General features: G+C 58.2%; 54 protein-coding genes (2 of these 54 only partly in view). 25 read left to right on the plus strand and 29 right to left on the minus strand.

Annotated features, from left to right (window positions below):
- Positions 1 to 1,397 carry the 3' portion of a bifunctional 2',3'-cyclic-nucleotide 2'-phosphodiesterase/3'-nucleotidase gene (locus ACR0AW_RS10740; RefSeq protein ID WP_170732837.1) on the plus strand. The gene continues 583 nt to the left of window position 1, outside the view, so only the last 1,397 of its 1,980 coding nucleotides appear in the window; its start codon lies off the left edge, out of view; it ends in the stop codon at positions 1,395 to 1,397.
- A gap of 89 nt (positions 1,398 to 1,486) precedes the next feature.
- On the opposite strand, the gene ACR0AW_RS10745 is transcribed toward ACR0AW_RS10740, so the two are convergent.
- From ACR0AW_RS10745 to ACR0AW_RS10775, 7 genes are all read right to left on the minus strand, one after another.
- On the minus strand, positions 1,487 to 2,635 hold the full coding sequence (locus tag ACR0AW_RS10745) for an amidohydrolase (RefSeq protein ID WP_170732838.1): 1,149 nt from the start codon (positions 2,633 to 2,635) through the stop codon (positions 1,487 to 1,489).
- A gap of 108 nt (positions 2,636 to 2,743) precedes the next feature.
- Entirely contained in the window at positions 2,744 to 3,760 is a 1,017-nt protein-coding gene (locus tag ACR0AW_RS10750; protein ID WP_170732839.1) for a GlxA family transcriptional regulator, read from the minus strand.
- Between the two features lie 317 nt (positions 3,761 to 4,077).
- Positions 4,078 to 5,073: a helix-turn-helix domain-containing protein gene (locus tag ACR0AW_RS10755; protein WP_170732840.1), complete on the minus strand. Its 996-nt coding sequence runs from the start codon at positions 5,071 to 5,073 to the stop codon at positions 4,078 to 4,080.
- Between the two features lie 96 nt (positions 5,074 to 5,169).
- Complete coding sequence (gene gcvP / locus ACR0AW_RS10760) at positions 5,170 to 8,025, minus strand: aminomethyl-transferring glycine dehydrogenase (protein WP_170776273.1); 2,856 nt, start codon at positions 8,023 to 8,025, stop codon at positions 5,170 to 5,172.
- Positions 8,026 to 8,136: 111 nt separating this feature from the next.
- Positions 8,137 to 8,502 (minus strand): glycine cleavage system protein GcvH, encoded by a 366-nt coding sequence (gene gcvH, locus ACR0AW_RS10765; RefSeq protein WP_170393732.1) that lies wholly within the window; start codon positions 8,500 to 8,502, stop codon positions 8,137 to 8,139.
- 17 nt (positions 8,503 to 8,519) lie between these two features.
- Complete coding sequence (gene gcvT / locus ACR0AW_RS10770; protein WP_480439042.1) at positions 8,520 to 9,617, minus strand: glycine cleavage system aminomethyltransferase GcvT; 1,098 nt, start codon at positions 9,615 to 9,617, stop codon at positions 8,520 to 8,522.
- A gap of 291 nt (positions 9,618 to 9,908) precedes the next feature.
- The gene (locus ACR0AW_RS10775; RefSeq protein WP_170733886.1) at positions 9,909 to 11,096 is read right to left on the minus strand and encodes a Zn-dependent hydrolase; all 1,188 of its coding nucleotides are present in this window, start codon (positions 11,094 to 11,096) and stop codon (positions 9,909 to 9,911) included.
- Between the two features lie 129 nt (positions 11,097 to 11,225).
- Between ACR0AW_RS10775 and ACR0AW_RS10780 the strand changes: the two genes are divergently transcribed.
- Genes ACR0AW_RS10780 through ACR0AW_RS10795 form a run of 4 tightly spaced genes read left to right on the plus strand, consistent with a single transcriptional unit; the run spans position 11,226 to position 14,717 of the window.
- Positions 11,226 to 11,876: a histidine phosphatase family protein gene (locus ACR0AW_RS10780; RefSeq protein ID WP_170514965.1), complete on the plus strand. Its 651-nt coding sequence runs from the start codon at positions 11,226 to 11,228 to the stop codon at positions 11,874 to 11,876.
- A 10-nt stretch (positions 11,877 to 11,886) separates the two neighbouring features.
- Positions 11,887 to 12,501: a glutathione S-transferase family protein gene (locus tag ACR0AW_RS10785; protein WP_170566999.1), complete on the plus strand. Its 615-nt coding sequence runs from the start codon at positions 11,887 to 11,889 to the stop codon at positions 12,499 to 12,501.
- Positions 12,502 to 12,515: 14 nt separating this feature from the next.
- Complete coding sequence (locus ACR0AW_RS10790; protein ID WP_170566997.1) at positions 12,516 to 13,571, plus strand: saccharopine dehydrogenase; 1,056 nt, start codon at positions 12,516 to 12,518, stop codon at positions 13,569 to 13,571.
- A gap of 3 nt (positions 13,572 to 13,574) precedes the next feature.
- A complete protein-coding gene (locus ACR0AW_RS10795; protein ID WP_170733887.1) occupies positions 13,575 to 14,717 on the plus strand; it encodes a saccharopine dehydrogenase C-terminal domain-containing protein in 1,143 nt (380 codons plus the stop codon).
- Positions 14,718 to 14,781: 64 nt separating this feature from the next.
- Here ACR0AW_RS10795 and ACR0AW_RS10800 read toward each other — a convergent pair whose 3' ends face one another.
- The 4 genes from ACR0AW_RS10800 to ACR0AW_RS10815 all read right to left on the minus strand — a co-directional run bounded on the left by ACR0AW_RS10800 (position 14,782) and on the right by ACR0AW_RS10815 (position 16,581).
- The gene (locus tag ACR0AW_RS10800) at positions 14,782 to 14,982 is read right to left on the minus strand and encodes a DUF1127 domain-containing protein (RefSeq protein WP_223117180.1); all 201 of its coding nucleotides are present in this window, start codon (positions 14,980 to 14,982) and stop codon (positions 14,782 to 14,784) included.
- A 57-nt stretch (positions 14,983 to 15,039) separates the two neighbouring features.
- Positions 15,040 to 15,276, minus strand: coding sequence for a DUF1127 domain-containing protein (locus ACR0AW_RS10805; RefSeq protein WP_170394595.1), 237 nt, complete (start codon positions 15,274 to 15,276; stop codon positions 15,040 to 15,042).
- 129 nt (positions 15,277 to 15,405) lie between these two features.
- Positions 15,406 to 15,723 carry a DUF3775 domain-containing protein gene (locus ACR0AW_RS10810; RefSeq protein ID WP_170408475.1) on the minus strand — a complete coding sequence of 106 codons (318 nt, stop codon included), beginning with the start codon at positions 15,721 to 15,723 and terminating at the stop codon, positions 15,406 to 15,408.
- Positions 15,724 to 15,810: 87 nt separating this feature from the next.
- The gene (locus ACR0AW_RS10815; RefSeq protein ID WP_170408476.1) at positions 15,811 to 16,581 is read right to left on the minus strand and encodes a DUF1365 domain-containing protein; all 771 of its coding nucleotides are present in this window, start codon (positions 16,579 to 16,581) and stop codon (positions 15,811 to 15,813) included.
- Positions 16,582 to 16,869: 288 nt separating this feature from the next.
- On the opposite strand from ACR0AW_RS10815, the gene ACR0AW_RS10820 reads away from it, so the two are divergent.
- The 3 genes from ACR0AW_RS10820 (at position 16,870) to ACR0AW_RS10830 (ending at position 18,500) form a co-directional block, all read left to right on the plus strand.
- Positions 16,870 to 17,385 carry a sigma-70 family RNA polymerase sigma factor gene (locus ACR0AW_RS10820; RefSeq protein ID WP_370644455.1) on the plus strand — a complete coding sequence of 172 codons (516 nt, stop codon included), beginning with the start codon at positions 16,870 to 16,872 and terminating at the stop codon, positions 17,383 to 17,385.
- Positions 17,386 to 17,395: 10 nt separating this feature from the next.
- Positions 17,396 to 18,046 carry a ChrR family anti-sigma-E factor gene (locus tag ACR0AW_RS10825; protein ID WP_170408477.1) on the plus strand — a complete coding sequence of 217 codons (651 nt, stop codon included), beginning with the start codon at positions 17,396 to 17,398 and terminating at the stop codon, positions 18,044 to 18,046.
- Positions 18,047 to 18,158: 112 nt separating this feature from the next.
- A complete protein-coding gene (locus ACR0AW_RS10830) occupies positions 18,159 to 18,500 on the plus strand; it encodes a hypothetical protein (RefSeq protein WP_480439045.1) in 342 nt (113 codons plus the stop codon).
- A gap of 3 nt (positions 18,501 to 18,503) precedes the next feature.
- Here ACR0AW_RS10830 and ACR0AW_RS10835 read toward each other — a convergent pair whose 3' ends face one another.
- The 6 genes from ACR0AW_RS10835 to ACR0AW_RS10860 form a co-directional block, all read right to left on the minus strand.
- Positions 18,504 to 19,733, minus strand: coding sequence for a DNA recombination protein RmuC (locus ACR0AW_RS10835; protein WP_170426200.1), 1,230 nt, complete (start codon positions 19,731 to 19,733; stop codon positions 18,504 to 18,506).
- A 52-nt stretch (positions 19,734 to 19,785) separates the two neighbouring features.
- Positions 19,786 to 21,636 (minus strand): DNA mismatch repair endonuclease MutL, encoded by a 1,851-nt coding sequence (gene mutL / locus ACR0AW_RS10840; protein WP_170733888.1) that lies wholly within the window; start codon positions 21,634 to 21,636, stop codon positions 19,786 to 19,788.
- Between the two features lie 283 nt (positions 21,637 to 21,919).
- A complete protein-coding gene (locus ACR0AW_RS10845; RefSeq protein ID WP_170733889.1) occupies positions 21,920 to 22,849 on the minus strand; it encodes a metal ABC transporter permease in 930 nt (309 codons plus the stop codon).
- Positions 22,846 to 24,051, minus strand: coding sequence for a metal ABC transporter permease (locus tag ACR0AW_RS10850; RefSeq protein ID WP_170626787.1), 1,206 nt, complete (start codon positions 24,049 to 24,051; stop codon positions 22,846 to 22,848). The genes ACR0AW_RS10845 and ACR0AW_RS10850 overlap by 4 nt, the downstream gene beginning before the upstream one ends.
- Before the next feature lie 2 nt (positions 24,052 to 24,053).
- Entirely contained in the window at positions 24,054 to 24,857 is an 804-nt protein-coding gene (locus tag ACR0AW_RS10855; RefSeq protein ID WP_170733890.1) for a metal ABC transporter ATP-binding protein, read from the minus strand.
- 3 nt (positions 24,858 to 24,860) lie between these two features.
- Entirely contained in the window at positions 24,861 to 25,814 is a 954-nt protein-coding gene (locus ACR0AW_RS10860) for a metal ABC transporter solute-binding protein, Zn/Mn family (protein WP_170426190.1), read from the minus strand.
- 199 nt (positions 25,815 to 26,013) lie between these two features.
- On the opposite strand from ACR0AW_RS10860, the gene deoC reads away from it, so the two are divergent.
- From deoC to ACR0AW_RS10875, 3 genes are read left to right on the plus strand one after another with little or no spacing between them, the layout of a single operon-like run.
- Positions 26,014 to 27,012, plus strand: a complete 999-nt coding sequence (deoC, locus tag ACR0AW_RS10865; RefSeq protein ID WP_170733891.1) for a deoxyribose-phosphate aldolase — start codon at positions 26,014 to 26,016, stop codon at positions 27,010 to 27,012.
- A 10-nt stretch (positions 27,013 to 27,022) separates the two neighbouring features.
- Entirely contained in the window at positions 27,023 to 29,356 is a 2,334-nt protein-coding gene (locus tag ACR0AW_RS10870; RefSeq protein ID WP_170733892.1) for an aldehyde dehydrogenase family protein, read from the plus strand.
- Positions 29,357 to 29,381: 25 nt separating this feature from the next.
- Positions 29,382 to 30,191: an SDR family oxidoreductase gene (locus ACR0AW_RS10875; RefSeq protein WP_170733893.1), complete on the plus strand. Its 810-nt coding sequence runs from the start codon at positions 29,382 to 29,384 to the stop codon at positions 30,189 to 30,191.
- Between the two features lie 532 nt (positions 30,192 to 30,723).
- On the opposite strand, the gene ACR0AW_RS10880 is transcribed toward ACR0AW_RS10875, so the two are convergent.
- The 7 genes from ACR0AW_RS10880 to ACR0AW_RS10910 all read right to left on the minus strand — a co-directional run bounded on the left by ACR0AW_RS10880 (position 30,724) and on the right by ACR0AW_RS10910 (position 39,186).
- Positions 30,724 to 32,028: a M16 family metallopeptidase gene (locus ACR0AW_RS10880; RefSeq protein WP_170733894.1), complete on the minus strand. Its 1,305-nt coding sequence runs from the start codon at positions 32,026 to 32,028 to the stop codon at positions 30,724 to 30,726.
- Complete coding sequence (locus tag ACR0AW_RS10885; protein ID WP_170733895.1) at positions 32,025 to 33,365, minus strand: M16 family metallopeptidase; 1,341 nt, start codon at positions 33,363 to 33,365, stop codon at positions 32,025 to 32,027. The genes ACR0AW_RS10880 and ACR0AW_RS10885 overlap by 4 nt, the downstream gene beginning before the upstream one ends.
- A gap of 85 nt (positions 33,366 to 33,450) precedes the next feature.
- Entirely contained in the window at positions 33,451 to 33,966 is a 516-nt protein-coding gene (locus ACR0AW_RS10890) for a DUF3035 domain-containing protein (RefSeq protein WP_170566971.1), read from the minus strand.
- A 50-nt stretch (positions 33,967 to 34,016) separates the two neighbouring features.
- Positions 34,017 to 34,487, minus strand: a complete 471-nt coding sequence (gene lspA / locus ACR0AW_RS10895; protein WP_170394647.1) for a signal peptidase II — start codon at positions 34,485 to 34,487, stop codon at positions 34,017 to 34,019.
- The gene (purH, locus tag ACR0AW_RS10900) at positions 34,487 to 36,076 is read right to left on the minus strand and encodes a bifunctional phosphoribosylaminoimidazolecarboxamide formyltransferase/IMP cyclohydrolase (RefSeq protein WP_170733896.1); all 1,590 of its coding nucleotides are present in this window, start codon (positions 36,074 to 36,076) and stop codon (positions 34,487 to 34,489) included. The genes lspA and purH overlap by 1 nt, the downstream gene beginning before the upstream one ends.
- A 22-nt stretch (positions 36,077 to 36,098) precedes the next feature.
- On the minus strand, positions 36,099 to 37,838 hold the full coding sequence (locus ACR0AW_RS10905) for a heparinase II/III domain-containing protein (RefSeq protein WP_170733897.1): 1,740 nt from the start codon (positions 37,836 to 37,838) through the stop codon (positions 36,099 to 36,101).
- Between the two features lie 88 nt (positions 37,839 to 37,926).
- Positions 37,927 to 39,186 (minus strand): transcription antitermination factor NusB, encoded by a 1,260-nt coding sequence (locus tag ACR0AW_RS10910; protein WP_170733898.1) that lies wholly within the window; start codon positions 39,184 to 39,186, stop codon positions 37,927 to 37,929.
- Between the two features lie 91 nt (positions 39,187 to 39,277).
- On the opposite strand from ACR0AW_RS10910, the gene ACR0AW_RS10915 reads away from it, so the two are divergent.
- On the plus strand, positions 39,278 to 39,460 hold the full coding sequence (locus ACR0AW_RS10915; RefSeq protein WP_170515029.1) for a DUF1674 domain-containing protein: 183 nt from the start codon (positions 39,278 to 39,280) through the stop codon (positions 39,458 to 39,460).
- Here ACR0AW_RS10915 and ACR0AW_RS10920 read toward each other — a convergent pair whose 3' ends face one another.
- On the minus strand, positions 39,461 to 40,321 hold the full coding sequence (locus ACR0AW_RS10920; RefSeq protein WP_170733899.1) for a LysR family transcriptional regulator: 861 nt from the start codon (positions 40,319 to 40,321) through the stop codon (positions 39,461 to 39,463).
- Between the two features lie 99 nt (positions 40,322 to 40,420).
- Between ACR0AW_RS10920 and tmpA the strand changes: the two genes are divergently transcribed.
- Positions 40,421 to 41,557: a 2-trimethylaminoethylphosphonate dioxygenase gene (tmpA, locus tag ACR0AW_RS10925; RefSeq protein WP_170733900.1), complete on the plus strand. Its 1,137-nt coding sequence runs from the start codon at positions 40,421 to 40,423 to the stop codon at positions 41,555 to 41,557.
- A complete protein-coding gene (gene tmpB, locus ACR0AW_RS10930) occupies positions 41,554 to 42,144 on the plus strand; it encodes a (R)-1-hydroxy-2-trimethylaminoethylphosphonate oxygenase (protein WP_170733901.1) in 591 nt (196 codons plus the stop codon). Before tmpA ends, tmpB begins: the two co-directional genes overlap by 4 nt.
- A 72-nt stretch (positions 42,145 to 42,216) precedes the next feature.
- Here the strand turns inward: tmpB and dapB are convergent, their stop codons facing one another.
- Positions 42,217 to 43,026, minus strand: coding sequence for a 4-hydroxy-tetrahydrodipicolinate reductase (dapB, locus tag ACR0AW_RS10935; protein ID WP_170733902.1), 810 nt, complete (start codon positions 43,024 to 43,026; stop codon positions 42,217 to 42,219).
- Between the two features lie 89 nt (positions 43,027 to 43,115).
- Here dapB and rbfA point away from each other — a divergent pair, with 89 nt between their 5' ends.
- The 3 genes from rbfA to truB are packed head-to-tail and all read left to right on the plus strand — an operon-like array spanning position 43,116 to position 45,211.
- Positions 43,116 to 43,511 carry a 30S ribosome-binding factor RbfA gene (rbfA, locus tag ACR0AW_RS10940; RefSeq protein ID WP_170408494.1) on the plus strand — a complete coding sequence of 132 codons (396 nt, stop codon included), beginning with the start codon at positions 43,116 to 43,118 and terminating at the stop codon, positions 43,509 to 43,511.
- Complete coding sequence (locus ACR0AW_RS10945; RefSeq protein ID WP_170664267.1) at positions 43,508 to 44,248, plus strand: phosphodiester glycosidase family protein; 741 nt, start codon at positions 43,508 to 43,510, stop codon at positions 44,246 to 44,248. The genes rbfA and ACR0AW_RS10945 overlap by 4 nt, the downstream gene beginning before the upstream one ends.
- Positions 44,249 to 44,302: 54 nt before the next feature.
- Complete coding sequence (gene truB / locus ACR0AW_RS10950; protein ID WP_170426161.1) at positions 44,303 to 45,211, plus strand: tRNA pseudouridine(55) synthase TruB; 909 nt, start codon at positions 44,303 to 44,305, stop codon at positions 45,209 to 45,211.
- Positions 45,212 to 45,218: 7 nt separating this feature from the next.
- On the opposite strand, the gene ACR0AW_RS10955 is transcribed toward truB, so the two are convergent.
- A complete protein-coding gene (locus ACR0AW_RS10955) occupies positions 45,219 to 46,667 on the minus strand; it encodes a pyridoxal-dependent decarboxylase (RefSeq protein ID WP_170515046.1) in 1,449 nt (482 codons plus the stop codon).
- Between the two features lie 106 nt (positions 46,668 to 46,773).
- Here ACR0AW_RS10955 and ACR0AW_RS10960 point away from each other — a divergent pair, with 106 nt between their 5' ends.
- The 3 genes from ACR0AW_RS10960 (at position 46,774) to rpsO (ending at position 48,821) form a co-directional block, all read left to right on the plus strand.
- Positions 46,774 to 47,277 (plus strand): DUF1643 domain-containing protein, encoded by a 504-nt coding sequence (locus ACR0AW_RS10960; protein ID WP_170733903.1) that lies wholly within the window; start codon positions 46,774 to 46,776, stop codon positions 47,275 to 47,277.
- Between the two features lie 96 nt (positions 47,278 to 47,373).
- Positions 47,374 to 48,408 (plus strand): calcium-binding protein, encoded by a 1,035-nt coding sequence (locus tag ACR0AW_RS10965; RefSeq protein WP_170408499.1) that lies wholly within the window; start codon positions 47,374 to 47,376, stop codon positions 48,406 to 48,408.
- A gap of 143 nt (positions 48,409 to 48,551) precedes the next feature.
- On the plus strand, positions 48,552 to 48,821 hold the full coding sequence (rpsO, locus tag ACR0AW_RS10970; RefSeq protein WP_170733904.1) for a 30S ribosomal protein S15: 270 nt from the start codon (positions 48,552 to 48,554) through the stop codon (positions 48,819 to 48,821).
- Between the two features lie 387 nt (positions 48,822 to 49,208).
- On the opposite strand, the gene ACR0AW_RS10975 is transcribed toward rpsO, so the two are convergent.
- Complete coding sequence (locus ACR0AW_RS10975) at positions 49,209 to 50,456, minus strand: MFS transporter (RefSeq protein ID WP_170733905.1); 1,248 nt, start codon at positions 50,454 to 50,456, stop codon at positions 49,209 to 49,211.
- A 449-nt stretch (positions 50,457 to 50,905) separates the two neighbouring features.
- On the opposite strand from ACR0AW_RS10975, the gene ACR0AW_RS10980 reads away from it, so the two are divergent.
- The gene (locus tag ACR0AW_RS10980; RefSeq protein ID WP_170408501.1) at positions 50,906 to 51,115 is read left to right on the plus strand and encodes a hypothetical protein; all 210 of its coding nucleotides are present in this window, start codon (positions 50,906 to 50,908) and stop codon (positions 51,113 to 51,115) included.
- 116 nt (positions 51,116 to 51,231) lie between these two features.
- Here the strand turns inward: ACR0AW_RS10980 and ACR0AW_RS10985 are convergent, their stop codons facing one another.
- A complete protein-coding gene (locus ACR0AW_RS10985) occupies positions 51,232 to 52,833 on the minus strand; it encodes a BCCT family transporter (RefSeq protein ID WP_170394697.1) in 1,602 nt (533 codons plus the stop codon).
- 268 nt (positions 52,834 to 53,101) lie between these two features.
- Here ACR0AW_RS10985 and ACR0AW_RS10990 point away from each other — a divergent pair, with 268 nt between their 5' ends.
- The 4 genes from ACR0AW_RS10990 to pnp all read left to right on the plus strand — a co-directional run.
- Entirely contained in the window at positions 53,102 to 53,455 is a 354-nt protein-coding gene (locus ACR0AW_RS10990; RefSeq protein ID WP_170394700.1) for a metalloregulator ArsR/SmtB family transcription factor, read from the plus strand.
- Positions 53,436 to 53,858 (plus strand): SRPBCC family protein, encoded by a 423-nt coding sequence (locus ACR0AW_RS10995; RefSeq protein WP_170426148.1) that lies wholly within the window; start codon positions 53,436 to 53,438, stop codon positions 53,856 to 53,858. Before ACR0AW_RS10990 ends, ACR0AW_RS10995 begins: the two co-directional genes overlap by 20 nt.
- Positions 53,855 to 54,223 carry a DUF1761 family protein gene (locus tag ACR0AW_RS11000; protein WP_170733906.1) on the plus strand — a complete coding sequence of 123 codons (369 nt, stop codon included), beginning with the start codon at positions 53,855 to 53,857 and terminating at the stop codon, positions 54,221 to 54,223. The genes ACR0AW_RS10995 and ACR0AW_RS11000 overlap by 4 nt, the downstream gene beginning before the upstream one ends.
- Before the next feature lie 224 nt (positions 54,224 to 54,447).
- A protein-coding gene (gene pnp / locus ACR0AW_RS11005; protein WP_170515055.1) for a polyribonucleotide nucleotidyltransferase crosses the window boundary here: on the plus strand, positions 54,448 to 55,984 show its 5' portion. Its footprint extends 614 nt past the window's final position; only the first 1,537 of its 2,151 coding nucleotides appear in the window; its start codon is at positions 54,448 to 54,450; the stop codon falls past the right edge of the window.

A 55,984-nucleotide genomic window follows, 5' to 3' on the forward strand; every position in this document is an offset into this window, starting at 1 on the left:
TCAAGGTTGGTGTCATCGGATTTACTCCGCCTCAGATCATGAACTGGGATCGCAAGCATCTGGAAGGCAACGTGCAGGCGCGTGACATAGTCGAAACGGCGCAGGCTTACGTACCCGAGATGCAAGAACAAGGGTGTGACCTGATCATTGCCCTGTCGCATTCAGGCATTGGGGATGCTGATCATGCTGATGGAATGGAAAATGCTTCGGTCGTTTTGGCGGGGGTTGATGGCATCGATGCGCTGGTGACCGGGCATAATCACCTGGTGTTCCCGTCCGCTACCTTTGCGGATCGCCCTGGAATTGATGTCGAAACGGGGACCTTGATGGGTAAACCTGCGGTCATGGGCGGCTTCTGGGGGTCGCATCTTGGCCTGCTGGACCTGCTGCTTGAGCGCGACGGAAACGAATGGCGCGTGGTGACGACCACGTCTGAAGCGCGCCCGATTTCAAAACGCAACGAAGATCGTTCGATCACGGCACTTGTTGGCGACGATCAGAAGGTGCTGGACTCGGTCGCGAAAGACCATGACGAAACACTGGCCTATGTACGCCGCGCGGTCGGCAAGACTTCGGCCCCGCTGCACAGCTACTTCGCGTTAGTTGCGGATGACCCATCGGTGCAAATCGTCTCGATCGCGCAGAAATGGTACGTCGAAGAGATGATGAAGGGCACCGAACATGAAGGTCTGCCCATTCTATCGGCTGCAGCGCCGTTCAAGGCCGGGGGTCGCGGCGGCCCGGACTATTACACAGATGTTCCGGTGGGCGATGTTGCGATCAAAAACGTGGCTGATCTTTACCTGTATCCCAATACTGTGCGCGCGGTACGCGTGAACGGTGCTCAGGTTCGGGGTTGGTTGGAACGCTCGGCGGGTATGTTCAACCAGATCGAGGCGGGATCCGAGGATGCGATTTTGCTAAACGCGGACTTCCCTTCCTACAATTTTGACGTGATGGACGGTGTGACCTACCAGATCGACTTATCGCAACCGTCGCGCTTTGGACCCAAGGGGGAAGAGATCAACCCGGATGCAGCCCGTATCGTAGATTTGGCCTTCAACGGTGAGGCGGTCACGGATGACATGGAGTTCATCATTGCCACCAACAACTATCGTGCTTCGGGCGGCGGTTCTTTCCCGGGCGCAATGGGTGATACCGTCGTGTTCGAAGCCCCTGACACCAACCGCGACGTGATCGTGCGATATATCGTCGAGCAAGGAACAATCGATCCCAAGGCCGATGCAAACTGGTCGTTCGCGCCGCTTTCTGACACTACCGTGTTGTTTGAAACTGGTCCAAAGGCGCGCGACTACATGGGCGAAGTCAAAGGCGTCACAATCGAGGATGCCGGTGAAGGCGCTGATGGGTTTGCGGCATTCCGCATCAGGCTCTAGCAAGGGTAAGGTCCAAATTATAGTGTGAGCGGCCGTCCTAGATCATTCATCTGACGGCCGTTCGAAGGTGCTATGTTGCTGGGCCCCGTTCAGTCTTCGTCTTGAAGCGGAAGCCTATCGCGCACGAGATTTGCCCAGAATTCCGCGCCGATCGGCAGTAACGCATCGTTGAAATCGTAGTCGTTCGAATGCAGCGGTTGTCCGTTGGGGCCGGATTCACCGTTGCCCAGTAGGATAAAGCAGCCGGGTACGGCTTTGCAAAAATGCGCGAAATCCTCTGAAAAGCTCATCGGTTGACGATTGGGAAGTGTGTCCAGCCCGGATAGCTGCGCGACGCGGATGGCAGCCTCGGTCGGGATCGGTGCGTTGACTGTTTCGATGAATTCGGTTTTGAAATCCACTTGGACTTCGACGCCATGGGCGGATGCGATGCCATGTGCAATCTTGCGCATGTGTTCTTCGATCTTGTTTCGATCTTCAGGGCTGCGAGCCCGCGCATCACCCTTTAGCGTTGCCGTTCCAGGTAGAACGTTGCGCTGCCCGTCGGTCAGAAATTCGGTCACTGACACAACCGCCCCGGCGCCCGGGGCCAGCTTGCGTGCGACAATTGTCTGAAGCGCCAGAACGATCTCGGACCCGATCGTCAGCGCGTCACGCCCCGCCTGCGGCATGGACGCATGACCCCCTTGCCCCTTGATCGTAATTTCGAACAGGCTTTCCGAGGAACAGATCTGCCCAGTTCGGGTCGACATCTGCCCGACGGGTGCCCTAGGCAAGTTATGTATGGCGTAGACTTCTTCGATTGGAAATCGCGTCAAGACATTCTCGTCCAGCATCGCTTTGGCCCCCAGTCCAAGCTCTTCATTCGGTTGAAACAGGAACACCACCGTGCCGCTGAAACCGGGATCCGAGGACAAAGTCTTTGCTGCGCCCAACAGCATCGTCATGTGACCATCATGGCCACAGGCGTGCATAATGCCGGGATTTTGTGACACGTAATCATGATCGCTGGCTTCCTGAATGGGTAGCGCGTCCATATCTGCGCGTAATCCGATCGCGCGGTTGCCTTGACCGGCCCTGAGGATACCCACCACGCCCACGCCTTCATGAACTTCAAGCCCGTATTGACGCAGCAGCGCCGCAACTTTGGCTTTGGTTTTCGTTTCATTGAAGCCCAATTCGGGGTGTCTGTGGAATGACCGCCTAAGTTGGCGCAGTTCGGTTTGGTTCAATTCCATGGCGGTTAATGTTCCCAGATTACAGGTGCTATCCGAGCGGGGCGAACTCAGACTCTAGCCCTGATGGGTAGAGTACGATGGCAGACGGGTCCACCGGCACGGCATCTCTCAATCGTTCTGTCCCGACCAGCCTCGCCTGAATGAAGTCGGCGCTGCGCCGTATCGTTTCTTGAACCGAACTGTCAGTTGGGTCGCGCTGCCAAAACCCGTGGCGGCCGCAATTTCAGCAACGGTCATTTCTGTTTCGCTTAGCAACGCGTAAGCGCGCGCCACACGCAACTCGATGTAGAATTGTACCGGGGAAACCTCGACATATTTTTGAAACAGCCGCTCCAACTGTCGGCGAGAAATCTGAACGATCTTGGCAATCTCGGAGATATCCAGAGGCTCTTCCAGATTCTCATGCATGATCTGGATGGCGTTGATCAGGTATTGGTTCCGACTGCCCAACGCGACAGAAAACGCGGATTTCTGGAGCGTTTTTTGATTGTTGGATCGTGAGTGGATGCACATGTCCGAGACGATGATGGCCAGATCCTTTCCGAAGTCGGTTTCAATCATGTCCAGTACCATATCGGTTGCCGCGTTACCTCCACCGCAGGTCATCAGATCTTTGTCAATCTCATACAGGTTAGCCGATGGTGTCAGGTGTTCGAAGTGTTCAACAAAGGCGGGTTGGTTTTCCCAATGCAGTGTGAACCTCTTGCCGGTCAGCATACCTGCCTTGGCCAGCGTAAATGCGCCGGTACAAATTCCACCAAGCTTGCAGCCAAACGCTTTCTGACGGCTGATCCACGAAAGGATCGTTGAATTAATGCTTTCCGATGGTTCGATCCCTGAACACACAAACAATCTGGATGATCGCGGTAAATTATGCAGAGCCAAGTCAGCTGCTATTTCGACTCCATTGGAGCATCGAACAGGGTTCCCATCCTCGGAGATCAGAAACCACTTGTAGAGCTCTTTGTTGGTGACCTGATTGGCGATCCTCAGCGGTTCAACCGCTGCGCTAAAAGCAAGCATGGTGAGTTTCGGCAGCAACAGAAAATAGATCTCGTTTGATGGTCCGTCATAATCGATGTCGAACGTCGCGGCCCCTTTCGGAACGAAATTCCTAGGTTTCATGCTCTCTTTTCCTAGTGCGGACCTGGATGGATAACCGACCCGTACAAAATCGCATCGATCGAAACACCAGCGTATCAACTTCGCAGATCACAAGCGAGAGGCCCCACGACAACAATTAGCCAGCGCGTAGCTGCGAGCCTGTCTGAAAGACGGCAACTGAGGATTTAGCCGGGCCAATATTTGGGCCGGTGGCAAAGCATTGTTAACTGGACTAACAATCGTATCTGTCGTCAACCTCATGAATGGTGAATGCCAAAAGGTCAGGCCCAGTGTGGTATCAACCGCATTCGACTGCGCTGTCGATTCACACGATCAATCTAAACAGCCTGAGTTTTGCCTGCAAATCGCCGATTTCGTACACTTTCAGGCGATGCATCATAGTGATCCCGGAACGCACGCACCAATGCACTTGTGGAAGAAAAGCCCGTAGCGGTCGCCACTTCAAGATAGGTCATCTCGGTAAATTGAAGCAGGCCATAGGCCCGTTCTAGGCGAAGTTCCCGATACGTTGTCAGCAGTTTTACACCCGTTCTGTCCAGAAACCGCCGCTGTAACTGGCGCGTTGATGTACCAAGCGCCATCGCAAGTTCCGGTATCCTAAGCGGATCCTCCAGATTGTTCTGCATCTTTTCAACAACCTGTCGCACCATTGGGTCGGCTTTTGAACGTCTGATCAATCGAGCTGCCAGTTGGCTTGCGCATGTAGTTTGCCTGTCGGCCAACCCGATATAGCTGCGTACTGACTCGGCCAGATGCTCACCGTGATCAAAGGCAACAAAATCGGACAACAAACGCAACGTGCCCAATCTGGTTGATGCGCTATGGGTGCGGCTATCTGAGGACCAGTATGTACCCGAACCGACGTCGATCAGTCCAACCTCTTGCGCTGCGGCAGAAAAGTTGGGGTGAACCGATGCAATTCGCTTGGTTGCGCGAGCGGTCTGGGCGAGAAGAAACACTGCACCGCCAACGAGAATTGATCGGGAGGACAGGTTCAATACTTGGGCGATCCAGGTTTTGTCCGGCGGTGTCAGAGGCCAGCTTTTGTAGATATCCCCCCAGAAAATCGCGGTTCGCCCGGCCCAGTGCAAGGGTCCGCCCGCCGCGCCGTCGGCAATGGTGCGGATATTTGTAATGTATGTATGGCCTTCGTTCAGTTCATTTAGGGCACGATAGAAATCAACCAGCATATCTGCCGATGCTTCCGCTTCGGCCTCGCAAAGAATGATCTCGATATGATGATCTCGTTTGGGTCTTGCCAACGTGGTTTCGGTCAAATGCGCATGGTCATTTACAGGGACATAATGCTTCATTTCTCCTCCACCTTCTTTAGCGCTTCGGCCGCGAGCAGTCGTTCCCGAATTCGGATTGAAACCCCCGCCAGTTGGCGGGGGTTTATTGATTGAGGTTTATTCAGCTGCGTCCATGTATTCGGTCATTGGAGGGCATGTGCAGATGAGGTTTCTGTCGCCATATGCGTTGTCGACGCGGTTGACGGGGGACCAGTATTTGTCGACGCCCATGGAGCCTGGGGGGAAGCAGGCCTGTTCACGAGTGTAGGGGCGGTCCCAGTCGCCGACCAGATCGCGCACCGTGTGGGGGGCGTTTTTCAGCGGGTTGTTTTCCGCGTCGATCTTGCCGTCGATGATGTCCTGTGCCTCGGAGCGGATGGACAGCATGGCGTCGCAGAAGCGGTCCAGCTCGTCCATGGGTTCCGATTCCGTGGGCTCGACCATCAGGGTGCCGGCCACCGGCCAGGACATGGTGGGCGCGTGGAAGCCGCTGTCCACCAGACGTTTGGCAATATCATCGACGCTGACATGGGCCGCCTCGTCCAGCGGGCGGGTGTCGAGGATGCATTCATGCGCTACGCGACCCGTTTCCGAGGTGTAGAGGATCGGGTAGGCATCCTTGAGCCGCGCCGCGATGTAGTTAGCGTTCAGGATCGCCACTTTCGTGGCCTGGGTCAGACCCGCGCCGCCCATCAGCAGCACATAGGCCCAGCTAACCGGCAAGATCGAGGGCGACCCAAAGGGCGCCGCCGAGACCGGACCCACGGCAGTGCCGTATTCCGGGTGGCCGGGCAGATGTTCCTCCAGATGCGCCTTGACGCCGATCGGACCCATGCCGGGGCCGCCGCCGCCATGGGGGATGCAGAAGGTCTTGTGCAGGTTCAGGTGGCTGACGTCACCGCCGATGTCTCCGGGACGCGACAGGCCGACCATGGCGTTCATGTTGGCGCCGTCGATATAGACCTGACCGCCGTGATCATGAGTGATCTGGCAGACCTCCTGCACGGTGGTCTCAAACACGCCATGGGTCGAGGGGTAGGTGATCATGCAGGCGGCCAGATGATCGGAGTGCTTTTCAGCCTTGGCGCGGAAGTCATTCAGATCAATGTTGCCATTCTCATCCGCCTGCACAGGCACAACCTGCCAGCCCACCATCTGGGCCGAGGCCGGGTTGGTCCCATGCGCCGAGGTCGGGATCAGGCAGACATTGCGCTGCCCTTCGCCCCGGGCGAAGTGATAGTTGCGGATGGTCAAGAGGCCTGCGTATTCACCCTGCGCGCCCGAGTTGGGCTGCTGGCTGATCGCGTCATAGCCGGTGATCTGGCACAGCTTGTCGTTCAGATCATCGATCATCTCATGATAGCCCTGCGCCTGATCTTCGGGGCAGAACGGGTGCAGGTTGCCGAACTCGGGCCAGGTGACCGGGATCATCTCGATCGTGGCGTTCAGCTTCATGGTGCACGAGCCCAGCGGGATCATCGCCCGGTCCAGCGCCAGGTCGCGGTCGGCCAGACGGCGCATGTAGCGCGTGATCTCGGCCTCGGCCCGGTTCTTGTGGAAGATCGGGTGGGTCAGGTACTCGCTTTCGCGCAGCGCGTAATCCGGCAGGCGATAGGCCACGTTCGAGCTGTCATCCTTGCGGTCGATGCCGAAGGCCCCCCAGACCGCCTCGATGGTCTCGGGGCGGGTCTGTTCGTCCAGGCTGATGCCCACTTTCGTGTCGCCGACCTTACGCAGGTTGACGCCCCGGGCCACAGCGGCCTCCATGACCGTTTTCTGCAGATGGCCAACCTCAACCGTGATCGTGTCGAAGAACACTTCCGGCTCCACAGCAAAGCCTGCCTCTTCCAGACCGGCAGCCATACGCGAGGTCTTGCGGTGCACCGATTGCGCGATGGCCTTGATGCCGTCGGGGCCGTGATACACGGCATACATCGAGGCAATCACCGCCAGCAGCGCCTGCGCGGTGCAAACGTTCGAGTTGGCTTTCTCACGCCGGATGTGCTGTTCGCGGGTCTGCAGCGCCAGGCGGTAAGCCTTGTTGCCCCGGCTGTCGATGCTGACACCGATGATCCGGCCCGGCATCGAGCGCTTCAGCTTGTCGGTGGTCGCCATATACGCGGCGTGCGGGCCACCATAGCCCATCGGCACACCAAAGCGCTGGGTCGAGCCGATGGCGATATCCGCGCCCATCTCACCGGGCGACTTCAGCAGCGCCAGCGACAGGATATCGGCGGCGACGATGGCAATCGCCTTGTGTTCATGCAGCGCCGCAATCTCGGCGGTGAAGTCGCGCACATGGCCATGGGTGCCGGGGTACTGGAAGATGGCGCCAAAGACCGCGCCCGCATCCAGCGTGTCCGGATCAGCCACCTGCACCTCGATGCCCAGAGGCTCGGCGCGCGTTTTAATCACCGCGATGGTCTGCGGGTGGCAGTTCTTGTCGACAAAGAAGGCCGCGTTGTTGGCCTTGGACCGACCGCCGCGCTTGGCCATGGCCATCGCTTCGGCGGCAGCTGTGGCTTCGTCCAGCAAGGACGCGTTGGCCACGTCCAGCCCGGTCAGGTCGCTGACCATGGTCTGGAAGTTCAACAGTGCCTCAAGTCGGCCCTGGCTGATCTCGGGCTGATAAGGCGTGTAGGCCGTGTACCAGGCCGGGTTCTCCAGAATGTTGCGCAGGATCGGCGCCGGCGTGGTGGTGCCATAATAGCCCTGACCGATCAGCGAAGTCAGAACCTTGTTCTTGCTCGCCACTTCTTTCATGTGAAAGAGCGCATCGCGCTCGGTCATCGCCGGACCCCAGTCCAGCGGCTCTTTCTGCCGGATCGCGGGCGGGACGGTGGCGTCGATCAGCTCGTCTAGCGTCTTGAAGCCGATCACCTTGAGCATGTCGCGCATCTCGGTCGGGCTGGGCCCGATATGGCGGCGGTTGGCGAAGTCATAGGCTTCGTAATCGGTCAGTTTGAAGGCCATGTGTGCGCTCCTCAAGGATAGGTCAGGCCCGGCGGAGACGGCAGGAGCCTCCGGCGGAAGTATTTGGAAACAGATGAAGGGGCGGGGCCGCGCACGGACCCGCCGCCTGAGTTAACCGATGAAGGCCTTGTAGCCGGCCTCGTCCATCAGGTCTTCGAGCTGCGAGGCGTCCGCGATCTTGATCTTGTAGATCCAGGCCTCGCCTTCGGGGTCTTCGTTCAGCGCGCCGGGATTGTCGGCCAGCGCCTCGTTCACCTCGGTGATCTCGCCGTCGACCGGTGCGTAAAGCTCGGACGCCGCCTTGACGGATTCAATCACGCCGATCTCGCCGCCTTTTTCGAACTCGTCGCCTGCTTCCTGCTGTTCCACGAACACCACGTCACCCAACTGCTCGGCGGCGTGTTTGGTGATGCCCAGCGTGGCGGTGTCGCCGTCAACGCTCAGCCATTCATGCTCTTCGGAATAATAGGTTGCCATGTCTCTCTCTCCTGACTTCAACGCTTGTAATTCTGTTTGACGAAGGGCAGCGCCACGATCTCAGCCGGTTGCGGCTTGCCCCGGATGATCAGGTTCACCTTCTCGCCCGGCTCGCCATGGCCTTTGCTCACATAGCCCATCGCCACCGGTCCACCCACCGTGGGGCCAAACACGCCCGAGGTGATCTGACCGATGCTGTTGCCCTCAAGGCACCGCACTTCCACACCCTGACGCGCAGGCGCACGGCCTTCGGGCTTGATGCCCACCAGCTTGCGCGCGGGACCTTCGGCCAGTTCCTTTTGCACGCGGGCCGCGCCCGGGAAACCGCCCTCTTCCTTGCGGCGCTTTTGCATCGCCCAGCCCAGCGAGGCCTCGACCGGCGAGGTGCTCTGGTCGATGTCATTGCCATAAAGGCACAGACCTGCCTCAAGCCGCAGGCTGTCGCGCGCGCCCAGACCGGCCGGCTCGCAATCCTCATGCGCCAGAAAGGCTTTGGTGATCTCGATCGCCTTGTCCTCGGGGATCGAGATCTCGTAGCCATCCTCGCCGGTATAGCCCAGCCGCGAGATACGGCACTCAACACCGTTGATATCGGCAACCGTGGTTTCCATGAACTTTAGATCACGCGCGGCGGGGCACAGTTCGCCCACAACGTTTTCCGCCGCAGGGCCCTGAACCGCCACCAGCGCGCGGTCGAAAATCTCGATCACTTCAACGCCTTCAAGGTGCTCACGCATATGCGGAATGTCCTGATGCCGCAGCGCCGCGTTCACCACCACAAAGTAATGATCGCCCGCATTCGACACGATCAGGTCATCCATGATCCCGCCTTCTGCGTTCGTAAAGAACCCGTACCGCGCCTTGCCTTCCTTCAGCGTCGCATAGGCCTGCGGGCAAAGCGCTTCCAGCTTCTCACCCACATTCTCGCCCCGCAAAATCACCTGACCCATATGAGACACATCAAACACCGCCGCCTTCTCACGACACTGCTTATGCTCCCCCATAATCCCCAAAGGATATTGAACAGGCATCTCCCATCCCGCAAAATCAACCAACTTACCCCCCAACTCAACATGCAAAGCGTGAAGAGGCGTGCGTTTTAAGGATGAAGTCATGGTGGCCACCTGCTCTGTATCAGTTACCAAGAAACGTTCCTGTCAGTCTGACCCAAGCTGCACAGATTGCAACGATTCAGCCCAGGATTTCAGCGGATCGCCTCGATCACGGCAGAACAGTATACGGGTGCATGCATCAATAATGTTCCTATAGGAAACTTTTTTCCGTTAGGCAACACTCCTTGTTCGGAGTCAGTAAAACTGTGCCGAGCACCCGCCCATAGCTGGTGGACATCCCCGATAGTAACTTGGTTTCGCGTGGAAAATCATGAAATGGTCTTCAACTTACCTTCATTCCTCAAGGGAATGAACTGCGCGATCAAGCACCCTGAGACCCGCAACCAAATCCTCTTCGGCTGTGTCTTCGGCAAAATCGTGGCTGATTCCGTCAATCGACGGGACAAAGAGCATCGCTACCGGCATCAGGCGCGAGACATTGGTGGCATCGTGGAGCGCTCCGGATGGCATGTTGCGCCAACGCCCCGGCGCAATGGCCTGCGCGCCGCTTTCCAGCGCACCGCGCAAAACCGGGTCCATGCTGACGGGCTCTAACCCCAGCATCGGGCCGTAGGTTAGTGTTACGCCCTGCTCTTCGGCAATCTGCTGTGCGGTCACGCGAATGATGTCTTCCATACGCACCAGACGCTCAGGATCGCCGTCGCGCCATTGCATCGAAAACCGCACCCGTCCCGGCACGATAGAGGACGCATTGGGGTGAACATCAACACGCCCGATGGTCCAGACGGTTTGCGGCGTGACCACATTACGGAACCGGTCATTGAGGCGCGTGTTGAACAGCGACAGGGCCTGAAACGCGTCACGTCGCAAATGCATTGGCGTGGTTCCAGCATGGTTTTGCTGGCCTTGGAAGGTGATGACCATATCGCGGATGCCGACGATATCGGTGACAACGCCGATCTGTTCACCGGCTGCATCCAGTGCCGGGCCCTGTTCGATGTGCATTTCGATGAAGCCGCTGAACCGGACAGGATCAACAAAGCCTTGCGACTTCTTTGCCATTTCAGCCCGCGCGCTGCCAAAGGTGACGCCTGAGCCATCAGTCAGCACGTCCGCCTGTTCCAAAGATAATCCACCTGACCAGACCGCCGATCCGGTGGTGACGCCGAACCGCCCCTCTTCGTCCTGAAAACTGACGACCGAGATGGGTCGATCACTAGAACGCGCGATTTCCAGTGCCGCAATGACGCCCAGGGCTCCGTCCAGCCAACCGCCCTCGGGCTGGCTGTCGGAATGCGAGCCCATCAGCAGCGAGGGTCCATCAGCCAACCCGAACAGGTTTCCAACCGGGTCGACATGCGGAGTCAGGCCAGCCTCGGTCATGCGCGCGGCGAGCCACTGGCGCGCGGCGATATCAGCTTTGGAATAGGCGGGGCGGACGACGCCCTTGCCGACGCCCGAAGCCCCGAATGAACGCAGCGTGTGTAGATCGGTCAGAAACCGTGTGTGATCGACAGCCATGGGTCCTCCTTGTCGGGGTGACCATAGCGGTAAACTTCGCCTGATATAGGAGTTTTTTCGGGCCCGCGTGAAAGCCCTCTGGTCCCGGCCCCGAACCTGCCCTAAGACGTCAACGCAAGAGGGATCATCATGTCACATATCACATTAGTGCGCCACGGGCAGGCCAACACAACCGCACGGGATGAGCTGAGCTATGACCGGCTGAGCGAACTGGGTCACCAACAGGCCCGTTGGCTGGGCGCGCATCTGCGCGATACCCGCCTGCATTACCCTCGGGTTTATTGCGGCACACTCAACCGGCACGTGGAAACTGCGGCCAGCATGGGGCTGCCGCAGCCAACTCGGGATGCGCGGCTGAATGAGATAGAGTATTTCACCCTTGCCCAGTTGTTCCAACAGCAGCACGGGGTTGAAATACCAACCGACCGCGAAGGCTTTGTCGAGCACTTGCCCCGCACCTTTGCCGCCTGGTCCCGGGGCGAGATCGAAGATACGCCGGAAACCTTTGAAGAGTTCGAGACTCGCGTTCGCGACGCTCTGCGAGAGATAGGTACCGAAGGCGGTCCGGCAATTGTCGTAACCTCGGGCGGGCTGATCTCGATGGTGGTGCGGCAGGCGATGGGCTTGGATATCCCATCGATGGCGCGGGTGGCGCTTGCCATCATGAACACGTCGATGCATCGTCTGCACCCGATTGGCGCGCAGCTAAGTCCGGTTCTGTTCAACGCAGTGCCCCATCTGGAAGCGCCAGACCGTCAGTTCGCGCAGACCCATCTGTAAGGAGGCTACAATGCAACTTTATTATGCCCCCCGCACAATCTCGGTCGCCGTGGCAATTGCGCTGGAAGAGGCCGGGCTTGAGTATGAGGCCATCCAACTGGACTTTGCCGGAGGTGAGCAAACCAAACCCGCCTATAAGCAGATCAATCCAAAAGGTCGGGTCCCGGCACTGGTTGTGGATGGCGGCATTCTGACCGAAACCGGAGCGTTGTTGGAATACATTGCCGCTAAAGCGCCCGAGGCGGGATTGGTGCCATCAGATCCGGTTATGGCGGCGCGGATGCGAGAGGTGATGTTTTATCTCGCCTCGACCATGCATGTGAACCATGCCCACAAGATGCGCGGGCCCCGTTGGGCAGACAAGAAATCCAGCTGGAAAGACATGAAGGACAAAGTCGCGCAAAACATGACTGAGTCCTGCGCATATATCTCGTCGAACGGGTTGCGTGGGCCGTTTGTTTTGGGCGAGGCGTTCTCGCTGGCCGACGCGTACCTGTACGTGGTTTGCAGCTGGCTGGAGGGCGACGGTGTTGACGTCTCGGCCTTTCCAAAGATCATCGCCTTCCGCGAAGCGATGGAGGCGCGTCCCTCGGTACAGGCGGTACGCACTGCCGGTATGCTCTGACAAAAGGAATTGGAATGACACATCTCTGGGTCCGGGCAGAACAGCGCCCGAACGAGGAACGGGTCGGGCTGACCCCCGAAGGCACTGCCGCGTTGATCGCGGCAGGCATCCGCGTGACGGTCGAGGAAAGTTCCGTCCGCGCCATCGCAATTGATGGCTACAAGGACGCGGGCTGTGAAATCGCGGCTGAGAATTCCTGGCCCAATGCCCCGCTGGACGCGATCATCTTTGGCCTCAAGGAGCTGCCCGAGGACGGCACGCCCCTGCCCCACCGCCATATCATGTTCGGCCATGCCTATAAGGGGCAACATTCAGGACGCGCGCTTTTGCAGCGGTTCAAGGCTGGCGGCGGCACACTTTATGATCTGGAGTATCTGGTCGAGGAAAACGGCCGCCGGGTTGCCGCTTTCGGCTATTGGGCTGGGTACGCGGGGGCTGCCGTGACGCTCATGACATGGGCGGCCCAGCAACGAAATGAAGAATGCCCGCCGGTTGGTGTTTATAAGAACAAAGACACGTTGAACGCCGAATTGCTGGCCGAGCTGGACTCCACCGGCGCCGACCGTCCCCGCGCCATCGTCATCGGTGCGTTGGGCCGTGTTGGCACAGGCGCGGCTGATCTCTGCGAGGCAATGGGCGTCAGCGTTACCAAGTGGGACATGGCCGAAACCGCCCGCGGCGGACCATTCCCAGAAATCCTCGATCACGACCTGTTCCTGAACTGTATCTTCGCTCGTCCCGGCACACCGGTCTTTGTCCCACGGTCAGCGCTGACCACCTCGCGGAACCTTACAGCTATCGGCGATGTGGCCTGCGACCCGGATAGCGATTACAACCCGGTGCCGGTCTATGACCGCGCGACCACATGGGATGCCCCCGCCTTGCGCGTGGCCACCGATCCGGTGATGGATGTTATGGCGATCGACAACCTGCCGTCGATGCTGCCTGTCGAAAGTTCCGAGGACTACGCGGCGCAACTACTTCCGTCGTTGTTGACCCTCACCGATCTGGATAGCGGCGTCTGGGGCCGGGCAGAAGCAACTTACAAAACTCATATTGAAGGGATCTGAGCGATGACGATTCACTGGTGCGGCACCGGCCTGTCGGCCATCCCCGGCCTGCGCCGTCTTATTGAAGGCGGGCACAAAGTCACTGTCTGGAACCGGACCATTGAGAAGGCCAAGACAGAGGTTGGTGACCTCACCGACGACATCCGCGCCTTCGACATCGATGCGTTGGGTGAGGTGCTGGGAAAAGGTGACGTCATCGTATCGATGCTGCCTGGTGACTGGCATGTACCTTTGGCAGAGTTGGCAATCACGAAAGAAGCCAACTTTGTCTCTTCCTCATATATCGCACCTGAGATGCGCGCGCTGGACAGCAAGGCCCGCGAGGCCGGAGTAGCGCTGGTTAACGAAGTTGGGTTGGACCCGGGCATCGACCATCTGATGGCGCATGCGCTGGTTGCCGATTACCGCGCCTCGGACGCGTTTGATCCGCAAAACCACCTGAGCTTTATCTCTTATTGCGGAGGCGTTCCCAAGAATCCCAACCCGTTCCGCTACAAATTCAGCTGGTCACCTCTGGGTGTGCTCAAAGCGCTGCGCTCTCCTTCCAAGTCAATCCGGGACTACGCGCCGCTGGATGTCGCCCGACCTTGGGACGCGATCACCAGCTACATCGCACCGCTGCCCACTCCGGAAAGCTTCGAAGTCTACCCGAACCGCGACTCGATCCCCTTCAAGGCCGAGTACCAGTTCGAGGATCACTGGCCGGTCAAGGAATTTGTCCGTGGCACCTTGCGCCTGAACGGCTGGGCTGAGGCTTGGTCGGATGTGTTCACCGAAATCGAAACGCTGTCCGGCCCCGAAGGCGATGCGCGCTTGAAAGAGATGTCGGATCAGTTCTGGGCCGAGAACGCCTATGACGAGGGCGAGCCTGACCGCGTGGTTTTATGTGTGGGCCTAAAGGCGGAAAAGGACGGCGTTGAAGTTTGGCACAAAACCTATGTCATGGATGCCTGGGGCGACGCGCGCGGGACGGCGATGGCGCGGTTGGTTTCGATCCCGGTTTCACTGGCCGTCGAGGCCGTGCTGAACCGCGCTATTCCCGCAGGAGTTCACGCTGCACCCAGCGACCCGAAGCTGGCGCAGGACTGGATGCGCGAGATCGACACGCTGGCGCAGCACCTGCAGATCGTGGACCACACGGCCTGAAACACAAACAGCCGCTCCGGTATCTTCGGAGCGGCTGTTTTAGATACGACTTAAGTAGCCGTCATCAAATGTATTGCGCAATCACCGCTTCCACATCGCAGCGGTTGATGCCCAGTTCTGACAGATCGGAATCAGAAAGCCGATTCAGTTCCTGGGCGGCACAAACGATATCCGCCCTGATCGCGTGTATTCTCATCGCCCGGTCAAACAGCATCAATGCGCTTTTTGAAGGGGTTTGTTTCGGGATTGGGTTGGCATCCAGCATACTCGTTACCTCAGCAAAATTTAAAATGGACCGATATCCGTTCAGCGCCGGAAAGGCTTAAACGCCGTTCAGATAGGGTATGTTCTGATAGACGTTCCGATATACGCGCCGCCTGATCTCACCACGCGGAATGCCAATATCAAAAAGCTGACGATCGCTGAGTTCTTCTAGCGCCCGGATCGTGTTCTTGTAGACCTTGCGGCGCTGCCATCCTGACTTTGGCACTGTTTGGTTCACAAGTTGGCCAAAAAGCAGATCCCGATGATCTGCTCCGGTTGCATTGACATGTGCCATGACGGTTCCTCCTAGATTCATCGCTGTGTTTGATGAACCTGATCAAAGAACTCGACATTAACCCCGATGGAAGGCCGCATTAATTTTGCTTCACACTCAAGAAAAAAGGCGGACCCGCCGGATCATTAACTACATCAGATCGTTTTCAACATCCTCGGCTGAAATTCCCAGCGCATCCAAACCGTTTTCCAGATGGTCCGACAGATGCGGTGTACCGATCAGATAATCCGCACAAGGCGTCGAGGCTTCGGACTTAGCCGTCGCAATCGCTTCGGCCAAATCCTCGGCAAAAAAGCTTTCTCGACCGATCCACATGACGGCCACCAGCTCTGCTTGCTCATCCTCACCCATACGGTCGATGAATGCGCGCAATTCGCCCTCGGCCCGGTCCAGTTCACGCCCCATCATGGCGACCTGGGCGATCTTTCTTGCCGAGATTTCCAACATCTGTCTCAACTCCTCGTGTTCGCGGTCCAGGCATTTCTGCACGATCCCACAGGTGACCGTCTTTGATCTTGCGCAAAGCGGAGGGCTTTAGTGCCGCGACCGGGATACAGGCTGATCGGGAACCGGCGCGGTACGAAACGGGCTGAACCGCGCCCGTTTGAACCACAGCTTCACCGCCTGCCAGTGGATCAGAAACACCGCCCGACGCGCGCCGAACGGACGCCGCCAGAGAGACTGAAAAATGATCCGGTTGCTGTACGGCTGGCGCGGACCGGTCAGCGTGGCAATCAAACCGCCTCGGGCACGCCCATAATCGATCCAGACACCAACACGTTCGTCCTGATAGTCAAAGCGGAAGGTATAGGTGCCCTCGATCTTCTGAAACGGAGAGACATGCATCAGCTTGTCCGCAAGTATCCGATCGGTAGGTGCAATCGGTGAAAGATCGGGTTTGTGGCACAAGTAGCTATGGCGTGTGCCATAAGTGTTGGTCACCTCGGCCACCACAGCATAAAGCTGGTTATCTTTATCAAAACAGAACCAGAAACTGACCGGATTGAACACATGTCCTAACACACGGGGTTGTGTCAGCAAGGTCATCCTGTCCGGTTGTGGAATATCTTGCGCCTCAAAGCATTCACGCAGCCAGATCGCCCCGCGACCCTGACCAGGTTCACCCCCATGATCGCATTCTCGCCAGCTTGTCACGTTCGCGCCATTGATCGAAAACAGGGATGGGGTCTTGGGGTGGGCCTCGGGGTCTAGCAAGATGTAATCGACGGAATAGCGAAACGCATTCTCGACCGCACCTTTGCGCCCGTGAAAGGTATGGCCCGCGATATAATCAATTCTGTTCATGAAACAGATTTTCCGTCCTGCCCGCAAATCATTCAATTGACATGCATTTCCGCATATCTGGTATCTCACAATACGATATTCAGCCGGTTTTGGATGAAATTTATCCAACCGACTGATCCACCTTGGGTGTCCCCACGTATTGTGGTTATGTTTACCGAGACTGACACCGCGACATTGGACGAACCGGCGGCAGAAGCTGCTGGAAGAATTGTTTGGCGCGGACCTAAGCGTTTTAAGGGCAACTCGGTGAACGGACAGAATAATACTTGTGGCGCCAGAAAGGATTGGGTGGAACACGTCCGTCGAATCCGAGACGCTCAGGATCAGGCGGCCTTCGCCGAACTGTTTCAGCATTTCGCGCCTCGTATCAAGGCGTTCCTGATCAAGTCCGGTTCGGATGCCGCCCTGGCTGAAGAATGCGCGCAGGAGGTCATGGCGACCTTGTGGCACAAGGCGCATCTGTTTGACCCGACAAGGGCAACGGTTGCGACCTGGGTGTTCACGATCGCAAGGAACAAGCGCATTGACGTATTGCGCAAGCAACGCCGCCCCGAACCCGAAGACCTCGGGTGGGGGCCGGAGGCGGAGCCGGAACAGGAAGACGTTCTAGCGCTGCAACAGGAAACCGCGCAGCTGCGTGATGCCATGGCGGCATTACCTGAGGCGCAAAGACAGCTGATCGAGAAGGCCTACTTCGGAGATCTGAGCCATCGAGAAATCGCATCTCAGACCGGGTTGCCCTTGGGAACGATCAAATCACGGATACGGCTGGCGCTGGACCGCTTGCGCCACGCGATGAACTGAGATGACGAGCATGAAAAACGAGATTAAACATCACCTGACAGACGACCTGCTGATGGCCTATGCCGCAGGCAATCTGCCCGAAGCGTTTGACCTGATGGTCGCAACGCATCTGTCTCTGTGCGACCACTGCCGCGCCCGCGCTGAAAGCTTTGACGCAGTTGGCGGATGCGTTTTGCAGGAACAAGATGCGTCAGCAAGCATGAGTGACGGTTCACTGGCGGCAACAATGGCATTGATTGCTCAGGGCGCACCAAAGGTGAAACCCGCGCACCCGTCTTGTGCAGTTCTTCCGACACCGCTGCAGGACTATGTCGGCGGCGACGTGAACGCGATCAAATGGAAGCCCGTCGGCATGGGTGTCAAACAGGCAATCCTGCCCACGACCAGCGAAGCCACCGCCCGGTTGTTGTTTATCCCCGCCGGGGCAGCAGTGCCGGATCACAGCCATAAAGGCATCGAACTGACGATGGTCCTGCAGGGTGCATTCTCTGACGAGATCGACCGCTTCGACCGCGGCGATGTCGAAATCGCTGACCAGTCTATCCATCATACCCCTACGGCAGATATCTCTGAAGATTGCATTTGCCTGGCCGTCACTGATGCTCCACTGAAGTTCAGCAAGTTGATGCCACGCCTGTTCCAGCCATTCCTTCGAATCTGACCCGTCGTGGTAGGGTTGTTTATCGACGCTAACTAAATCGGGGTTTTCAATGTTCTTAAGGATGGCAGCCACAGCGCTTTTGCTGACTTTTGGAGCCAGCGTTTCCGCACAGATGTCCGCAGACGTTAAATTCCAACCGGGCAATTTCGGCACGATGGTGAACGGTACTGTCACCGGCGACGAATATTTCGACTATAAACTCGGAGCCAAGGCTGGGCAGGAGATGTTCGCCGACCTTAAGGTCAGTGACACCAATGGCAACGGCGTGATCTACTTTAACATCTTGCCGCCGGATAGCGACGGCGTCGCAATTTACAACGGCTCAATCGATGGAAATACCACCCGGATCGAGCTTCCCGATGATGGCGACTACACCATACGTGTTTATCTGATGGGTAACGATCGCGACACAGGCAAGACGGTTGGTTACAATTTGGACCTGTCGATCCAATAACGCTTACCCTTCGGTTTTGCCCAGCGGCACGACGTTTGTTTGGTCATCCGGCGCAAGCTCTTCGAAATCGAAATTGTCCAACCGTTGCGCCCGGCGACCCGCCTTTTCCGCGCTGATCTTGATTTCCGAGATATCCTTTGCAGCCTGCCCGAAATGACGGTCGAGATTCGACACCCGGTCGCCTAAACGTTCCACATCCTTATGCAGCAGCCCCAATTCCTTGCGGATCGCACCGGCCTGTTCGCGCATACGCGCATCTTTAAGGATCGCCCGCATGGTGTTCAGCGTCGCCATGCACGTGGTGGGTGAAACGATCCAAACGCGTTTCGAGAAACTCTCTTGCACCAATTCAGGGAACTTGGCGTGCAGCTCGGCATAGACTGCCTCGGAGGGCAAGAACATCAAAGCGCCGTCGGCAGTTTCACCGTCCAGAATGTACTTCTCAGCAATATCGTTGATGTGCTTGCGCACTGTACTGCGGAACATCTGCACGGCTGCTTTCAGCTCCATATCATTGGTCGATCCGATCAGCGCCTCATAGGCTTCCAGCGGGAACTTACTGTCGATCACGATTGGTCCGGGAGGGTTCGGCAGGTTGATCAGGCAATCAGCGCGCCGTCCGTTCGATAACGTGGCCTGCAGCTGAAAACTATCTGATGGCAGCGCCTTTGAAACGATATCGTTCAGCTGGATTTCCCCGAATGCCCCGCGCGTCTGCTTGTTCGACAGAATATCCTGCAATGACAGCACGTCGCCTGAAAGCTTGGTGATATTGTCCTGCGCCTTGTCGATGGCCGCCAGACGTTCCTGCAATTGCGTCAGCGAGGTCGCCGTCTGTTTCGACGAACCATGCAGCGATTCCTTCATCCGCTCCTGCATCTCAGCCAGGGCGCGTGCCGATTTCATCGCGTTATCCGCCAGCCGGTCATTCATCTGCTGTTGCACTGATGACAAGCGGGATTCAACGGTCTGGATCACCTGCACCTGCGCGTTGGCCTGCGTATCCGAGACATGCTGTAGGCCACCCCGCAGTTGTTCCTGCCCCTGGCCCAGTTGCTGCACATGCTGCCCAAGGTGCGCCATCTGCCGGGCCAGCGGCTCCGCCATCCGAGCTGAACGCTGTGACGCTCGAAGTGACAGAAACAGAAGCAGCAGAATCAACACCACCACCCCGCCTGCAATCAGGATGATTGGGTCATTCAACGCATATTGGGTGCCAGCAATCTCGATCATATCGCCTCAGATGTTCTTGTTTTATTCTTCATAGCCCGAGCGGGCCAGCGGATCAACTGCGGCCGAACAGGCGTTCGATATCGCTCAGCTTCAGTTCCACATAAGTTGGCCGCCCGTGGTTGCACTGCCCGGAATGGGGCGTCGCCTCCATCTCACGCAGCAGGGCATTCATCTCTTCGGCCCGCATCCGACGGCCAGACCGAACCGAGCCATGGCAGGCCACGCGGCTCAGGATCGCCTCGATCCGCGCTTGCACCATCTGGCTTTCGCCCTGATCGGCAAGCTCATCAAGGATATCGAGGACCATCGCGCGGGCATCGACCTCGCCAAGAATGGCCGGAGTTTCGCGCACGGCGATTGCCCCGCCACCAAAGGGTTCGATGGTCAATCCAAAGCGCGACAGGTCCTCTGCAACGGCCATCAGCCGCGCGCAGTCGCCGTCTGTTAGTTCGACAATTTCAGGGATCAACAACGCTTGTGCAGCAACGCCATTTTCGGCCATCTGGGACTTGAGCTTTTCGTAAACCAGCCGTTCATGTGCGGCGTGTTGATCCACGATCACCATGCCGTCTGCCGTTTGGGCGATGATGTAATTCTCGTGCACCTGCCCGCGCGCCGCCCCCAAGGGCAGGTCTTGCGGCTCATCCACCGGTGCAGTTTCGGGCACAGGTTCCATGATGCGTCCGCTATAGTCCTGCGACAGTTCCGCAAAGCCCGGAGACTGCGCCCGATAGGCCGCCTGACGCGCCGCGGGTGACGGGCGATCCATTTGATACACCCGCGCCGGGGTTGCAGGTGCGGGCTCGGGCCGCATCGCACCCAAGGTTGCGTTGGCCACGGTCGAAGATGCCCGGTGCCCGGCCTCGGCTAATGCGTGACGCAGGCTGGACACGATCAAACCACGCGCGAGGCCCGGATCGCGGAACCGAACCTCGGATTTTGCCGGATGCACATTCACATCCACCAGCGTCGGATCACAGTCGATGAACAGCGCCACCGCCGGATGCCGGTCGCGGCTGAGGAAATCGAAATAGGCCGCACGCAGGGCACCGGTCAACATCTTGTCGCGTACGGGTCGCCCATTGACGAACAGATACTGCGCCACTGCAGCCCCGCGCGAATAGGTCGGCAGCGCGGCATAGCCATAAAGCCTGAGCCCTTCGCGTGTGGCATCGATCTGCAACGCATTCTCGGCGAACTCACGGCCAAGAACGCGCGCCAATCGGGCATGCAGCGCATCAAACAGATCGCCATTCTCGCGGTCGGCGCGGAAGGTCACGCGCCCCTCACCCCCGCCCGAGACATCGCGCAGGGTGAACGCGACCGAAGGCTCGGCCATCGCCAAACGTTTCACAATGTCTGAAATCGCCTGCGCCTCGGCCCGGTCCGTGCGCATGAACTTCAGCCGTGCCGGGGTGGCGTAAAACAGGTCTCGCAACTCAACCACAGTCCCAGCGCGCAAGGCTGCTGGCTTCACTGCATCCATTTTGCCACCGGACACCTGGATCGAGGCCGCATCAGCACCCGAGACACGGCTGGTGATGGTCAAACGCCCGACAGCCCCCAGCGAGGGCAGTGCTTCACCGCGAAATCCAAAGGTGTGGATATTCAACAGGTCGGAGCCGTCGATCTTCGATGTCGCATGGCGCGACAGCGCCAGTGGCAAATCCCCGGCTGCGATCCCACACCCATCATCTGTGACACGAATCAGGGTCTTGCCGCCATCCGCGACCTCAATGGCGATGCGTGTGGCCCCGGCATCGATGGCGTTTTCGACCAGTTCCTTGACGGCAGAAGCAGGCCGTTCCACGACTTCACCCGCCGCGATCCGGTTGATCGCTGCGTCATCCAGCTGGCGGATTACCGGACGATCGTCGCTGATATTGGGGTTAGCATACACCATACCGCTAGACCTAGCATAGGCGCACGCGATTCGACCACCGGTTTGAATTGTGAAGAGCGGGCTTTAAACGAGGTATCCGGCCAGTTTGACCGCGCCGTTAAGGGGGTAGCGACTAAGGTCAAAACTGGCCGGATATACCAGAGTGAGTGGTGGTCTTGTGGTTTCCAATTGAAAGTTTGGTATCACCGAAAATGGAATAAATCTTGTTAAGAATTCGTGATTGTTTCCACTTGGCGAAGTTCAGCCGAAACTGCGTGATAGGCGTTGGCGTGAATACGCCAAGTCAAGCCTGACTGGGCGCTCCGCTGCGGGTTCGGCATGGGCCAAAAGCAGCGGTCAGCGCCAGAATCAGGCCTGATATCGTGGCGATCATTCCAGCGGCGCTGACAGCATCCGCAGCCCCCAACCACAATGGGCCATAGCCCGCTAAAACATAACCGGACACGGCGGAAAGGGTTGCGAACAGGACACTCCAGACGATCTGGACTTCCAACCGGTTGGTCATCATCCGTGCCGCAGCTGGCGGGCAGATGAACATTGCAATCACGATGATCGACCCCACTGCATCAAATGCCGCGACAGCAGCAATCGCAGCTATGATCACCAGCGCCATCCCTAACGCGCCAGTGCGGATACCAATTGTACGCGCAAAGCCTTCATCGAAGGTCGATATCTTGAGCGGTCGCCAGAACAACCACGTGAACAGCAAGACCCCCGTCAGTGTCAGCGCAATGCGCGGCAATTCAGATGGCAACCCTGCCAATGCCTGTAGATCCAGCAGCGACGACCAGTCCGTTGCATCCAGCCAGATCAAGCTTTCCAGATTGCCGTAAAGCGCATGTTCAACGTCCAAATGGACGGTCGAAGTGTCAGTCTGCTCAAGCAGTAGGACACCACCGGCGAACATGGTCGTGAATACGACACCCATCGCTGCCCCCGGCTCGATCTGACCCAATCGCCGGATCGCTTCGATCATAACCACGGCGACCACAGCAGCCCCTGCTGCGCCAAGCATCATCGGCCAAGTTGAAATTGCGCCTGTCAGCAGAAACGCGACGACAATACCGGGCAACACCACATGGCTGATCGCGTCGCCAATCAGCGCTTGCTTGCGCAGCACCAGAAAGTTACCGGGCAGAGCGCATGCGATGGCCGCGAATGTCCCAATCAACAAAGGCGTCAGCGACAGGGGGACGAACTCTTCTCCGCTCATGGCGTGACCTCCTGCGGACCGCCGATACGACGATCAATCTCGGCGATCTGATCGCGAGTCAGCACGGTTTCGATATCGCGCAGCCCATCGTACAGCGCCGCGGTGGCCTCATGCGCCTGATCCGCGCGGACGATCTCCCACCGCTTTTCGTCTCGTAGGGCCTTGGCCGCACGCGCCCTCCCTTCCTCCGTTGCAACTCCATCGGCGCGCACAAGGCCGGTGCGGCGTAACAGGCGAATGGTTAGGGGTTCATAGATTTGCTGCCCCTGCGCCAGTGCCAGCAGTCCCTGCCGAATGTGCACTCGACGCTGGAACCGAAGGTGGCTGAGAATAGCTGCCAACACACCCCGAACCGGCGCGAGCAGGAGCGACAAGGCAAAGAACCCAAAACTGACCAGAACGATGATCGGTCCGGTCGGCAGGTTCGGAGCCGAGGCCGAAACACCTGCCCCCAGATACCCTGCAAGACCTCCGGCCAAACCGGCCAGAACGACCACGCGGTCGGATCGCTCCGTCCAGAACCGCGCTGTCACAGGCGGGATGATCAGCAGAGCAACAATCAGGATCAGACCAACGATCTTTAACCCGACCACGGTCACCGCCATCACGAGCCCCATCATCGCCAGATCAATCCGATGCACGGGCAACCCGCGCGCGGCGGCATATTCAGGATCGAAGGCGACCATCGTCATCGGGCGGCGGATGATCATCACCAGCACCAAAGTTGCCGCGCCCCCGATCGCGATGACCAGAGCATCCGCCCACAGCATCCCCGCAGTAGAACCCAGCAAGAATCCTTCCAATCCTGCCTGGCGTCCAACCCCCATGGTTTGAATAACCGTCAGCAGTACGACACCAAAACCGAAGAACACCGATAACACTGCGCCGATCGCTGCATCTTCTGCCAAACGTGTGCGACTGGTCAGCCAGTTCATACAGAGCAAACCAACCCATGCGGATATTGCCGAACCTGCAAGTAGTCCGATCAAGTTACGCCCATCACCACCGAGGGCCACCAGCACCATGAAGGCAAGGCAAACGCCCGGTAGGGTCGCGTGGCTGATGGCATCGCTAACCAGCGCGCGTTTACGCAGGAATAAGAACGTGCCCGTCACACCTGCCGAAACGCCCAGTAACGTCGCACCAATGGCAACCAGCGTGGCGTTATAGCCAAGCTGTAAGGTCAAAGCCTCCCAAAGCATGATTACCCCAGCGCGCGCGAAATCTGATCGATTTGAGCCGTTGCAAGACGTCCGCCATAAGCGGCTTGCAGCGTTTCAGCGGTAAAGGCCTGCTCCACCGGTCCCTCGGCCACTTTGCGGGTGTTGATCAGGAACACATGATCGAAATAGTCGGTGACCGTGGCCAGATCGTGATGCACTACAACAACGGTCTTGCCAGCCTCTTTCAACGATTTCAGCACGGCGATGATCGCCTTTTCAGTCGCGGCGTCCACGCCTGCAAAAGGTTCGTCCAGCAAATACATGTCGGCATCCTGTGCCAATGCGCGCGCAAGAAAGACCCTCTGTTGCTGACCACCAGAAAGCTGCCCGATCTGACGGTTGGCAAATTCCCGCATCCCGACACGGTGCAGGCAGTCCATGGCACGGGCGGTATGGCGGGCACGAACACGACCCAGCAGGCCCAATTGACGCGACAAGCCCATCAGCACCACATCAATCACGCGCGTCGGGAAATCCCAGTCCACGCTGGCGCGCTGTGGTACATAGGCGATGCGTGCCCGCTGGTCCTCGAGCGGCTGACCAAACACGGTCACCTGACCCGACAGTGGAGACACGATCCCCAAAGCAGCCTTTAGCAAAGTTGATTTGCCAGCCCCATTTGGCCCGATAATCGCCGTCATGGCGCCGGGCTGCACCGTCATATCGACCGAGAAAACCGCTGGCTTCTGACCGTACGAGACGGTCAGACCACGAATGGCGAGAGGGCAAAGATCGATGTCCTGCCCGTCGACAGAAACGCCCTGAACTGTTGCGAGTTCAATCATGGTTTAAAACCCCGCCGACAGTTTGCCGTTCATGCCACGTTCGGGAACATCCGCGCCCAGCGCGCCGGCGATAACGGTAATGTTGTGATCAAGCATGCCGATATAAGTACCCTCATATGTGCCCGGCTCGCCCATCGCGTCGGAATACAGCTCTCCGCCGACACCCACTTTGTGACCTTCGGCCGAAGCACCCTCGATCAAGGCACGCATGGATCGATCTGAAACGGAACTCTCCACAAACACGGCGTTCAGCTGACGCTCTACCAGAGTTTCGACCAACTCACCGATCCGGTTCAACCCTGCCTCGGATTGGGTCGAGATGCCCTGAATACCCAGCACCTCATAGCCATATTCATCACCGAAATAGCCAAATGCATCATGCGCAGTCACCAACACGCGGTTGTTTTCGGGAACGGCCGCCAAAACCTGCTTGCCATAGGCGGCCAGCAGATCGATCTCGGCCAGAAAAACTTGTGCGTTGGCTGCGAACTCATCTGCCGCTTCGGGCCGGGCTTCGGTCAGAGCTTCCTGCACTTCGATCACGACATCGCGCCACAGAACTGGGCTCATCCAGACATGCGGGTCAAATTTGTCAGCGTAATCGTCATGGGCGCGCAGTTTCGATGTGTCGATGCCATCCGCCACGGCAACCACTGTCCGCTTGCGGCCCAGATCGTCAAAGAAACCTTCCATCTGAGCCTCTAGATAGAGGCCGTGCCACAGCACCAGATCAGCGCGGGTCATCGCAACAATATCGGTGCGGGTCTGGCGATAGGCGTGCGGGTCGACACCGGGTCCCATCAAGCCCTTCACGTCGACCTGTTCACCGCCGACCTGGCGCGCAGCGTCTGCAATCATGCCGGTGGTGGCGACGACTTTCAGCGGCGCTTGAGCGATTGCGGCGACGGGCCACACAAACACGAGAGCCAATGCCGTAAGTAGCGATCGACGAATCATTTCAGACTCCGAACGGTTATCCTGTTAAGTCAAAATATGAGAACCATTCGCAACTAAGTCAATGCAAATGCGAATTACTCGCAAGAAAACGACTATATTTGTCCATTTGGTCAAAAATTTGCCCCTTACGACGCTGGCACACCTTCCCTTTCGCTGCGACCCATGCGATTTTGACGCGAACCTCCAAAAGGACGGAATAATGGAAACGCAGAGCTCAGAAAGCACCGTGCGCACCCCGCATCTGCCGCAAGTGACCGAGCCCCGGAACCCAGGAATGGATCTGGATCTGGATTGGGTGCGGGCCGTGCAGGCCAACACTTCGGCCATCGAGCGCCGCGCAGCGACGCTGCCCGGTCGGCGGTCAGTGAAAAAAGAATACCAGGCCGCATGGCTGCTCAAGGCGATCACAATGATCGACCTGACCACGCTATCGGGCGATGACACGGTTGGGCGGGTTCGTCGCCTGTGCGCAAAGGCTCGTCAGCCTGTCGCGTCTTCAGTTCTGCAGGCGCTGGACATGCCGCCGATCACAACCGGAGCGGTGTGTGTCTACCATGACATGATCGAAACGGCTGTGGACGCATTGGAAGGCACTGGTATTCCGGTTGCGGCGGTATCCACTGGCTTCCCGGCCGGGCTCTCTCCGTTTCATCTGCGTGTGGCAGAGATCGAAGAAAGCGTGAAGGCCGGAGCCGAGGAGATCGACATCGTCATCTCGCGCCGTCATGTGCTGTCTGGCGACTGGCAGGCCCTGTATGATGAGATGAAGGCCTTCCGCGTCGCCTGCGGCGATGCACATGTCAAAGCCATTTTGGCGACCGGAGAGCTGGGCAGCCTGCGCAACGTCGCCCGTGCCTCGCTGGTGTGCATGATGGCAGGGACAGACTTCATCAAGACCTCGACCGGCAAAGAAAGCGTCAACGCCACCTTGCCTGTGTCGTTGGTAATGATCCGAGCCATTCGCGACTATTATGACCGCACCGGCTATCGCGTAGGCTACAAGCCTGCGGGTGGGATTTCGAAAGCCAAGGATGCGCTGGTCTATCTGTCGCTGATCAAGGACGAGCTGGGCGACCGCTGGCTGGAGCCGGATCTGTTTCGCTTTGGTGCCTCATCATTGCTGGGCGACATTGAGCGGCAGTTGGAACACTATGTGACAGGCGCATACTCCGCCGGTTACCGTCACTCCATGGGCTGAGGAAAGTACAATGACAGTCAAAGAGATTTTCGAGACCATGGACTACGGCCCTGCCCCCGAAAGCGCAGCCGAGGCACTGGCCTGGCTGGTCGATCAGGGCGACAAGTTCGGCCACTACATCGATGGCGCGTTTACCAAACCCGGCAAAGGATTCGACAGCCGCAACCCAGCAACCGGAGAGGTTCTGGCCAAGCTGACACAAGCCAAACAGGCTGACGTGGACGCCGCCGTTTCTGCGGCGCGCAAGGCGCAGCCGAAATGGGAGAAGCTGGGCGGTGCGGGTCGTGCGCGCTACCTCTACGCGATTGCGCGCCTGCTGCAGAAGCACTCGCGTTTGTTTGCTGTGCTCGAAAGCCTCGACAACGGTAAGCCGATCCGAGAATCCCGCGACATCGACATCCCCCTGGCACAGCGGCATTTCTACTATCACGCCGGCATGGCGCAGTTGATGGAAAGCGAATTGCCCGATGCCGAAGCACTGGGTGTTTGCGGCCAGATCATCCCGTGGAACTTCCCGCTGCTGATGCTGGCGTGGAAGATCGCGCCTGCAATCGCAATGGGCAACACGGTGGTTCTGAAGCCGGCCGAGTACACCTCGCTGACCGCGCTGCTGTTTGCCGACATCTGCATGCAGGCCGGGTTGCCGAAAGGCGTGGTCAACATCGTCACAGGTGATGGTGCCGTTGGTGAGATGATTGTGTCTTCGGACGTCGACAAAATCGCCTTTACCGGCTCGACCGTCGTGGGCCGTCGCATCCGTGAAGCGACCGCTGGCTCTGGCAAAGAACTGACGTTGGAACTGGGCGGCAAGTCCGCCTACATCGTCTTTGACGACGCCGATATTGATTCAGCGATCGAAGGCTTGGTCGACGCGATCTGGTTCAACCAGGGCCAGGTCTGCTGTGCGGGCTCGCGCCTTCTGGTGCAGGAGGGTATCGCTGATCGCTTCCATGACAAGCTGCGTGCCCGGATGGACAATCTGCGTATTGGTGATCCGCTGGACAAGTGCATCGATGTGGGCGCGGTTGTGGACCCGGTTCAGTTGCAAACCATTAAAGGAATGGTCGAGAGCAACACTGCGGGTCACGTGCATCAGGCGGCCTGTGAGCTGCCCTCGAATGGCTGCTACTATCCACCAACGCTGATCTCTGGGCTCGAAACCTCCGATCCGCTGATGCAGGAAGAAATCTTTGGCCCGGTTCTGGTTTCTTCGACCTTCCGCACCCCGGAAGAAGCGGTCGAGTTGGCCAACAACACCCGCTACGGGCTGGCCGCGACAGTCTGGACCGAAAACGTGAACCTCGCGTTGGATATCGCGCCCAAGCTGGTCGCAGGCGTAGTCTGGGTGAACGCGACCAACCTATTCGACGCCGCTGCCGGCTTTGGCGGCGTGCGCGAAAGCGGCTTTGGCCGTGAAGGCGGTTGGGAAGGGCTGACGGCCTATACCAAGCCCAAAGCCAAGGCCAAACCGCTGACGAAGATTGAGGCGGAAATGGGCGAAGGCGCTCCAGTCGATCCTATTGACCGCACCGCCAAGATGTATGTCGGCGGTAAGCAGGCGCGGCCCGATGGCGGCTATTCGAAACCCGTCTGGGGCAAATCCGGCTTACTTGGCCATGTGGGTCTGGCCAACCGCAAGGACGTACGCAACGCGGTTGAGGCTGCAGCGGGTGCAAAAGGCTGGTCCAAGACCACCGGCCATCTGCGGGCTCAAATCCTGTATTACATCGGTGAAAACCTCTCGGCACGTGCGGGCGAGTTCGCTGCTCGTATTGATGCGATGACCGGTAAGAAAGACGGCGCGAAAGAGGTTGAGGCCTCGATCCAGCGACTGTTCACCGCCGCCGCCTGGGCGGACAAGTATGATGGTCAAGTACATGGTGTTCCGATCCGGGGCGTCGCCATTGCCATGAAAGAGCCGGTTGGCGTGATCGGCGCCCTGTGTGCGGACGAAACACCCCTGTTGGGTCTAGTTTCGGCCATGGCGCCAGCGATTGCGATGGGCAACCGGGTGGTTCTGGCGGCAAGTGAGCCCTACCCGCTGGCAGCAACGGATTTTTACCAGATCCTAGAAACCTCGGACGTGCCCGCCGGTGTGGTCAACATCCTGACCGGCAGCCACGCAGAGCTGGCAAAGCCGCTGGCCTCGCATCTGAACGTGGATGCGGTCTGGTCGTTCTCGTCCACCGATCTGTCTAAAGAGATCGAGATCGTCTCGGCCGGAAATCTGAAGCGGACTTGGGTCAATAACGCGACGGCATTTGACTGGAGCGTGGACCATTCGCGCCGCTTCCTGCAGGCTGCGACCGAAGTGAAAAACATCTGGGTGCCCTACGGAGAGTGAGGCCCCCGTACCACCGGAGGCCTAAATGGATTTTTCAGGTAAGACCGTCATCGTCATTGGTGGCACCAGCGGTATCAATCGCGGCATTGCCGAGGCCTTTGCGGCCTCGGGTGCTAATCTGGCTGTCGCCAGTCGGTCGCAGGAAAAGGTCGATGATACCGTGGCTGCGTTGAAAGCAGCAGGCGCATCCGACGCGACCGGCGCGGCGTTCGACGTTCGCAATCCAGAGGCCGTAGCCGAAGGCCTTAAGCAATTCCACGACGATTTTGGAGATTTCGACGTCCTGATATCGGGCGCAGCCGGCAACTTCCCTGCGCTGGCATCGGAAATGTCAGTCAACGCGTTCAAGGCGGTCATTGATATCGATCTGATGGGCACGATCCACGTCATGAAAGGGGCCTACCCCTATCTCAAACGCCCAGGCGCCAGCATCATCAACATCTCGGCTCCGCAATCCTATCTGCCTTACGAAGGGCAGGCCCATGTGTGCGCCGCCAAAGCGGGCGTCGATCAGATCACCCGGACCCTGTCGATGGAATGGGGCGTCGAGGGGATTCGCGTGAATTCGGTCGTTCCGGGCTTTATTGAAGGAACTGAAGGCGCAAAGCGGCTGGCCCCCAGTGAAAATGCCCATGAAGAGCTGCGCCGGGATGTCCCGCTGGGCCGCTGGGGTCAACCGCAGGATGTGGCCAATGCGTGCGTGTTCCTCAGCTCTGATATGGCCAGCTATATCAGCGGCACGGTCATGGCGGTTGACGGGGCATTGTATCAGCGCGGCTCGGGCAAATTTGGCCAGATGATGGGTCAGATGCTGCGCGCTGCGAAAAAGGATTGAGCTTGGGCGAGGGCACGGGGTTCGGCCTGGCGACTGACATATTCAGTCGCTGGGCTTTATTTCCAGCCCATCTAGTTTAAGAACTTCTGAAGTAGACTCCAGCCGCGACCAAAAGCGATGTCAGTACACCGGCTAGCACGTAAAGTGCAAACGCGCTGAGTAGGGATTGACCGAGAACCAACGCAGCAGCAAAGGTCAACAACCCTGCAAGCGTTCCCAATCCCATTATCGCCACTATCATCGCGCTACTATCCGTCCTTAGCTTTGTCACAGGAGGTGTTGATCTGGTGAATCCCACCTCTATTCCCGGCTAGCATAGAATTCTCGACATTTCTGGCCAAAGTATGGCCAAGTCGAGTTAACGATCCATTAAGGCGGAGAATTGCCTATTCTCTAACAAGCGCCGCGCCCTCCGAAGGGTCGCATACTTGTTGCTTCCGCCAACGATTCACATCACCTATTGATGTCAAAACCAAGAAATATCACTCAATAACAACAAATAAACCTGTCCGGCAGGTGTAGATGGACGACGTCAGCCGTCCACCCCTTCCGGTTTTCCGACGATGGTGAAGTGCAGCCCCTCAGGGTCCAGAAGTTCAGACGCCACCCGGTTCACATCCTCCAGCGTCACTGCATTCACCCTGTCATTGCGGGTCGCAATGTAGTCGATGGGCAAATCTTCCATCTGCATTCCGACCATGATTCCCGCAATCTGGCCATTGCCGTCGAATCGCAATGGATAGGCCCCGGTCAGATAGGTTTTGGCGTCATCCAGTTCCTTTTGGGTTACGCCTTCCGCAGCCGCACGCGCCCATTCCTGCCGGATCACTTCGACCGCTTCGGCGATGCGGTCATTGGCGGATGAGACCGAGCCCAGATAAACCGACGCCAGATCCTTAGGCACCAGATAGGTCGCAACGCCATAAGTCAGGCCACGCTTTTCGCGCACTTCCTGCATCAGGCGGCTTTCAAATCCACCGCCGCCCAGAATGTGGTTCAGAATATAGGCCGCAAAGAAATCGGGATCATCGCGATCAATGCCCGTCTGACCAAACAGGGCGACCGATTGCGGGGTGTTGAAATCTACCACGTTCACGCCGCCGTCGATAGTGACCTCGGCCTTGTCGGGAATCGGCTTTCCCGTTGCTGGCAGGTCAGTCAGTAACTTGTCCAACAGCACGCCCAGTTCTTCGGCTGTGATATCTCCAACAGCACCGACATACAGCCGGTCCTTGGCAAAGACATTGTCATAGGCGGCAACGATATCTTCGCGGGTCAGGCCCGAGACGCTTTCGATCGTTCCTTTGCCGTCCGTGCCATAGGGATGATCGCCATAAGCCATCTCAGCAAAGCTGCGACCCGCGATTTCGTTCGGATCAGTTTGATCTGATTTCAGGCCCGAGATCACCTGACCCCGCACCCGGTCGATGGCATCCTGATCAAAGCGCGGCTGGTGGATCGTGGTCTGCAGCAGGTCAATCACGTCATCACGGTTCTCGGTCAGAAACCGCGCTGAAATTGAGACCGTGTCATCCGTCGCCCGATATTTGAAAGACGCCGCTAGGGATTCTAGCTCGCGCGCGTAGTTGCGCGCATCCATGTCGCCCGCGCCTTCCTCGATCAACCCGCTCATTAGGTAGACCGCGCCGCGTTTATCCGGATCATCCAGCGACGTTCCTCCGCGAAACCGCAGTTCCAAAGCGGTGAAGGGGATCGAATGATCTTCGACCAGCCAGGCGGTAATGCCACCGGGCGAGGTCACCTCTTTGATCTCAATCTCGGCCCAGGCGGGAAGGGCAATGATAAGCGCGATCAGCGTTGCGATAATCCGTTTCATTGCGTCACCTCATCGTCACGCATCAGCCAACCAGTGACCGAGGTTTCAGGTTGCAGCACTTCACGGGCAGCAGCGATGATCTCTTCCCCCGTCACCGCCTGCAGGATGTCGGGCCATGCTTGCACATCCTCAACCGTCAATCCGCTGGTCAGCGCGCGACCATAGCGGTTGCCGATCCCGTCCACGTTGTCGCGCGCATAGGTCTGAGACGCGCGAAGCTGCATTTTGATACGCTCCAGGTCTTCATCATTCACGCCTTCGGCGATGAAGTCCGCGACGGCCTGATCCATGGCATCCTCGGCCTCTTGCAACGTTACGCCCTGAGCGGGAACAACGATCAGATCAAAGGTCGTGTCATCCAGTGAGACCCCCCGGTAGAACGCACCGGTATAGACCACTTTCTGCTGCTCGAACTGCAGCTTTTCATTCAGATACGAGGTCGTGCTTCCCCCCAGCAGCTCAGCCAAAAGGAACAGGGCGGCGGCCTTCTCCTGCTCACCTGCGTCCCGCTCGGGGGCCAGATAGGTGCGTTGGACATAGGGTTGTGCGACACGCGCATCCTTGAAGGTCAGACGCCGTTCCGCGGTCTGGGGCGGTTCTTGTGAGCGCACCCGCGCGGGCAAATCGGGGTTGGCCGGGATCACACCGTAGTATTGATCGGCCAACGCCTTGACCTCGTCGGGGTCAACATCGCCGGTCACAACCAAAATCGCGTTATTGGGCGCATAGTGGGTCTGGTAGAAGGACAGGGCGTCGTCCATATCCAGCGTCTCCATCTCATGTCGCCAACCGATGATGGGCACTCCATAACGATGGTTCAGATATTGCGCCGCGCTCATCTGTTCACCGAACAGGGCGCGGGGGTTGTTCTCGGTTCGCTGATTGCGTTCTTCCAAAATCACGTCGCGTTCGGTGGTGATGTCATTCTCGGTCAGGCGGATGTTGCGCATCCGGTCCGCCTCCATCCGCATCATCAGTTCCAGCCGGTCTGCCGCGACACGCTGGTAGTAGGCGGTGTAGTCGTAAGAAGTGAACGCGTTGTCATTGCCGCCGTTGGCCGCGACAGTGGCTGACAGCTCGCCTGCTTCCATCGTGTCTGTTGCCTTGAACAACAGATGTTCCAGAAAATGCGCCACGCCAGAGGATCCGATCGGCTCATCAGCAGACCCGGCCCGGTACCAGACCATATGCTGCACAACCGGCGCGCGGTGATCTTCGACCACCACAACGTCCATGCCGTTATCCAGCGTAAATGTGGTGACCGCCTCGTGCCCCTCTTTCGCGAACAAGGGGGTGGCGGCGATCAGGGCAGCCGACAGTGCCAGGGCCCGAACCATGGGGCATCCTCCGTTTCGTTTCTGGTATTCAAACTACGGTGGCGCCGCGGGGGTTCAAGGCCAATGACGGAAAGTTAAGAAGAATTCATTCCAGCGGCGGGGCCGACGGCGTTTCGATCCCACGACGACGCGCCGCTTCATTGGTCGCGTTCGCATCGATTGACTGACGTTCATAGACCTGCGAGTACCGATCAACCGGGAACAGGCGCAGGCGGGTCCAGCGACCGCGATTTTTGCGGAAAGCCGCATCCTCTTCGGCCGTTATCTGACGCGTATTGGCAGGAACGCCATATCTGCTTGAGGCCGTCACAAGCGCCGCATCGCTGGCCGGTATTGAGGTATTCGGGTTCAGCGCTGCCTCACTACCACCCAGCGCCACAACGGCGTCCGCTTTGGGGTTAGGATCGGTCAGGTTTGCACCGCCGGGAGTCGGCGCTGGAAGAAAGGCGTAGTCCTTGGGCTGGGTCAGCGGCTTGACGGGCAATACCGAAAATTCATCCGGCCCCGCTCCGGGCGGATCAAGATTGCGCAAACCAATATCGGAACAGCCCGCAACGACAACGGCGAGTGTCAGAACAAGAATGGCGCGTGGCATACGCATCAGTGTCTCCAGCCAGTTTCAGGCGCTTTTATCGCATATCGTCCGGCAGGTCACGAGGGCTTTTTGCCATCGAACAGGACCAATCCCAAAGCTCCCGCAAATATGAACACATCCGCCAGATTGAACACAAAAGGGTTGCTGATCCCGCAGCAGGACATGTTCAAAAAATCCAGAACATAGCCGTAAAGCACCCGGTCCACGACATTTCCCAGCGCACCGCCGATCAGGAGACCGCCGCAGAATTGTTGAAGCTTCGTAGGAGCGATGCGGCCCAGCCAGATCAGGACGCCCAGGCAGATCGCCACGGAAACCCCGATCAGCACCCAGCGGGCGGCGTCACCGTCGCCCTGAAACAGGCCAAAATTGATGCCGCGATTCTCGCCGTATCTGAAAACCAGAAGCGGTGGCAGCACGTCGATATCGCCCTGCGCCACGCGCATTACGTGAACGACCAGATACTTACTAATCTGGTCGATCAAAAACGCCGCCAATCCGGCCCATAGGATGAACGAACCGCGCATCAGTGACGGAAATGCCGCATGCCGGTGAAGACCATGGCCAGACCGGCCTCATCCGCCGCCGCGATCACTTCATCATCACGCATCGAACCGCCGGGCTGAATAACGCATGTTGCGCCTGCCTCGGCGGCCTCCATAAGCCCATCGGGGAAGGGGAAGAATGCATCAGAAGCTACGGCCGAACCGATGGTCAGCGGCTGGGGCAAGCCCAGCGCATCAGCCATACGCTCGGCTTTCTTTGCCGCGATCAGTGCCGAGTCAACGCGGCTCATCTGCCCCGCGCCGACACCCACGGTCGCGCCGTCTTTGACATAGACTATGGCGTTGGATTTGACATGTTTCGCCACTTTCCACGCGAACAGCAGGTCGCGCATCTGCTCCTCAGATGGCGCTTTTTTGGTGACCACCTTCAAGTCATCCATACCAACAAAGCCGTTATCCTTGTCCTGCACCAGCAGGCCACCGGCCACCTGTCGCACAGTTTTACCACCGGCGGTCACATCCGGCAGAGCTTCGGACGTCAGCAGGCGCAGGTTCTTCTTGGCGGCGAAGATCGCCTTGGCCTCGTCTGACGCCCCCGGAGCGATCACAACCTCGGTGAAAATCCCCGTGATCTCCTGCGCGGTTTCCGCGTCCAGCGGTTGATTCAACGCCACGATACCGCCGAATGCCGACGTCCTGTCGCAGTCGAACGCGGCTTTATAGGCCTCAAGCAACGTCGCACCTATCGCTACACCACACGGATTGGCATGCTTGATAATCGCACAAGCTGCCCCTTCGGCCGGGTCGAACTCAGCGACCAACTCAAAGGCGGCATCGGTATCGTTGATGTTGTTATAGCTCAGTTCCTTGCCCTGATGCTGTACGGCCGTCGCCACGCCCGGACGACCCGAGCCATCTACATAGAACGCTGCCGACTGGTGGCTATTCTCGCCATATCGTAAGGTCTGTTTCAGCTCACCGGCAAAGGCGCGGCGTTTGGGCGCCTCAAGCTCCAGCGCATCGGCCATCCAGTTGGACACGGCTGTGTCATAAGCGGCAGTGCGGGCATAGGCCTTTTGCGCCAACCACTGACGGAAGCCCAGAGAAGTCTTACCGTAATTCTCTTCCAGCTGATCCAGCAGCGACGAGTAGTCTTCGACGTCCACAACCACGTTTACAAAAGCATGGTTCTTCGATGCGGCACGGATCATGGCTGGGCCGCCGATATCGATGTTCTCGATACACTCATCATAGGCAGCGCCCTTGGCCACGGTCGCTTCAAATGGGTAGAGATTTACCACAAGCAGATCAATTGCGCCTATACCATGTTCGTTCATCGCGGCGACATGGGTGTCATTATCGCGCAGAGCCAGCAGCCCGCCATGGACCATCGGGTGCAGCGTTTTGACCCGGCCATCCATCATCTCGGGGAAGCCGGTGATCTCGCTGACATCTTTCACCTCCAACCCCGCATCGCGTAGCGCCTTTGCGGTACCGCCGGTCGAAAGCAGTTCAACCCCGCGTTCGGCCAACGCCGTTCCCAGCTCGATCAGCCCGGTTTTGTCGGAAACGGAAAGCAACGCGCGGCGCACGGGGTGAAGGTCGGTCATGGGTCCAAAGGTCCTTTTGGCGTCAGTCGAAAACGGGCTCGTCCCGGTGCGTATCCCGCACGGCATAGGCTGTATCCTGAGCCTTGCTGAGCGTCCACCGGATGCGCGTCGCATACTCCATTGCGCGCCCAGATAGAACGATCTGTTTTGTCGCGCGTGGCTTCAAACGGCCTTTTTCAAGGTAAACGCTTGGTTCAACTGACAACTTTCCAACGCCATCATGGCGGAAAACCCATATCTCACCGCTTTTGAGCGCCATCGACACCGCAGCGCCACCCAGATCAAGTGCCGCATCAACGTCAGGATGCAGGTGAAACCGGATGTCAAAGGCTATCCCCTGCAGACCTGCCCCGTCCATCGCGCGATCGAACTGCCGTTTGGCTTTGTCGGTTGCGGTCAGCAGAATATCCTCGCCCACCAGCTCACGCCCGTCAAAGCGCAGTTCAAGCGTGCGGGCATGGGTCAGGCCAAACACTTTGGCGTAGCCGTCATGACCCACCATAAAGCGGGTGCCTTCGAATGCATCCTCGAAATCCACGGGCACATCCTGCGGGCCATCCACCAATGCTTCCTGCGACGACCCATTTGCGCCTTCTGCAAGCCGGGCGCTGGAATACCCTTCGACGCATAGGGTCGAATGCGACGGGGTCGCGCGCCCTGCCCTGCGCCATTCCTGCCCAAAACTGCCGCCTGATCCACAGTTCACGATCAGAGGACGGCGCCCCGAGGTCAGCTCAAACGCAAGCGAGGATGCGTGGGCGTTGAACGACGCAGCACCTTTGGGAGGCGCGCTGGCATCCACCAGAACCGTGGTTCTCGAGGCGGCCAATCGTGCATAACCCATTGACAGGTCCGAATGCTGCTGCGGCTTGACACCGCTTTGCGCCAGTGCCTGATCCAGCCGCCCTTCAAGCCCACGCCCACCCCCGTGAAATCTGGCCAGAGATCCATCTGCATGACGCAGATTTCGCAGAGTAGGTGCAATGCGCTTGATCGCCCCGGTCTGAGAGGCAGGCGTGCCTCGGCCAACTTCACCAAGTGCAGCAGAGGTCCAGGCCAGCAGAGTGAAGACCTCCAGCAATTCCTCAGGGTTGCGGGTGAGAATGCCGCCCTCGGCATCGATCTGGCGGTCGCATTCCCGGGCCAGTGCGCGCAATGCGGGATCAGCCAGTTGCTCCAACCCCTCCAGGGCCAAACCAGCCTGAACCAGCCCTGCGAGCGCTTCGAATCTCGGCAATCCTGGTGTTGCTGCTGTCCAGCGTTTGGAAAGAAACCATGTTTGTTGTGCCAAGGAGCGGAAGAAAGCTCTGCTTTGCGCTTCGTCAGCGCCGCGTAGCAGAAATTGCGCGTGGTTGATCCAGCGCATCACCCGACGCCCGGTCAGGTCCGGCGCCCAGCCGGGTCCCTTCCCGCGCCCATGTGCGGTGATCCAGCCCCAGACCCATCGCTGCGCCTTTTCACGGGCGCGCATATCGCCGACGGCTGCCAGATCATCCAGCCAGATGAAACCGTGGCGTTCATCATCAAAATCCGGACTGGGCGCAGCAACATCCCAGAGATCGGTGTCATCCGCCTCGACCAGATATCCAGCGAAAAGGAGATTCCCGGCCACCAGTTGTCGCCCGCGTGCATACGAACCGACGGTGCGCGGCTCAGGCTGGCTGACGAATCCCGAAACCGCCTTCCGCCTTTGGCTCAGGCGCGCGTAAAGGCGGTTCTGAAACCGCATCCAGCGATTGGCCATTGTGTCCGATTCTGACATGACGCTTGCGACTCTGCCCCTTGCGCTCTGCGGGCGCTTGAACACACGATAGACCGGTCCGCGCGTCAAGTCATCGAAAAGCGTCGCCTCAAGCGGATTTGTTCAGACAGGCGATATAGAACCCGTCCATGCTACCCTTGTCCGGCCAGAAATCCGGGCGCAGACGCAAGCCACCTTCTTCTGTAATCCAGTCCGGTTCAACGCCCGCAATCTCAAGCGCCGCACGGTCAATCTGCATATCCGGGTATTGATCCAGCGCCTCTTCGATCTGCACCTCTCCTTCGTCCGGCAACAAGGAACAGGTGCAATATACCAATCGGCCTCCGGGTTTGAGCAGGGTCCAGGCATGGGCTAGCATCCGGGCCTGTAGTTCGATCAATCCCCCGAATTCCGAGCCATCCTTGGCGAAGGGTAAATCAGGATGGCGGCGAATCGTGCCCGTGGCCGAACACGGCGCGTCGAGCAGGATGGCATCATACTGGCCCTGATGGTCCAGCGCATCACCAGCGATCACCTTAGCCTTCAAACCTGTCCGTTTCAGGTTCTCGCGCACCCGCTCCAACCGTGTTTCGGAGATATCCAGCGCCGTGACCTCTGCCTCTACCACAGCCAATTGCAACGTCTTGCCACCGGGCGCGGCGCAAAGGTCCAACACCTTTTCCCCGGCTTTCGGGGCCAGCACGCGCACAGGCAGCGCCGCTGCCGCATCCTGAACCCACCAGCTTCCACGCTTGTAGCCCGGCAAAGCCGACACCTGCCCCGCATCCTGCAAACGGACTGAGCCGGTGGGCAGGGCTTCTCCGCCCGGCGCCTCGGCGCCCGGTTTCAGCGTCACGTCCAGCGGTGCACCATTGAAATGGGCCTGTTCCATACCCTTTACCGCGTCATCGCCCCACGCCATGATCAGAGGATCGCGCAGCCAGTCGGGCAGACGGGGCACGCGCATCTTGGGCCAAGCATCCGGCCCATCGGCGGCAATCTTGCGCAAGACTGCATTCACCAACCCCTTGAGCCGCCCATGCTTGCGCGAACGTCCCACGATCTCGACCATCGAATTGACCACGCCATGCGCGGCCTCGCCCTGACACAGCTCGACCGTTCCAAGCCGCAGCGCGTTATGCACCGTTAGCGCTGGTGTCTGCCGCAGGTGATCGGCCAACAGCCGGTCGGCACGCTCAAGCCCTCGCAGGGTTTCAATCGTCAACCGCTGTGCGCGCGCACGATCCTCGGGTACCAGACGATCCAATGCGCCGGCCGCCAGACACTCAGGTAACAGCCGCCCCTCGCCCAATATCTGATCCAGCAGATAGATTGCACTGCGCCGCGCGGCGGTTGCAGAGTTTGACATGATGCTGAGTGCCTCTCGTGACCTTTGCCCGCATTGCCTTATGCGGACTAGGGCGTATATCAAGGCGCTGAACGGAAAGGAACCCAATGTCATGAGTGACGAGTGCAAAGATTTGCCCCCCGCCGCGCAGCGCGCATTGGCCGAGGCTGAGGAACGTCGCAAAAAGGCCGAAGCGGAAGCCAAGGCGCAGCCCAAGGAACTGGGTGGGCGCGACGGTCCTGATCCGGCCCGCTATGGTGATTGGGAAAAAAAGGGCATCGCCATCGACTTTTGATCAGGCCGCGCCCCGAAGCGCCTGCAGAAAGTCGTCTATCAACGCTCTTTGCCGTTTCGACCTTGCCCGATCCTCGGGCCAGGTCAGCCAATAGCCATCCTTTGTCCGAAGCTCGGGCATATCCAATCTGTGTAACTGACCAGTCTTTAAGCTGCCCGAAGCCAACGGTAGTGAACCCAACGCGATCCCCATGCCCTGACGCGCGGCCGTGATCGCGTGACCTACCGAGTCAAAACTGATCCGGCCAGCCGGTAATTCATCAACCCCCGCTACCTGCGCCCAGTCCTTCCAACCGGGGCGTTCTCCGCGCAAATCAATCAGCGGCGCACCCCAGTTGATGCCGGATGCGGCCATCGGTGCCAGAACTTCAGGCGCAATTAGCTTTGCCTTTCGTCCAGGCCAAACGCCTCTGCCATAGCGGATCTGCAGCCAGGTACGCTCTTCCTCCAATGAGGCCCGGCGCGCCATGGAATCTGTCATCACACGCACATTGGGCTGCGCTTCAAGAAATGCGGGCAAGGCTGGCAGAACCAGCGCGTGGATGTGCGACGAAAGTCCCGCGACCCGAAGCTCGCGCGGAGTTTTGCCGAAAAGATCCTCAGTATTGCGTTCCAGTGCTTGCAGGCTGTCCTGCACCAATGGCAGATAGCTTTCGCCTTCGATGGTCAGCGAAACACCGCGGGCTTCGCGCACAAACAATGACCGGCCCAGCCAAGCCTCAAGATTGCCTATCCGTTGACTGACCGCCGCCTGCGTCAAACCAAATTCGCGCGCAGCAGCAGAAAAACCACCCAGCCGCCCGGCGGCTTCGAACACACGCAGCCAGTCCAATGGAGGTAGTCCAATCTTCTTCTTATCCATAAGATTTTCCAAGTCTCAGAGGCAATAAGGTTTAATTGTAGTAATGTCACGAAGCGCATATCTCCTCAAGCAAAGCCCGCGCCGAACAGGAGAGACCCCATGCTGCGCTCAGCCACTTTCGACCCATCTGTGGTCACTATCGCGTTTTCCGATGGTACCGAGGCCCGCTTCCACGCCATTTGGCTGCGCGACAATGCGCTGGACCCCGAGACCCGCGCACCCGGAAACGGGCAGCGTCTGATTACAATCGGCGATATCCCCACCGATATCTCGGTCAGTACCGCCGAGATCCAAAATGGCGATCTGAGTGTTACCTTTCAGCCCGAAAACAAATCCGTGATGTTCCCTGCCGATTGGCTGGCCGATCACGTTTATGACCGCGAACAGGCGCAAGACGTTGGCCGCACCGCATCCGGCGTCACCACATGGGAGCGTGGTATCAGCGCCCCCAGCGGTGACTGGGAAAGGGTGCACACCGACCCGGAGGCTAAGCGCAGCTGGCTGGCTGCCGTCGCGGAGTACGGCTTTGCCAAGCTGACAGGTGGCCCGACCGAGCCGGAATCGCTGCTGAAAGTGGCCGATCTGTTCGGCTACGTGCGCCAGACAAATTATGGCCCTTATTTCGAGGTTCGGACCGAGGTGAACCCGACCAACCTCGCCTATACTGGGTTGGGGTTGCAGGCCCATACCGACAACCCTTATCGCGACCCGGTACCGACACTGCAAATCCTCTACTGCCTTGAGAATTCGGCTGAAGGCGGCGATTCCATCGTTGTCGATGGTTTCCGCGCGGCTGAGCGTCTGCGCGATCTGAACCCCGAGGGCTTCGCCTTGCTTGCAGGCTATCCGGCACGGTTCGAGTATAAAGGTTCGGACGGGGTCTGTTTGCGGTCACGTCGCCCGATGATCGAGCTTTCCCCCGATGGCGAGTTGATCGGCATTCGCTTCAACAACCGCTCGTCTGCGCCGTTCGTGGATGTACCCTTTGACAAGATGGAAGCCTACTATGCAGCCTATCGCCAGCTGGGTGAGATCATTGACGATCCCGCTATGGGCGTGTCTTTCAAGCTGGAACCGGGCGAAAGTTTCATCGTCGACAACACACGCGTAATGCATGCACGGCTGGGCTATTCCGGGGCCGGGTCTCGCTGGTTGCAGGGATGCTATGCTGACAAGGATGGGCTGCTTTCGACACTGGCCGCCATGCAGATGACACAACCGGAGGCGGCGGAATGAAACCCGATTTCTCGACCTTAAACCGGGACAATATCGTGGCCTTTATCGGTGACATCTTCGATCGTCGGGGGGGTGAGGAATATCTGGGGGAACCCGTCACCATGGCCCAGCACATGCTGCAGGGTGCCACGATTGCGGAACAGAGCGGACAGTCTGAAGAAATCATCGTCGGTGCGCTGTTGCATGACATTGGCCATTTTACGTCGGAATTCGGCACTTACCATCCGGACGATACCGAGGACCGGCATCATGAAGATGCGGGTGCAGAGGTGTTGGAGCAGTTCTTTCCGTCGGTCATCACCGATTGCTGCCGATACCACGTGGCAGCCAAGCGGTATCTCTGCGCCACCAAGCCGGAGTATTTCAATCGCCTGTCCGCAGCCTCGGTCCATACGCTGGAACTGCAGGGTGGTCCGATGAGTGCCAAGGAGATAGCCGAGTTCGAGGCAAATCCGAACCTGAAAGAAATCATTCAGGTCCGTTATCTGGACGAAGCGGGAAAACGCGCTGATATGGAGACCCCGGATTTCGCCCATTTCGCACCGATGGTACAACGGATGGTCGACCGGCACATTCAGGCAAGCTGAGACAGCTTTCATCTGCCCGATCGATAAAGCCAAGAAAATTCGTCGAATTTTCTTGGCTCTTGATCCTAAAGCCTACAGCCCCAGAACATCCACCATGTCATACTGGCCCGGCGCCTTGCCTTGACCCCACAACGCGGCTTTGAGCGCCCCACGGGCAAAGATCGCACGGTCAGTAGCCAGATGGCGCAACACGATACGCTCACCGGGTGCCGCGAACAGGACATCGTGTTCGCCGACAATGTCTCCGCCACGAATCGCGTGGAAGCCGATATTGCCGCGTTTTCGCGCACCGGTAATACCGTCGCGGCCCCGATCGGCCACATCCGCCAACTTGACACCGCGCCCTTCTGCGGCAGCTTCGCCCAGCATCAAAGCCGTGCCTGAAGGCGCATCGACCTTGTGATGGTGATGCCCCTCGATGACCTCGATATCGAAATCCTCATCCAGCGCGGCGGCGACCTTCTTGGTCAGCTGAACCAACAGATTTACCCCGAGGCTCATATTCCCGGCCCGCACAATCACGGCATGGCGCGCGGCAGGTTCCAAAGCTGCGATCTGTTCATCCGTCATTCCGGTGGTGCCAATCACGTGAACGCACCGCGCTTGTGCTGCCAGCGCGGCAAACTCGAGCGTCGCCTCGGGCGCCGTAAAGTCGATAACAGCCTGCGCCTGCGCAAATGCCTCCAGCGGATCGTCAGTGACGGTAACACCGAGCGCCTGCCCGCCCATTGCCTGACCCACATCCTGACCGATCCAGTCATGACCCTTACGCTCGACCACACCAACCAGACGCGCCTGATCGCTCTCAGACACGGTCTTGATCAGCATCTGCCCCATACGGCCCGAAGCCCCTGTGATGACGATCCCCGGAATATGGGTCATTGCGCTGGTCCTTTCTAAAGTCGGCTCAAAGCCTCCTAACCCGTTCGCGCCCGCTTGGCAAAGCCCCGCTTTGGGCTTAGATCGGGGGCATGGCAAAGAACAAATTCCACGATGGCCCCGGCCCTTCCCAACGACAGCTGCGCGTCGGCGAACTGATCCGCCGCACCCTGTCCGAGGTTCTGGCGCGCGGAGATGTCCACGACCCCGACTTGAACCGCATGTCGATCACCGTGGGTGAGGTGCGCACCTCGCCCGATCTAAAGATCGCCACCGCCTATGTGCTGCCCTTGGGCGGCAAGGGGCAGGAGGACGTGATCGAACTGCTCGCTCGAAACAAGGGTGAGCTTCGGCGCGCAGTGGGCAAGAAGGTGGGCCTGAAATTCTCACCCGACCTGCGGTTCCGTCTGGATGACACGTTCGACCGTCTGGACGACACCCGCCGTATGTTTAATCAGGACGCGGTACGCCGCGATCTGGACGAGTGATCCGTACCCTTGTCACGCTGTGTGCTGTCCTTTGGGCCGCGCAAGTCTCTGCAGTCACTTGCGAGAAGCTGACTCATGAGGACAAGCGATATACGGTTTGCGAGGTGGATACCTCGGAAGATTTGCGCCTGTTTCTGAACGATGAAAATGGCGATCTGCTGGGTCATTTCTCTTCGGTGAATGAGGCGTTGGAGCCTCAAGGGAAAAGGCTCGTCTTTGCGATGAATGCGGGCATGTACCATGACGACCGCTCGCCCGTCGGCCACTATGTCGAAGAAGGGCAAGAGCAGATGCGCGTGATACCGAATGCCGGACCCGGCAATTTCGGCCTGCTGCCCAACGGTGTGTTCTGCATCCGTGAAAACCGTGCCGATGTGTTCGAGACTTTGGATTTCGTCGATCAGGCGCCGCAGTGCCGCTTTGCGACACAATCGGGCCCCATGCTGGTGATCAACGGAGAGTTACACCCTCGCTTTCTGCCGGATTCAACCTCGCGCTACACCCGAAACGGAGTGGGCACCAGCGCCGATGGCACGCGTGTGGTGTTTGCGATCTCGGACGATTACGTCACTTTCTTTGAATTTGGCAGCCTATTCCGCGATGTATTGAAAACACCGAATGCGCTGTTTCTAGATGGCAACATTTCCCGCATGTATGATCGCGCCAGCAACCGGTCGGATATCGGGTTTTCGCTGGGACCCATCGTGGGTGTCGTCGAGGACGTTCCGGCAAATTGACAGCATCGAAACGATCCGCTAACTCGCGCGCCTCAGCAAGACTCAAGGTGTAGAATGGGACGCAAACGCAAGGGCCGCGACATTTCCGGTTGGCTGGTGGTGGACAAGCCCGCTGGCATGACTTCGACCGCGGTGGTCAACAAGGTGCGTTGGGCGATGGACGCCAAGAAAGCCGGCCATGCGGGCACGCTGGACCCCGAGGCGACCGGCGTTCTGGCCGTTGCGCTGGGTGAGGCAACCAAGACCGTCCCCTACATCACCGATGCGCTGAAGGCCTACACCTTCACCGTGCGGCTGGGGCAGGCCACCAACACCGATGATGCCGAGGGCGAAGTCATCGCTGAAAGCATTGCGCGCCCCTCGGATGAGGATATCAAACAAGCGCTCGGCCCGTTTCTGGGCGATATCAAACAGGTGCCGCCCAAGTTCTCGGCCGTGAAAATCGACGGTCAACGCGCCTATAAGCTGGCCCGAGATGGCGAGGATGTAGAACTGACCGCCCGCCCTCTTTGGGTAGAGGAACTGGTGCTGATCGACCGCCCCGACGAAGACCACGTCGTGCTGGAGATGACCTGTGGCAAAGGTGGCTATGTCCGTTCCATTGCGCGTGATCTGGGTGAGGCGCTCGGCTGCCACGGCCACGTGAAAAAACTGCGCCGCATCTGGTCCGGCCCGTTTGAGGCCGAGGATGGCCTGACCATCGAACAGATCGACGAAATGGCCAAAACCACCGCATTGGATGATTATCTGCATCCGCTGGAAACCGGCCTGTCGGACCTGCCCGAGCTGAAATGCACCTCTGAAGGAGCCACCCGTCTGCGGAATGGCAATCCGGGCATGGTGCTGGCCTCTGACGTGGAATACGGCGACGAGGCCTGGGCCTCGCTGGATGGCAAGGCCGTGGCCGTAGGAATTTACAAGTCGGGCGAATTGCACCCAAGCCGCGTCTTTGCCGCCAACTGATGACTGTTCAGGCGGCGATACGCAATTTGTGACCCAGTCGAAGTATCTCGGACACCAGTAGATCCAGATCCTGCTTTTGCGTGCGGTGATTGTTGACCGCCACCCGTAGGCAATGCGCTCCCTGAACCGTTGTATCCGATAAAACCGCTGTGCCTTCCTCTTGCAGGCACAACATGATTTCGCTGTTAATCGCACGCAGAGTTTCGGGGCTGAGACCGCCCGGGTCATAGCGGAAACAAACGATGTTTATGTTGGTGGGGAACATCAAGGTGAGGTCATCCTCTGCCTCGATCAGCGAAGTCAGATAACGCGCCTTTTCGATATCCTGATCAATGAGCCTGCCGAATTTCTGAACGCCGTGCTCCTTCAAGGACATCCAGACCTTGAGCGCTCGAAACCCACGCGAAGTCTGAATGCCGTAATCGTGCAAAAACGCCGCCCCGGCGACGCCTCGGGATTGCGGTTCCAGGTATTCCGGGGTCAGAGTAAATGTCGCGTGGTGGGCATCATGGCTTCGCACCAACGCGCAACCCACTTCGAAAGGCGCATGTAACCATTTGTGTGGGTCGAGCGCGACGGAATCCGCGCGTTCGATGCCGGACACGCGCCAACTGTTATCATGGGCGATTGCAATTAACGCACCGATACAGCCGTCAACATGAAACCACAGGCCTTCCTCGCGGCAGAAATCGGCAATCGCCGACAAGTCGTCGATGGCGCCTGTGTTCACGGTTCCGGCGGTAGCAATCACACAAGCGGGGTTAAGGCCGTCTGCGCGATCCTGCGCGACCATGCCGGCAAGCGCTTCAAGATCCATCGTCAAATCGTCTTGCGTAGGAGCACGCCGCAGCGCCTTGTTGCCCAGACCCAGTGTTTCGAGCGACTTTTGGTGACAACTGTGCATCTGATCCGATCCGTAGTACCGCATCGGCTTATCCATGGCGGCGATGCCCTCTTCGCGCATGTCGATCCCGGATTTGACGTTGCGGGCCACCGTCAGCCCGATCAAGTTTGCCACGCTGCCGCCGCTGACCAATGTCCCACTGGCCCCTTCCGGCAGACCGATCATCTCGCGTAGCCAGTCGACGACTTGTCGGTCGATCAGGGCTGCCGCATGATTCCCACCCCCTAGGTTCGATCCCTGAACCGCAGCCAGAAAATCCGCCATCGCGCCTGTGAAATTGCTCGCGCCCATATACCAGCCCCAAAACCGGGGATGAATATTGCCCATTGGATACTGCATGACCTGAGACTGGACATCATCCATCAAATCACCCAACGGCATACCCTGCTGAGGTGCAGGCGTTTCGAACCCGTTGCGTATCGCAGTCGGCATATCTTTCCAAATCGACCTATCACGCACATCACGCGTATGATCCAACGCCATATCCAGCATCTCATGTGCTAACTTGCGGGTCTGCTCCCAATCCGCCGGATCCAATGTCTCGAATGTCATGTCTTCCCCCAGAATAAGCCGTTCAAATGAAGGCAGGTATAGCACAAGTTAAGAAACAGGACATCGCCCCTTGTAAACGGGCCTAATTCCAGCCAAACCCGACTGCATGATCACCCGTTCTCACACCAAGGGCGACGCGCCCTCGACTGCTATCTACTCCGATTGCGAAAAATACCGCTATAGCCTGACCCGTATCTGGAACCCGGCGGGCCGCAAGGCGTTGTTTGTGATGCTGAATCCGTCGACGGCGACCGAGGTGCAGAACGACCCCACGGTGGAACGTTGCGAGCGTCGCGCACGCACACTGGGTTTCGGAGCTTTTCAGGTCACCAATATCTTTGCCTGGCGCGACACTGATCCGCGCAAGATGCGAGCATCTGCAGATCCGGTGGGGTCTGAGAATGACGCAGCCATCCTGGACGGCGTGGAATGGGCGGATCAGGTCATCGCCGCCTGGGGCACCCATGGCGCACATCTGGAACGCGGCCCCGCAGTTGAGGAATTACTGCGCGGCACGGGCCAGCCCTTGTTCCACCTTGGGCTGACCAAGGACGGGCATCCGAAGCATCCTCTCTACATTGCGTACACTCAGCAGCCCGAACCCTGGTGATAAAGGGTTAACCACGCTCTCAGCTTCGCTTTGACCAAGCCATTGTTTGCATGAGATGTTTTACACTCGGAGCCATTGTGCTTGCGGAGGGTAGATATGTTTCTGATCGGATTATTCGGAATGGCCGCCATGGGTGGTGCGGCCTACGCAATCAGCGACGTACTTGTGCCAGAAGACAAAGGCGATGACGAGGATGAAGACGATCGCATCGAGGAAACGGCCGACGACGACCTGTCGGAAGGCAATTTGCTTGACGCGGACGAGAATGTCGACGAGCCCAGCTCTGCCGAGGAAACCGACTCTGACACTGGTGAGATTGTGTCCGAGTATGAAGGCGATCTGGTCATTGCGGGCGATGAGGATGCGGATGTTCTGACCGGGCAGGAAGGCAACGATCAGATCAACGGATATGGCGGGGACGACTGGATCGACGGCGGCGCTGGCAACGACGTGTTGTATGGCGGTGGTGGCGGGGACGTCCTGTTTGGCAACCTCGGGAATGATGTGCTCCATGGTGAATATGGTGATGACGCGCTGGACGGAATGTCAGGAAATGACGACCTGTATGGTCATTTCGGAACAGATGATCTGAGCGGCGGTGATGGGAATGACCGGCTTTTTGGCGGTCAGGGCGATGACACGTTAAGCGGCGATGACGGCGACGACGCGCTACAAGGCGGAGATGGCGACGACTACCTTGTTGGGGGTGCCGGTGAAGACGCCCTGTTTGGCGGAGATGGTGATGACATCTTGTCCGGAGAAGATGGTCCGGACGAGCCTGCGCGCGACTTCCTAAACGGGGGCTCTGGGGACGACGTCATTCTTGCCGAAGACGGCGATGTGGTCACCGGTGGAGAGGGCGAGGACGAGATCGTTGTACAGTCCGACCCCGAGCAGGAAGCCACGACAATCATGGATTTCCAGATCGGTCACGACAAGCTTCTGATCACCTGGGACAACCCGGAAGAACCGGAATTGACGATCGAACAGGACAGTGAAAACAACAGCTTGACCCATGTTCGGGTCAATGGCGAAGACGTCGCTCAGCTTTTTGGCGCAGAGGGTCTGACTGTTGAAGATATTCAGTTTGTGACCGAAGCCCAGTTGGAGCAGTACGCCTTCACCAGTTGAGCCTGCAGAATCCCTTTGCCATTTGCGGTGAATGCGCCTATACGCGCCCATCCGCATCGGAATCGGTGCGGTTTTCTCCATGGGCCTGTGCTGGACGACATCCCGGCCTGCGCCATCAACTCTAACCTTTAAAGGAGACCCCGATGTCGATTACTGCCGCTGATAAAGCACGCGTCATGAAAGAATTCGCAACCAAGGACGGCGACACTGGTTCGCCTGAAGTCCAGGTTGCTATCCTGACCTCGCGCATCAACACCCTGACCGAGCACTTCAAAACCCACAAGAAAGACAACCACGGTCGTCGTGGTCTGCTGAAGATGGTTGCTCAGCGCCGTAAGCTGCTGGACTATCTGAAGGGCAAAGAAGAAGCACGCTATCAGGAGCTGATCAAAAAGCTGGGCATCCGCCGCTAAACGCGTTTTGTTCATGTTGTACAGGCGCTGAGGCCCTGTTCGTACAAATAGTACATCTTGTACGCCCGCCATTTGGTGGGCGTATTTGTTTTGGTCACTGTCTAATCTAGTGAACTGTGCGGCGCGCGAATTTCCCGCCATGTTCATGAGAGACGGCACACACATACCTGCGGCCCAAACCTTACCGCTACGCAAAGAAGCGCAAACTTTTTTTAACTTCCTGTGAACCACTTCACTGAACGCGGTCAAAGATTGCGCCATTCTGAGGATGTTAGTGAGTAGGCGCTTCTTTTGTTTCGAGCGTCAGGTTTTTCATAGTCCTCCCTTTTTTACTGGGCGTGCCTGTAGCGGGCGCGCCCATTTTCGTTCGGGACACACTGATGAAACCTACTTGCCTTTGGTATCAAGCGCTTGAACGCCGGGATGGCGAAAGAGTTTCGCCATCGCAATCAATGCCAGTACACCGCAGATGACCGCGAGCACGAAAGGCATCCGCAAATTGATAGCCATGAGGGACCCGCTGAGGGCCGTAATGGTCCCGGAGCCCAACGCGTAGATGGCGACTGTCACACCCATGACCCAACCTTGCTCGGTTGGGCCGACGCTCGCGGAAAACAACGAAAGCATGGTCGGGTACATGATCGCGAACGCGATGGTTATCGGAACAATCAGGACATAGGTCAGATCGGCCATGGGGTTCAGCATGAAGGCCAATATCCCAAGTGCCATCGCTGCAATGGAGACATACAGAATCGGAAACTTTTTGTACCGCTCGTGCAGCGGCGCGGTGAGGTAGGCACTGCCAAAGGCCATGGAGCCTCCGAACACGGCGAGGGCCATGCTGTTTTGAAGCGTACTGAACTTGAACCGGGTCAGCAGATACGTGTCGATGAAGAAGAAAAACGCATTCAGGCACATCAGCGAGAACAACATGACGACCGAAAGCCGCAAAACGACCGGGTGCGAGAAGACTTTCCACAGGTTCAAAACAACATCTAAAAGCCCGAAGTCAATTTTTTGTCTTTTGTAACCGGGTTCGGAGAAGAAGAACAGAATCAGTGCCATGTTGATCAGGATCAGGGCAATGGCGACGTAGAAAGGCAGTTCCAGTGACGCAAATGACCCCATCAGGTTTTGGTCGCTGAGCAATCCTGAAATCAGTGGCCCCCCGAGCAGGCCCAGCGCGGATGCCGCAACAATCATCCCGAGGTTTTTTGATTTCTCCTGATCGTCATGGCTGATGTCGATCAATGCGGCCTGCGCAATGGGTTGGTTGGCCGTCGTAAACCCGGAAATGGCGCGCCCCAAAAGCAACAGCCAATAGCTGGACGTCATGATCGCGGCCACAGTCAGAACATAGCCGATCAGGGCACCGGTAAGGCAGATCATGATGCCTGTTTTACGCCCGATATAGTCCGACAACTTGGCGATGAAGGCCGCCCCGAAAAAGTAGAACAGAAAGAAGACGACAATCAGAATCGTATAGTCGAGCTGGCGGATATTCGTCGCTGTTCCATGTGCGAGGAAAGCCTGGTGTGGATCCAGCAGGATCGTGATGAAAATCGGCACGATCAATCCAAAACCCATCACGTCAATGAAAACGACCAGCAACAGAGACAATCGTGAAAGGTTCATAACAGCTTCCTCATTACGGTCCCGGAATAATCCAATTTCAAAACGTCGAGGGGGCCGGCCACATCACAAGAAACACGCGCTGCGCCAAGATTTGCCCGGAGTCAGGGTATGAGCTCTTTTGTTTTCTGTCCAATTTGGCGCGGCGACGGGCGGTATCCGGGGGGCTGACCTTGGGTTTCGAATTGTGACGCCGCGTCGCGAAAGTCGGGCCCTAGGTTAGAAGGTTGACGTAAGCGTAAGAAGTGCCGTGATTTTTTTCCAAGCGGTCAAAAAAATGATGCAAACAGCAGATTTCTTCCCCCTTTCTCGGCACCCCATTTTTCTTACATGGACGGTGTCGCTGCGGGTTCACACTCACGGAAGTTGGTCTTTGAGCCCTTCCCTCAAGTGGCTTGGACCTGACCCGCAGCGGCAAGGATTTGATGACCATATGTTGCGGGAGTTGAATGATGCCATTGAAGACAATTCTGAGCCGGGTGTTTGCAACCAAGATGTCTGAGACGTCCAACGCCACAAATGCGCGGTCGATTTTGAATAATCCCTACGACCATAAGAAGGCAATTTCGAAGGTTGAGACAGCGGCGGTTCTTCGCGGGATCCTAGAAGATGAAAAGATGGAATATCCAACCCAAGGCAAACGCGAGGATTCGCTGCACTGACCGCCGTTTGGTACGCTCCCGACGACTGCTGCATGGGCACGCGCTACAGGGGCCGCTCCGGACCAAAAACGCCCGCCGAATTGGCGGGCGTTTCGGTTTTCTCAGGATAATCCCAGTTACATCTTGGCCTTTTCTGATTTAAGCGCCAGCCACAGGCAGTAGCACATGATCAGAACCACCAAGGTAAACGGAATTCCAGTCGACACCGCTGCCCCTTGCAAGGCAGAGAGACCTCCGCCCAGCAGCAGTGCGATTGCGACGAGGCCTTCAAGCGTGCACCAGAACACGCGTTGCACAACCGGTGCGTCCATCTTGCCGCCTGCCGTGATCGTATCGATCACCAGCGAGCCTGAGTCCGACGATGTGACAAAGAACACAACGATCAGGATCAGAGCGATCGGGGCAATGATGCCGTAAAGCGGCAGCTCTTTCAGGAAGCCGAACAGCGCGCCCTCGGGGGCATAGCTTTCGATCACTGTGGCGCGGACGCCCTCTGCTCCGCCTGCGTTCAGCATGTCAATTGCGGCGCCACCAAAGGTCGACATCCACAGGGCGCAAACCGCAGTGGGTGCCAACAAGGCGCAGATCACGAACTCACGCACCGTACGACCTTTGGAAATGCGGGCGATGAACATGCCCACGAAAGGTGACCACGCAATCCACCAGGCCCAGTAGAAGGTTGTCCAGCCGTGGAAGTAGCTGGTGTCTTCCCGACCGAACGGATTGGACAGGGCCGGTAGATGGGTCACGTAATCCACCATCACGTTGAAGTACCGTGCAATGGCGGTTCCGACACCGGTAACTACGATGACGAAGATGAACAGTCCTACGGCCATGATCATGTTGATCTCACTCAACCGTTTGACTCCTGCATCCATGCCCATCAGGACCGAGCCCAGTGCGATCATCGTAATGCCTATGATCAGCAGGACGGTGACGGTGGGGCTGGGTTCGATGCCAAAGACCTCATACAGCCCGGCGGCCACCTGTTGTGCGCCCAAACCCAATGATGTGGTCAGGCCGAAGAGGGTCGCGAATACTGCCAGAGTATCGATGATGTGGCCCCACCAGCCCCAGACGCGCTCGCCCAGGATCGGATAAAAAGCCGAACGCAGGGTCAATGGTAGCCCGAGATTATAGCTGAAGATTGCAAGCGCCAGACCAACGGCCGCATATACAGCCCAGCCTTCGAGACCCCAATGATGGATCGTGCCGACAATGCCGATGTATTCGTTACCCGGCACAGCGATATCGATGCCCAGCGGGCGGGCGTTGCCGTCTTCTGCAAAGTTGTAATAGACCGGCTCCATCACGCCGAAGAACAACAGCCCGATGCCGATCCCGGCCGCGAACATCATCGCGATCCATCCGGCGTAGGAATAGTCGGGTTTGGCGTCCTTGCCGCCGATCCGCACCTTGCCCACAGGCAAGATGATCAGCACCAGACAGAACAGGGTGATTGCGTCAACCGACAGCACCAGAAACCAGTCAAACGTGCTGGTCAGCCATGGCCGGAGCCAGCCAAAGAACGTGGCTGCGGATTCCTGATTTGCCAGCGCGATCAGGACGAACGCAAAGATCAGGATACTAGAGATCAAAAAGACCGGGTTATGGATGTCCAGACCGAAAGGCCGGACATTGTCCTGCCCCAGCTCATATTCGGTCTCAAAGTCATAAATCCGGGGATCCGGATCCAGCATTTTCTTGGTTTGTGCCATGCGTCTGCCCTTCTGTTCGCTACGTGCAAACGCCAAGGTATTCGACCGGCGGACGGAGGTGATATTCGTATTCCCTTGGCGCGTTTCCGTCGTTTCGACCGCAGGTATGGTGGTTTCAGCCTATACGGATACTAAATTTTCACCAAATATATTCGATTTCGCGAATAATTAGGCGGTGGGAGCGACCGAATTAGCTTTCAGAGCTGCAAATATCCTGTTATTCAACCAAATGGTTGACTGAAACGGAAAAGGCATATAATTCATCCAAATGGTTGAACGAGAGAATCGCTATGACCTAGGCGCTATATTGAAGGCCGCGTCCGACCCAACCCGCCGCGTGATCCTAACGATGCTCGCGCAGCAAGGCCCCTTGCGGGTGACGGATATTGCGCGGCAATTCGATATGAGCCTCAACTCGGTGTCCAAGCACATCAAGGTGCTGGAGAATGCCGGGCTGGTGCGGCGTCGGACGGAATGGCGCGAGCATCTGATCGAGGTGCAGATGGCCCCCTTGTCAGCCGTGGATGACTGGTTCGCCGGGCTGCGTTCGATCTGGGCGCTTCGGCTGGACGCCTTGGAAACTGCTTTGGAGGACCCAGAAGATGACGGAACTGTCCCTTGAAATAACCCGCGCCATTCCGCACCCGCCGGAAAAGGTGTTTGATGCTTGGCTAGACCCGGAAATGTTGGCCAAGTTCATGCTGCCCGGTCCCAACATGTCAGTGCCCGAAGCTTATTCTGACGCCAAAGTAGGGGGCCGGTTCAAGATCATCATGCGCGCGCCCGAGGCCGGGGACCTGCCGCATGAGGGCGAATACAAAGTGATCGACCGGCCCAATCGGCTGCAATTCACTTGGAACTCTCCTTACAGTCAGGACGATTCCACCGTGACGCTGGATTTCACGCCCACCGATAAGGGCACGGAATTGCGCCTGCATCACATCCGTTTCCCTTCGCAAGAAAGCCGAGACAATCATGAAGGCGGCTGGACCCGGATCCTTGAAGTGCTGGAGGTCGCGCTGTGATCAACTGGCTTGCCCTTGGCGCGGGAGTCATCGCCGCCTTTCTGCTAGGGTGGCTGGTCTACGGACCTGTGAGATTTCAGAAACGTTGGGCCGAAGGTACTCGGATCGATCCGACACCGCCTGACACACCACCTCTGCCTCAAATGGAAGCCCAGATCATATTTCTGATCCTGCTGGCTGCTGTGGTCGCCGTGACCGAGACCACCAATAGCCTTGGCGTTGCAGTTTTGGCCATCCTTGCGGTGGCTGCTCAGGCCGCATCGGTCGGGGCATGGGCACAGAAAAGCGGCTTCGCCATCGCAGTCGACATCGGATATGCGCTGGGCTGCGGCGTGGTGATGATATTGGCGCACGCTATCCTTTGATACATCGGCCCCTGCCCAGCTTGGGCGGGGGTTAGGCAATCCCCTGCCCCCCAAAAACTCCCGACTTTCCAAAGCTTGCAAACTGATGTATGGGCCTGTCATCTGAGACGTTGTGCCCTGACCCCGGCACTCGAATGGAAGATAAAGTGGGGTCGGCGGCAATGGGGCCGCCATGCAAACCGGAGACCCGCAGGGGCGGGAGTGCTCCGTTCTAGGATACGCATATGTTTGATGTAACAAAGAAATCGATTCAGTGGGGCGAAGAGACGCTGACACTGGAAACCGGCAAGGTTGCCCGTCAGGCCGACGGCAGCGTGATTGCCACGCTGGGCGAAACCAGCGTCATGGCAAACGTGACCTTTGCCCGTGCTCAAAAGCCCGGTCAGGATTTTTTTCCGCTGACCGTGCACTATCAAGAAAAATACTATGCCGCCGGTAAGGTTCCGGGTGGCTTCTTCAAGCGCGAAGCGCGCCCGACCGAGAAAGAGACGCTGACCGCGCGTCTGATTGACCGTCCGATCCGCCCGCTGTTTGTTGACGGCTTTAAAAACGAAGTTCTGGTGATGTGCACCGTGCTGTCCCACGATCTGGTCAACGACCCCGACATCGTTGCGATGATCGCAGCCTCTGCCGCACTGACCATTTCCGGCGCGCCGTTCATGGGTCCGATCGCCGGTGCCCGCGTTGGTTTCGAGGATGGCGAATACGTTCTGAACCCGACCGTCGACGACATGCAGGACCTGCGCCTGAACCCTGAACAGCGTCTGGACCTGGTTGTCGCCGGTACCAAAGACGCCGTGATGATGGTGGAATCGGAAGCGTACGAACTGTCCGAGGCGGAAATGCTGGGCGCGGTAAACTTCGCGCATGAGCAAATTCAGCCCGTGATCGACCTGATCATCTCGCTGGCCGAAGAAGCCGCGAAAGAGCCGTTCGAATTTGTCGCCCCCGATTACTCGGAGCTGTCCGCCGCTGTTTCGGCTGCCGGTGAAGAGAAGATGCGCGCCGCGTTCGCGATCACCGACAAGCAAGAGCGCACCGCCGCTGTTGCCGCGGCCCGTGAAGCGATCAAGGAAGCGCTGACCGAAGAGCAACTAGAAGACGGCAACCTCGGTTCCGCTATGAAGAAGCTGGAAGCTGGCATTCTGCGCGGTGACGTCGTCAAAGGCGGCAAGCGTATCGACGGTCGTTCGACCACCGATATCCGTTCGATCGTCGCAGAAACCTCGATGCTGCCGCGGACCCACGGTTCTGCCCTGTTCACCCGTGGTGAGACTCAGGCATTGGCCGTGACCACGCTGGGCACCGGTGACGACGAACAGTTCATCGACGCGCTACACGGCAACTTCAAATCGAACTTCCTGCTGCACTACAACTTCCCTCCCTACTCGGTTGGCGAAGTTGGCCGCGTGGGTGGTCCGGGCCGTCGTGAGATCGGCCACGGCAAGCTGGCATGGCGTGCCCTGCAGGCGGTTCTGCCTGCGGCGACCGACTTCCCCTACACGATCCGCATCGTGTCGGAGATCACCGAATCCAACGGCTCGTCCTCGATGGCGTCGGTTTGCGGTGGTTCGCTTTCGATGATGGATGCGGGCGTTCCGCTCAAAGCACCGGTTGCCGGTGTGGCCATGGGCCTGATCCTGGAAGATGACGGCAACTATGCCATCCTTTCGGACATTCTGGGTGACGAAGACCACCTTGGCGACATGGACTTCAAAGTGGCTGGCACCGAAAACGGCATCACCTCGCTGCAGATGGATA

The sequence above is a fragment of the Ruegeria sp. C5 genome, from assembly GCF_056537605.1.

What these genes read in the sequence shown, in the direction of transcription:
- ACR0AW_RS10745 (WP_170732838.1), bottom strand. Translation starts at nt 2,635, where the DNA reads ATGGAATTGAACCAAACCGAACTGCGCCAACTTAGGCGGTCATTCCAC.
- ACR0AW_RS10750 (WP_170732839.1), bottom strand. Translation starts at nt 3,760, where the DNA reads ATGAAACCTAGGAATTTCGTTCCGAAAGGGGCCGCGACGTTCGACATC.
- ACR0AW_RS10755 (WP_170732840.1), bottom strand. Translation starts at nt 5,073, where the DNA reads ATGAAGCATTATGTCCCTGTAAATGACCATGCGCATTTGACCGAAACC.
- gcvP (WP_170776273.1), bottom strand. Translation starts at nt 8,025, where the DNA reads ATGGCCTTCAAACTGACCGATTACGAAGCCTATGACTTCGCCAACCGC.
- gcvH (WP_170393732.1), bottom strand. Translation starts at nt 8,502, where the DNA reads ATGGCAACCTATTATTCCGAAGAGCATGAATGGCTGAGCGTTGACGGC.
- gcvT (WP_480439042.1), bottom strand. Translation starts at nt 9,617, where the DNA reads ATGACTTCATCCTTAAAACGCACGCCTCTTCACGCTTTGCATGTTGAG.
- ACR0AW_RS10775 (WP_170733886.1), bottom strand. Translation starts at nt 11,096, where the DNA reads ATGGCTGTCGATCACACACGGTTTCTGACCGATCTACACACGCTGCGT.
- ACR0AW_RS10780 (WP_170514965.1), top strand. Translation starts at nt 11,226, where the DNA reads ATGTCACATATCACATTAGTGCGCCACGGGCAGGCCAACACAACCGCA.
- ACR0AW_RS10785 (WP_170566999.1), top strand. Translation starts at nt 11,887, where the DNA reads ATGCAACTTTATTATGCCCCCCGCACAATCTCGGTCGCCGTGGCAATT.
- ACR0AW_RS10790 (WP_170566997.1), top strand. Translation starts at nt 12,516, where the DNA reads ATGACACATCTCTGGGTCCGGGCAGAACAGCGCCCGAACGAGGAACGG.
- ACR0AW_RS10795 (WP_170733887.1), top strand. Translation starts at nt 13,575, where the DNA reads ATGACGATTCACTGGTGCGGCACCGGCCTGTCGGCCATCCCCGGCCTG.
- ACR0AW_RS10800 (WP_223117180.1), bottom strand. Translation starts at nt 14,982, where the DNA reads ATGCTGGATGCCAACCCAATCCCGAAACAAACCCCTTCAAAAAGCGCA.
- ACR0AW_RS10805 (WP_170394595.1), bottom strand. Translation starts at nt 15,276, where the DNA reads ATGGCACATGTCAATGCAACCGGAGCAGATCATCGGGATCTGCTTTTT.
- ACR0AW_RS10810 (WP_170408475.1), bottom strand. Translation starts at nt 15,723, where the DNA reads ATGTTGGAAATCTCGGCAAGAAAGATCGCCCAGGTCGCCATGATGGGG.
- ACR0AW_RS10815 (WP_170408476.1), bottom strand. Translation starts at nt 16,581, where the DNA reads ATGAACAGAATTGATTATATCGCGGGCCATACCTTTCACGGGCGCAAA.
- ACR0AW_RS10825 (WP_170408477.1), top strand. Translation starts at nt 17,396, where the DNA reads ATGAAAAACGAGATTAAACATCACCTGACAGACGACCTGCTGATGGCC.
- ACR0AW_RS10830 (WP_480439045.1), top strand. Translation starts at nt 18,159, where the DNA reads ATGTCCGCAGACGTTAAATTCCAACCGGGCAATTTCGGCACGATGGTG.
- ACR0AW_RS10835 (WP_170426200.1), bottom strand. Translation starts at nt 19,733, where the DNA reads ATGATCGAGATTGCTGGCACCCAATATGCGTTGAATGACCCAATCATC.
- mutL (WP_170733888.1), bottom strand. Translation starts at nt 21,636, where the DNA reads ATGGTGTATGCTAACCCCAATATCAGCGACGATCGTCCGGTAATCCGC.
- ACR0AW_RS10845 (WP_170733889.1), bottom strand. Translation starts at nt 22,849, where the DNA reads ATGAGCGGAGAAGAGTTCGTCCCCCTGTCGCTGACGCCTTTGTTGATT.
- ACR0AW_RS10850 (WP_170626787.1), bottom strand. Translation starts at nt 24,051, where the DNA reads ATGCTTTGGGAGGCTTTGACCTTACAGCTTGGCTATAACGCCACGCTG.
- ACR0AW_RS10855 (WP_170733890.1), bottom strand. Translation starts at nt 24,857, where the DNA reads ATGATTGAACTCGCAACAGTTCAGGGCGTTTCTGTCGACGGGCAGGAC.
- ACR0AW_RS10860 (WP_170426190.1), bottom strand. Translation starts at nt 25,814, where the DNA reads ATGATTCGTCGATCGCTACTTACGGCATTGGCTCTCGTGTTTGTGTGG.
- deoC (WP_170733891.1), top strand. Translation starts at nt 26,014, where the DNA reads ATGGAAACGCAGAGCTCAGAAAGCACCGTGCGCACCCCGCATCTGCCG.
- ACR0AW_RS10870 (WP_170733892.1), top strand. Translation starts at nt 27,023, where the DNA reads ATGACAGTCAAAGAGATTTTCGAGACCATGGACTACGGCCCTGCCCCC.
- ACR0AW_RS10875 (WP_170733893.1), top strand. Translation starts at nt 29,382, where the DNA reads ATGGATTTTTCAGGTAAGACCGTCATCGTCATTGGTGGCACCAGCGGT.
- ACR0AW_RS10880 (WP_170733894.1), bottom strand. Translation starts at nt 32,028, where the DNA reads ATGAAACGGATTATCGCAACGCTGATCGCGCTTATCATTGCCCTTCCC.
- ACR0AW_RS10885 (WP_170733895.1), bottom strand. Translation starts at nt 33,365, where the DNA reads ATGGTTCGGGCCCTGGCACTGTCGGCTGCCCTGATCGCCGCCACCCCC.
- ACR0AW_RS10890 (WP_170566971.1), bottom strand. Translation starts at nt 33,966, where the DNA reads ATGCGTATGCCACGCGCCATTCTTGTTCTGACACTCGCCGTTGTCGTT.
- lspA (WP_170394647.1), bottom strand. Translation starts at nt 34,487, where the DNA reads ATGCGCGGTTCGTTCATCCTATGGGCCGGATTGGCGGCGTTTTTGATC.
- purH (WP_170733896.1), bottom strand. Translation starts at nt 36,076, where the DNA reads ATGACCGACCTTCACCCCGTGCGCCGCGCGTTGCTTTCCGTTTCCGAC.
- ACR0AW_RS10905 (WP_170733897.1), bottom strand. Translation starts at nt 37,838, where the DNA reads ATGTCAGAATCGGACACAATGGCCAATCGCTGGATGCGGTTTCAGAAC.
- ACR0AW_RS10910 (WP_170733898.1), bottom strand. Translation starts at nt 39,186, where the DNA reads ATGTCAAACTCTGCAACCGCCGCGCGGCGCAGTGCAATCTATCTGCTG.
- ACR0AW_RS10915 (WP_170515029.1), top strand. Translation starts at nt 39,278, where the DNA reads ATGAGTGACGAGTGCAAAGATTTGCCCCCCGCCGCGCAGCGCGCATTG.
- ACR0AW_RS10920 (WP_170733899.1), bottom strand. Translation starts at nt 40,321, where the DNA reads ATGGATAAGAAGAAGATTGGACTACCTCCATTGGACTGGCTGCGTGTG.
- tmpA (WP_170733900.1), top strand. Translation starts at nt 40,421, where the DNA reads ATGCTGCGCTCAGCCACTTTCGACCCATCTGTGGTCACTATCGCGTTT.
- tmpB (WP_170733901.1), top strand. Translation starts at nt 41,554, where the DNA reads ATGAAACCCGATTTCTCGACCTTAAACCGGGACAATATCGTGGCCTTT.
- dapB (WP_170733902.1), bottom strand. Translation starts at nt 43,026, where the DNA reads ATGACCCATATTCCGGGGATCGTCATCACAGGGGCTTCGGGCCGTATG.
- rbfA (WP_170408494.1), top strand. Translation starts at nt 43,116, where the DNA reads ATGGCAAAGAACAAATTCCACGATGGCCCCGGCCCTTCCCAACGACAG.
- truB (WP_170426161.1), top strand. Translation starts at nt 44,303, where the DNA reads ATGGGACGCAAACGCAAGGGCCGCGACATTTCCGGTTGGCTGGTGGTG.
- ACR0AW_RS10955 (WP_170515046.1), bottom strand. Translation starts at nt 46,667, where the DNA reads ATGACATTCGAGACATTGGATCCGGCGGATTGGGAGCAGACCCGCAAG.
- ACR0AW_RS10960 (WP_170733903.1), top strand. Translation starts at nt 46,774, where the DNA reads ATGATCACCCGTTCTCACACCAAGGGCGACGCGCCCTCGACTGCTATC.
- ACR0AW_RS10965 (WP_170408499.1), top strand. Translation starts at nt 47,374, where the DNA reads ATGTTTCTGATCGGATTATTCGGAATGGCCGCCATGGGTGGTGCGGCC.
- rpsO (WP_170733904.1), top strand. Translation starts at nt 48,552, where the DNA reads ATGTCGATTACTGCCGCTGATAAAGCACGCGTCATGAAAGAATTCGCA.
- ACR0AW_RS10975 (WP_170733905.1), bottom strand. Translation starts at nt 50,456, where the DNA reads ATGAACCTTTCACGATTGTCTCTGTTGCTGGTCGTTTTCATTGACGTG.
- ACR0AW_RS10980 (WP_170408501.1), top strand. Translation starts at nt 50,906, where the DNA reads ATGCCATTGAAGACAATTCTGAGCCGGGTGTTTGCAACCAAGATGTCT.
- ACR0AW_RS10985 (WP_170394697.1), bottom strand. Translation starts at nt 52,833, where the DNA reads ATGGCACAAACCAAGAAAATGCTGGATCCGGATCCCCGGATTTATGAC.
- ACR0AW_RS10990 (WP_170394700.1), top strand. Translation starts at nt 53,102, where the DNA reads ATGGTTGAACGAGAGAATCGCTATGACCTAGGCGCTATATTGAAGGCC.
- ACR0AW_RS10995 (WP_170426148.1), top strand. Translation starts at nt 53,436, where the DNA reads ATGACGGAACTGTCCCTTGAAATAACCCGCGCCATTCCGCACCCGCCG.